Below are 57,671 nucleotides of genomic sequence, written 5' to 3'. Positions count from 1 at the left end.
GACACGTCGTCGAAGACCGCCGGCGGCAGCGATTCGGCGAACGGCCGCAGCGACAGCAGTTCGCCGTCGAGGATGCGCTGGGCGGCGAGGGAACGCCCGCCGTCCAGGACCGTGCCGTCGCGGCGCACCAGGTGGTACCCGACCGGCGCCCCCTGCGCGGGCGTCTGACCCGACAGACGGAGGATCTCCGGGTACAGGTCGGCGACGGCGATGTCCTCGGGCAGGGCGACGTCGACACGACCGTCCGGTGCCACGACCGTGACCCGGCAGAAGCCGGTGCTGCCGTTGGACACAGTCGCGGGAGCCGTCTGACCGGCTCCGGTGGCCGTGGCTGGGGCCGACATACTCACCTGCTGCTTCCCCTCGTGGTGATCCTGGCTGGCAAGCCTGACATTGCGCTCCGAATGACCCTTTTTTTGCGGTAGTTCATGAGCGCGCAAACACGTCGCGCCACCCTACCGCCCACCCGTGAGTCCCCACGCAAGTAGGATCCCTCCCCGCGGATGGAACCCGTCGCCACGGGGGCGCCGATAGGAACATTTCCGTCCGGCAAGGGAATTGGTGAGCTGTGAGTCAGATCGTCGTCAAGCGCCCACCACGGGCCCTGCCGTCCGAAGTGCCCGGCGAGCAGGTGCAGCTGCAACCACCGCCCGAGTTGCCCCGGGGGCAGCAGGAGGGCGCTCTGATGCAGCTCTTGCCCATGCTCGGTATGGGCGGTTCGGTCGTCTTCTTCTTCATGACCCCCAACCCGATCATGCGGATCATGGGCATGGTGATGATCGCGTCGACGGTCGGGATGGGTATCGCCATGCTCGTCCGCTACCGGCGCGGCACCCAGGGCCAGCTGGCCGATCTGCGACGGGACTACCTCAAGTACCTGACGCAGACCCGGCGCACGGTCCTCAGGACGGCAAGACTCCAGCGCGACGCCCAGTTCTATCTGCACCCGTCCCCGGAACAGCTGTGGGCACTGGTCGCCGAGGGCAGCCGGGTCTGGGAACGCCGCGTCGCCGACGACGACTTCGCACAGGTACGCATCGGGCTGGGCAGCCAGCAGCTCGCAACCGCCCTCATCGCCCCCGAAACCGCCCCGGTCGACGAGCTGGAACCGCTCACCGCGGGTGCGATGCAGCAGTTCCTCAACGCGCACAGCACGCTCGACGGCCTGCCCATGGCGGTGTCCCTGCGGGCCTTCTACCACTTGACGGTCAGCGGTGACCCGGACTCCGTCCGCTCGGCCGCGCGAGCCATGGTGGGTTCCCTCGCCGCGCTCCACTCCCCGGAGGACCTGGTCATCGCCGTGGCCACCGGCTCCAATGCCGCGCAGCACTGGGAGTGGGCGAAGTGGCTGCCGCACGTCCAGGCCCCCGGCCCGGGCGACGGTGCGGGTTCGCGGCGCCTGATCACCACGGACTCACGCGACCTGCAGGACATGCTCGCCACCAGGCTGGAGGGACGTCCCCGCTTCCAGGGCGGCCACCACCCCCTCCTGGACCAGCCGCACCTCGTGGTCGTCCTCGACGGCCAGTCGGTCCCCCAGGCATCGGCGCTGGCCGCCCCTGAGGGCCTTCAGGGCGTGACCATCATCGAGGTCGTGCCCGGCGAGATGACCGGAGCGCGCGGCGGTCTGTCCGTCGTCGTCCACCCGGATTCTCTCCAGCTGGAGTCCGGCCACGGCCTCGTGTACGACGGAACCCCCGACTTCCTGGGCCTGGAGGCGGCCGAGGCTCTCGCCCGCCAACTGGCCCCGCTGCGCGTCGCATCCGGCGGCGACGACGACGAACCGCTGCTCGCCAACCTCGAGTTCACCGACCTGCTGAACCTCGGCGACGCTGCCTCGGTCGACGTCAGCCGGACCTGGCGGCCGCGGTCGCAGTCCGAGCGGCTGCGCGTGCCCATCGGCGTCGGCGAGGACGGCAGCCCGGTCATGCTGGACCTCAAGGAGGCGGCGCAGGAAGGCATGGGCCCGCACGGTCTGTGCGTCGGCGCCACTGGTTCGGGCAAGTCGGAGCTGCTGCGCACGCTGGTGCTCGGCCTGGCCGTCACCCACTCCTCGGAGACCCTGAACTTCGTCCTCGCGGACTTCAAGGGTGGTGCGACGTTCGCGGGCATGTCCCAGATGCCGCACGTCGCCGCTGTCATCACCAACCTCGCGGACGACCTCACCCTCGTCGACCGCATGGGCGACTCCATCCGCGGCGAGCTCAACCGCCGCCAGGAGATGCTCCGCGACGCGGGCAACTACGCGAACATCCACGACTACGAGAAGGCGCGTGCGGCCGGTGCGCCGCTGCAGCCGATCCCGTCTCTTGTCCTCGTGATCGACGAGTTCAGCGAGCTGCTGACGGCCAAGCCCGACTTCATCGAGATGTTCGTGCAGATCGGCCGTATCGGCCGGTCGCTGGGCGTCCATCTGCTGCTGGCCTCGCAGCGCCTCGAGGAGGGGCGTCTTCGGGGCCTGGAGACGTATCTGTCGTACCGGGTGGGTCTGCGCACCTTCTCCGCCGCCGAGTCCCGGGCCGCGATCGGCGTGCCCGACGCCTACCACCTGCCGAACGTGCCCGGTTCCGGCTACCTCAAGTACGGCACGGACGAGATGGTGCGCTTCAAGGCGGCCTACGTATCCGGTGTGTACCGCACGAACCAGCAGGCCATGCTGCCCGGCGGCCCGCTGCCGGTCGACCGGCGCCCGGTCGCGTTCACGGCCGCGCCCGTCCCGGTGCGCTACGTCGAACCCGCGGCACAGGCCCAGGTCCCCGAGGCCCGCGCACCCGAGGACGACGCCCTGGCGGACTCCGTCCTCGATGTCATCGTCAGGCGACTGGAGGGCCGCGGCGCCGAGGCCCACCAGGTGTGGCTGCCGCCGCTGGACAACCCGCCCGCGCTGGACGAACTGCTGCCCGGCCTCGCCGGGGTGGAGGGCCGCGGCCTGACCCAGCCCGGCTACGAGGGGGCCGGCCGGCTGGTCGTCCCCCTGGGGCTCGTGGACAAGCCGTACGAGCAGCGCCGCGACCCGCTCTACAAGGACTTCTCCGGAGCCGCGGGCCACATGCAGATCATCGGCGGTCCGCAGTCCGGCAAGTCGACCCTGCTGCGGACACTCATCTCCGCGTTCGCGCTGACCCACACACCGCAGGAAGTCCAGTTCTACGGGCTCGACTTCGGTGGTGGCGGTATGTCGTCGATCCAGAGCCTGCCGCACGTCGGCGGTGTGGCCTCGCGTCTCGACCCCGAGCGGGTGCGGCGCACGGTGGCCGAGGTCTACGGCATCCTGTCCCGTCGCGAGGAGTACTTCCGCAGCGCCGGCATCGACTCCATCGCCACGTACCGCAGGCTCCGGGCCCGCGGCGAGATCTCGGCGACGGACCAGCCGTGGGGCGACGTCTTCCTGGTGATCGACGGCTGGGGCAACTTCCGCAGCGACTACGAGGGCCTGGAGTCCGCGGTGGTGGACATCGCCGCGCGCGGACTCGGCTACGGCATCCACGTGATCCTTACGGCGTCGCGTTCGATGGAGGTGCGGTCCAACCTCAAGGACCAGCTGATGAACCGGCTGGAGCTGAGGCTCGGCGACACGATGGACTCCGAGGTGGACCGCAAGGCCGCCGCGAACGTCCCCGCGGGCGTGCCCGGCCGCGGTCTGACCCCGGAGGGCATGCACTTCATGGCCGCCGTGCCCCGCATCGACGGCATCAGCTCCGACAGCGACCTGTCGGAGGCCACGGCCGCCATGGCGCAGGAGGTCACCCGCCACTGGACGGCGGCCCCGGCCCCGGCCGTACGCCTCCTCCCTCGCGAGCTGCAGGCCCAGAACCTCCCGGCGGGTTACGCCGAACCGCAGCGCGGCGTGGCGTTCGCCATCGACGAGAACGCTCTGGAGCCGGTCTTCGTCAACTTCGACCGCGATCCGTTCTTCCTGATCTTCGGTGAGAGCGAGTCCGGCAAGTCGAACCTGCTGCGGCTGCTGATCAAGCAGCTGACGGAGCGTTACGACGGCGACTCCGCCAAGTTCTTCGTGATCGACAACCGCCGCGCGCTGCTGGACGTCACGCCGGCCACTCACCTGGCCGAGTACGTCCCGATGTCGAACAACATGGACCACCACGTCGACGCGCTGGCCGACCTGATGCAGCGCCGCACCCCCAACGCGGAGGTCACGGCGCAGCAGCTGCGGGACCGCAGCTGGTGGCGCGGCCCCTGCGTGTACGTGGTCGTCGACGACTACGACCTCGTGTCGACGTCGAGCGGCAACCCGCTGGCGAAGCTGACGGAACTCCTGCCGTTCGCACGGGACGTCGGCGTCCGCTTCATCATCGCCCGCAACGCGGCGGGTGCGAGCCGGGCGGCGTACGAGGCGTTCATGCAGCGGATGATGGAGCTGGGCGCGCAGGGTGTGCTGCTCTCCGGCGACCCGACGGAGGGCGACGTGCTCGGTGGCGTGCGCATGCGCCCCATGCCGGCGGGCCGCGGCATCTTCGTCTCGCGGCAGCGCGGCAACCCGCTGGTGCAGACGGGTCTGATGCCGTCGGAGCTGTCCTGATGATCGGAGCAGCGGTCTTCGCCGGCGTGTTCGCGGTGGCGTTCGTCGCCTTCGGCCTGTTCGTCGACCCCCGCAAGCTGTGGTGGCGCTTCCGGGCGCCGCGCTTCGACAACCCGGAACCGCACGAGCCGTCGGCGGCGTCGTTCATGTGGCGCCGGGTGGCGCTGGTGGCGGTGGGGCTGTTCCTGGGGTGGCAGGTGATCAGCCTGCTGCGGCTGGCGGGTGTCTTCGAGACGGGGCCGGATCACGCGGAGGTCCTGGACCGGGTGGAGCACGCGGCCCTGAACCTGGAGACCGAGGACGGCCAAGGGCGCCACAAATGGCCTGTCGGAGAGGGCTCGTGGGGCGGGTTCATCAATCCGAGGCTCAAGGGGCCGGAGCGTGAGGACCCGGTCGCGACGCTGGTGAAGGAGGACGAGGACTCCGGCGGCGACTGGGACTCGGAGGCGAGCAGGGAGGGCCTGTCCGGGTCGGAGTCCGATACGGAGCCGGACCCAAAGGACCCGTTCGTCGAGCGCTACGAGATCGACGGGATCTGCCTGACGGTGCACGCGGTACCGCTGCCGGGGCAGTCCGAGAGGGATGCGGCGATCGACAACCTGATGTACGGCATCACCACCGACGTCGTGGACAGTCCTTGCACTTAGGCACGGCGCATCACATAGGTTGATGCGGAATTGAAGCGTCCATCGTTGTACGGGGGAAGGAGCCCTGCGGATGGCTTGGGACGAGTGGGAGCAGTTGAAGGCGTCGGCAGCCGAGAAGCAGTCGGCGCAGATGCTGCTGAACGGGCTGCCGCCCGAGGACAGACCCAATGCGGGCAGCCCGCAGGGCGACCTCCAGGTGCATCAGAAGGACCTGGCGAAGATCGGCGACCATGCCTTCAAGCTGTACAACCGGCTGTGGCAGGAAGCTCGGGTCACGAGTACGGACGGGGCCGGCACCGATCTGGACTCGCAGGGGTTCGCACTCGGCAAGGCGCTGCAGCACGTGTCGACCCGGTGGGACAAGCAGCTCGGGTCCGTGATGGACGCGTGTGCGCTGATCTCGAACCACATGGACTTCACCAAGAACGCGCATGCCGGCGACGAGGTCTTCATCGAGCGGCATGTGAGCAGCATCCACACGCTCGACGCGGGATTCGACGAGAACTGGGCGAAGGCAGGCAAAGAGAACGGAATTTACGGGACGAAGGACAAGAAGGACAAGGACTGACTCCTCATGGATTTCGAAGCCCTGCACTCGGCCAATTTCAAGCTGCTCGACGACACAGTCACCGACTGGACGAGCATGATCACCAAACTCGAGACGCTGAAGAAGGACGCCGAGGACGGCCTGCATGGTCAGGCCAACAAGGCCAACTGGGCCGGCTACAACGCCACCGTCTCCCGTGAGTTCATAGGCAAGACCGCCGGTGAGTTCGGCGACGCCGTCACCCAGGCGACGTCCATCCGCAACATCATGCGCGACACCCGCGACGAGCTGAAGACTCAGCAGCGCCTGCTCAAGGAGGCCATCGAGCGCGGCCAGGGCAAGAACCTGACGGTGACCGCGAACGGCGGCGGCTTCACCGTTCGGGAGAACCCGGACAAGAAAGCCCCCGGCGGGCAGGCGGACCTCGATGCCCTGCGCGACGAGCTCCAGGGGATCCTGAACAAGGCGACCGAGATCGACAGCACGGCCTCCACGTCGCTCAAGGCGCTGGTGGACCTCACGGACCACGGCTTCTCGGATGCCACGTACAAGGACCGCGATGAGGCGGCCAACGCCGTCAAGGAAGCCGAGCGGCTCGCGGCGCTGGCCAAGAAGAAGCCGGAGGACATGACCCCGGCGGACTTCGACGCGCTGAAGTCGGGCTTGGAGAAGTACTCGGGCGACGAGATCTTCTCCGAGCACTTCGCCACGACGCTCGGACCGCAGGGGACGCTCAACTTCTGGGCGGGCCTCAACGATCCTCATGCCGCGTACAAGGTCGGCCACGAGCGCGTCGACCAGTACGACGACCTCCAGAAGGCCCTGAGCCTCACCCTCGCCACGGCCACGCAGGCGGACTCGCCCGAGATGTCCCGGTGGAAGTACGACATGGTCAACCTCGGTGACCAGCCGATCTCCAAGAACAGCACCACCATGGGCTTCCAGGTCATGAGCAACCTCATGCGCTGGGGCGACTACGACGACCGCTTCCTGAACGACTACGGAAGCAAGCTGATCGAGACCGAGAAGAAGATGACCGACAACGGTCGTCACGTGCCGATGGGCTGGCAGCACATGGGCATGGACCCGCTGCTCAATCGCACCGGCACCGACTCCGGTTCCGACCCCATGACCGGCTTCCTCAAGGCACTGTCGAACAGCCCGGACGCTGCCACCGAATTCTTCAACGGGGACTTCGTCACCAAGGACGAGGACCACGACTTCGAGGAGGACGCCGACGGCAACGGCAAGAACGAGAAGAGGGAGCTGAGCAACTTCGACTACCTCTTCGGGGAGCGGGACTGGCCCCAGGAAAGGGACAACAAGGGCGAGGACAGCATCGAGGGCCGCAACAACCTCGCGCTTGCCCTGGAGGCGGCGACGACCGGGCACCGGGCAGGAGAGATGCCGACGATCGACACGCCCGCGCACAACGAGGAGCAGGCGAAGCTGGTCGAGAGCATCTTCAGTGCCGTGTCCGAGGACCCGAAGCGCCTCACCGATCACGGTTACATGTCCGACAGCATGGGCCAGATCGCCGCCGAATACATGCCGGACATCAACCGAGGGCTGCACCCCGGCAAGGAGAACGAGGGAGCCCTGTTCCCCCAGGCCGGGGCCTCGGCCTCGCTCAGCGAGCAGGACATCACACGATTCCTGTACACGGTGGGCCAGAACCCCGACGGCTACGCCGCAGTCAACGCCGGACAGCACAGCTACACCACGTCGGTGATGGAGTACCACTTCGCCAACCCAGACGCATACCTGGCAGACCCGAACTTCAGCCGGGACGAGAACCTCAAGAAGTCGATCGAGGACGTCGCCAGGGTCGCCGGCGAGATCGAGGGGACGATCGGCACGGGTCGCGCGTACGCGAACGAGGTGGAGGGCGGCGCGAAGGACGCGGAGTTCAACGATTCCCTCAAGAACGTGAACACCTGGGTGAGCAGTGGAGTGGGCATCGGTATCGGCCTGGCCACGGCGCCCGTCGCAGGCCCGGGCGGGATCGTGGCCGGCGGTCTCGCCGGCACCGCGGCGAGCGAGATCCTCGGATCGATCTCCGAGGGACTGGTGAAGGACAGTTCGGGCGAGGTGATCTACCGCAACGGCAAGGAGATCAACGACACGCGGGAATCCACCTATACGCTGGTCGAGTCGGCTGCCCAGAAGGCCGGCGAAGCCGCGAAGAACCCGTCCCCGCACATCGTGTCGGCGGCGGCAACGGCTGCCGAACAGGGATTCAACAACGCCAAGACCAATGTCGCGGACTTCTGCGACGGTCAGGGGGTTCCCAAGGCGTTGGACAAGGAAGGGTGACGCCGTGAAGGGCGTGTCCGGGAAGCTGATCGTCCTGCTCGCGGTCATCGCGATCGCCGGGGGAGCTGCAGCCGTCGCCTATGTCAGCGGGTTTCCCCCGTTCGAGAGACGTGGAGAAATCACCGCGAAGGACGTGTGCGAAACCCTGGGAGACCAAGACGCCTCCGTCCCCGCTCTCAAAGATGTACTGCCGGAGAAGCCGGAGTACTCCTTCGAGGACAAAGTCGACGGCGAGACGGTGGCACAGGGAGGTTCGAGCCTCACTGCCGACTGCCTGGTGTGGGGCGAGGGTAGCGTGCTGCTCAGCGCCCGGACACAGATGATGGTCGCCGAGCCGGATCGGAGCTGGGCAGCGGAGGCCATCGGGGACGAGCTCGCTTCCCGGGCCACTTCCTTCGAGGCAGGCGCCATGGGCGTCGTCTCGGGCGGAAAGGCTGCGGTGCTCGTGCCCTGCTCGGCTCCGGGCAGCGTCGTGGGCGGCAGCTACAGCCTGAGCGTTGTGGTCCATCTGAGGGAGTACAAGGGATCGGACGAGCCCAAGGTGAGCCAGAGCTTGGTCGATCTGGCACTGGGGGCAGCGCGCTTCGCACACAAGACCGCTCAGTGCGATCTCCCTTCGAAGATCCCGGCTGTCTCTCCGCAAGTCGGCGGTAATTCGTAGACCGGATGCCAGCCCTTGGTGGCACCACCGCGATCGGTGGTGCCACCACCGCGCCTTGTGAGGGCACACCATCGGTGGGCTGTCACGCGACTGCGTCCCATGCGATTCGCTGCGAGCGCGCGGGCCGGTCCACGCCGCTGTGCGGTCCCCGGTAGGCTCCTGTGGCTGATCAGCTTCAGAGGGGGATTCGCAGATGGAACGAGGGCGCACGGAACGGCCCTCCGGCAACAGCCCACACCGTATCGGCCCGTACCAGCTGATCACCCGGCTCGACCCGACCGGCCCCGGCTTCCCGCCCGTGCCCGAGCACCGGTTTGTCGCGCGCAGCGCGGACGGTGACCGCACGGTCCTGGTCAGCGCGCCGCTCGACGGCATCGACCCCGGGCGGTTCCTGGTGGAGGCGCAGGCGGCACATGGGTTCGTCGGGCCGTGGGTGCTGCCCGTTGTCGAGGTGTCGCCGACTCCCGACGCGGCCTGGTGCGCGACGCCCTATCTCCCCGTGCTTCCGTTGCCTGTTGCGCTCGCCGTGCACGGCGGGCCGTTGCCCGAGCACACCGTACGGGCCCTGGGCACGGCTCTCGCCGACACGCTCGCGGGCGCGCACGCGGCGGGCGTCACCCATGCAGGGCTGTCCCCCGCCGCGGTGCTGCTCGCCTGGGACGGGCCGCGTCTGACATGCTTCGGCTCTGTGCGGGCGGCCGCGCCTGACGGCGAGCCTCGCGGCGGCCGTCCCGGGCTGGAGCCTGGAAGCCTCGCCCCCGAGGCGGCGGCCGGCGGACGGCCCCGGCCTCCGGGCGACATCCACGGCCTCGGCGCCGTCCTCGCCTACGCCGCCACCGGCCACACGGTCCCGGACCGCGCCGAACTCCCCGATTCCTTGCGCCCCTTGATCTCCCGCTGCCTGTCCCGCGACGCAGCTGCCCGCCCGACGGCGTCCGAGCTGCTGCTCGCCCTCCCGCCGGCTTCGTCCGCGCCGTCGGCGACAGTGCTGGACTCCGCGGCGTCGCTGCTGTCCCCCGGCTGGCTGCCCGGGCGTGTGGTCGCAGCACTCGCCCGCCAGTCGGCTCAGTTGCTCGCGGCCGAGATCCGCCTTACTCCGACCGCCTCCAGGACCTGATGACGATGCTTGCGCCTCTGACCCACGACGACCCGGGCGAGATCGGCGGCCACCGGCTCCTCGCCCGACTCGGCCACGGCGGCATGGGCACCGTCTACCTCGCGCGCAACGCCGGCGGACGCACTGTCGCCCTCAAGACCATGCACGCCCGGATCGCGAGCGACCCGGCCGCGCGCACTCGCTTCCACCTCGAGACCGACGCCGCCCGCATCATCGGCGACCACCACGGCGCCACGGTCGTCGACGCCGACCCGGCCGCCGAAACCCCCTGGCTCGCCACGGAGTACGTCCTCGGCCCGCCCCTGGACGACGCGGTCGCCCTGTGCGGCCCGCTGCCCGAGGCGTCCGTTCGGGCTTTGGGCGCGGCCCTCGCAGGCGCTCTCGCCCAGCTCCACGCCTCCGACGTCGTGCACCGCGACCTGAAGCCCTCCAACGTCATGATCACGGCCCACGGCCCCAAGATCATCGACTTCGGCATCGCCCGCGCCGCCGGCGACGACCGCCTCACCCGTACCGGCACGGCGGCGGGCACGCCCGCCTTCATGTCCCCTGAGCAGGCCACGGGCCAGGAACACACGGCCGCGGGCGACGTGTTCGCCCTCGCCGGGGTCCTGGTCTTCGCGGCCACGGGCCACGGCCCCTTCGGCGCCGGCCAGGCGGCCGACCTCCTCTACCGCGTCCGCTACGCCGACCCTGACCTGTCGGGAGTCCCGGCCGGGCTGAGCTCGGTCCTGGCCAGCTGCCTGTCCAAGGACCCTGGTCAACGCCTCACGACGCGGGAGCTTGGGGCCGAACTGCACGACGGCCGCGGGGAGTTCGCTGACCACCTGCCGACGCCGCTGCTCACAGACATCGCCCGCCGCGCAACGGAGGTCTGGCTGCACCAGCCGTACCGGCTGCCGCCACCTACGGAGGGCCCTTACGCGGCCCCGCCCACGGCCCGCCCGGGCATGTCCCGGCGCAAGCTGCTGTCGGTGGCCGGCGGTTCGCTGGTGGCGGTGGGCGCGGCGGGGGCGTGGGCGTGGGTGTGGTCCGGGAGGAAGGCGAGGGACGAGGACACGCCTTCGCTCCCCGCCGACAGTGGACCTCGCCCCTTGTGGCGCGCCGATGCCGGCGTCACAGCAGATGTTCCCCTCTTGATGACCGTGGGCGATGCAGTAGCCACCTGGCAGCAGGGCCCGATCGTCGGCCTGGACGCAGAAAGCGGCAAGCCCCGCTGGTCATCCCGACTGTTTTGGGATTCGAACGAAATAGCGACCGACGGCAGGGTGATCTATGGCTTGGTCCCGGAGCTGGGAGAAAGAAACGCGCTGTCTGTCCATGCTCTCACCCCGGGCCCCGGGAACACGCAGCGCCGCATCGCCCGGATACCCGGGTTCGCAGGTTCCCAGGGTGAAGTGGAAATGATCCTCGCGGCAGCCGGCTTGCTCTTCATGGCGGCACGGAAGATTGTGCCCGGCCACGACAAGACCGCAGAACAGGTGGATGACTGGCACTTGCTTGCGGTGGACATCCGCACCGGCCAGAAGCGGTGGCAGATGCCCCTGCCGGACTTCTCTGTGGGCAACGAGTACACAGCCATCAGCGTGAAGGTCACCGGAAACCGGCTGCTCTTGTGTCGGAGGGTCTTCTTCGACGAGGAGGACGAACCTGTCGACCCGCACTTTTACGTCGCGGCCTTCGACATCGCCAAGGGCGAGCGCCTCTGGGCATGGGAAATCCCCCGGCAAGCCGACGACAGTTCGTACCTGATTCCAGGCGCCCTCGCCTTGGACGAGCAGCATGTGTACCTCGCCAGCGGACACGTCTGGGCCCTGCGGCTCTCCACCGGGGAAGTCGCCTGGAAGTTCGGCGACAACCGTAACTACGGCGGCATTCCACAGGAGGCGCGCCGCTATGGCACACCGGCTGTCAGGGACGGCGTCGTGTACGCGGCCGAGGGAGCCCGCGGCATCGTGGCCCTGGACGCTTCGACAGGAAGTCTCCTTTGGGAGGAATCCGAGGACCTGACGAAGGACGTGGCCCCTGTCCTCGATCCGCCACCGGTCATCGGCAGGAAATTCGTCTACGTCAAGGTCGACAGCGGTATCAGCGCCGTCAACATGCGAACCCACAAGTCCGCGTGGACGTACCAGACTTCAGCTTCGCTCTTCGCTGCACATGAGACAGCCGAGCGGCTCATCTGCGTCGACGGCAACTCCATCAACGCCTTGCCTTTCGAGTGAAGAGAGCAACCTCGCGATGAACCCCCTCAGCGCTGGCGATCCCCTGCGCCTCGGCCCGTATCGGCTTCTCGGCACCCTGGGTGCGGGCGGAATGGGAAAGGTCTACTTCGGGCGGGACAACGCGGGCCGCACGGCGGCGGTCAAAGTCCTCCATCCCGAGCTCTCCCACGACCTGCATCTGGCTCAGCGCTTCGTACGGGAGGCCGTCACCGCGCAGTCCGTGACGAGCAACGGCGTGGCAAGGGTCCTCGGCGCGCAGTTGGAGGGCGGCCGTCCCTGGATCGCCGCGGAGTTCCTGGCGGGCCCGACACTCGAAGAGGCGATCGCCGCATACGGGCCGCTGGACGAGGCCGGACTGCGCGTCCTCGCGACGGCTCTCGCCCGCACGCTGCAGGACATTCACGCAGCAGGTCTCGTCCACCGCGACCTCAAACCGTCCAACGTCGTACTGACCTCGGCCGGTCCGCGTGTCATCGACTTCGGCATCGCCCGTCCCGAGCACGGACTGACCCTGACCACGACCGGCCAGATCCCGGTCACCCCGGGATACGGCGCGCCGGAGCAGGTGCTCGGGCAGCGCGTCGGCCCGGCGGCCGACGTCTTCTCCTTGGGTGCACTGCTGGCCTACGCGGCGAGCGGAATCCGTGCCTACGACGGTCCGCATGTGGCAGGCGTGCAGTACCAGGTCGTCCACGGCGATCCGGACCTGCGGCACGTCCCCGACGGAATCCGGGCCCTGTTGCTCCCCTGCCTTGCCAAAGACCAGGCCTACCGGCCCCTCCCCTCACAGATTGCGGAGGCTTTCGCGCCGCCGCGGGGAGCGGACAAGTTGTGGCGCCAGGGTGCCTTGTCCGTAGACATCGAACGGCGTGAGAAGGCTGCCGCAGTCTTGGCCACGACCTTGCCTTCAGCCGGAGAGGTCAAGCCGTCCCGTCGGGTGCTTCTCATGGCGCTCGCAGGTGGTGGGACTGCACTCGGCCTCGGTGGCGCGGGAACGGCCTGGTGGCTCCTGAACGACCGCAAGTCCGCCAACGTTCCGGTGGTCATCCCAGCGGCCGCGGAACGGCCTGTGGCCGCCACACTCAAGCCCGACGAAGAACTCGCCCCTCTATGGGGACCCGTGAGGGGCTCGAACCTCGAGAGTCTGCCTCCCCTCCCGGTCCGGGACGTCGTGGTCTTCGGCTCGGCCGACGGCGGACTGGCCGCCCACCGGGTGACCGACGGAAAGCAGAAGTGGACGGCCCCCATGGTGACGGCATCCGCCGGCTCTGTATCGGCTGCCGATCGGCTCGTCCTGGCAGCGGACGCCATGGGAGCCCTGTACGCGTTTGTCGCCTCCACCGGCGAACAGGTGTGGGCGGTCCCCGTCTCTGCCGACAAGCTCCTGACCTCTGACGGCCGCGCGGTGTACCTGCTGACCGAGGAAGGTCAATTGCAAGCGGTTGGCGTCACGACCGGCAAGGTGCTCTGGTCGGTGCCCACGCCTGTGCGGACGTCGGCGTGGGAACCTCCGGCAGCGGCCGTGAAGAACGGTCGACTGGTCTTGTTCCCGTCCGACGGCAATGTGGTCGTTCTGGACACGGCCACCGGCAAGGCGGTCTGGGGTCTCGACGATCAGGGGACGTCAGCGGTCATGCCTGCCGTGGTCGGCGACAAGGTGTACCTCGGCGGCAATACGCTCACCTCCCGGTCGCTCGCCGATGGAGCGGAGTTGTGGAGCGTTCGTGCCAAGTCCGGGAAGTGGGGTCCTCCGACCGTCCGCGGGAACGAAGTGTACGCCGTCGACAACGAGCTCCGCCGCCTCCGAGCGGGCGATGGCAAAGAGGAGTGGGATCTCTACGGCGCAGTCAGGTTCGGCGACCTGCTGCCGCCTGTCGTCCAAGGAGGCACCGTATGGGTCGCAGAGAGTGACGACGGCTACTTGATCGCCGTCGATATCCGCTCCGGTGAGCAGATCTTCGATTACTTGGCTGAGGGCAGTGGCGAGTACTGGTACGCCGGCGACGGGAACCGTGTGTTCGTTGCCCACGGCGGCTCGATCTCCGCCCTACCGGTCAGGGCCTGATTTCTGAATCACTCCCGGCAAGTCGTCCACGAGGGGCAGATCTTCAACGGCTTTCGTCTCCGCCGTGACCGGGCCTCCGGGGCCCGGCCGTTTGGTCAGGCGCTGCGACGCTTCCGCACGACAGCGAAGCTCCCGCCCCCGATCACCACCGCGGCTGCGACGGCACCCCATGCCCATCCGGGCAGGCTGCCTTCGTCCGGGCCCTCTGTACTGGAGCCTGTCACGACGGCATGGGAACTGGGCTTGGTTGCCGGGGCTTCTGACGAAGCGGGTGCAGAAGCCGCGGGTGAGGCGGACCAGAGGGAGCCACCTGGGACCTTCTCGTTCGTGAGAGGGCTGATGTCGGGCTCACCCGGCTTGCCGATGCCACGGTTGATGTGCGCACCCGGCCGGACGATGCCGTGGCCGAGGTAGTTGCTGACCGTGCCCTCTTTCCAGTCGTCGCCACGGCCGACCGACTCCAACATGACGCGCAGAACCTGGTTGGCGGTCCAGTCGGGATGCGCGGACCAGATGAGGGCGGCGGAGGCGGAGGCGAGGGCGGAGGCCGCACTGGTACCGCCGTCCCCGAGGCAATAGCGGGTGAAACTGTCGTCGCACCATGCTGGGACGTCATTACCGGGAGCGGCAAGGTCCACAAAGTCGCCGTGCTGGGAGTAGTCGGCTACTCGGCCAACTCGATCAGTTGCAGCGACAGCAACCGCCTCGGGATAACTTGCCGGATACTGCGGCTTGTTGCCCTCCTTGGCACTGTCTCCTACACCCGCGAAGAGGAGCTTCCCCTTGAACTGAGCATCCTGAACCGCGTCCCGAACAGCGGAACTGTAGAACTCGCTGCGCATCGAGATACTGATGATCTGGGCCTCGCTGTCGACTGCGGCCTTGATCGCCTCCTCCATGTCGAAGGCGTTCGCACTCCGGTTGTTCTGCAGGCCGGTATCGCTGACCCTGAACGGAATGACCTTGGCTCCAGGTGCCAGCCCCTTGAGTCCGCCGCCTGCCCCTGTGCCGACAATGAGCTCGGCCATCGTCGTTCCATGACCACTGTAGTCGTCGGTCTCGTCGCCCTTGGCCTCTGCGACGTCCATTCCTTTCAGGACCTGGCCCTTGAGAGAGGACGTCCTCGGGTTCACGCCAGTGTCGATGACGGCGACCTTGATTCCTTGGCCCGTCGAGGTCTTCCAAATCTCCTCGGCATGCATGGCATCCAGGTACCACTGCTTCGACTGTCCGTCAGCAGCAACTGCGGCTGGTGCAGTCCCCGCGAAGCTCGCCGTCAGTGCCGCAACCATCGTCACGGTGCTGACCAACCGCCGCCGGGGCCTTCGGGCTTTGATCATTACTGCCGTCATCCTGACTTCTGAACCTTCCCCAGTACTTACTCGATCACGGGCGATGTCCCGACTCGGATACCAAGCACGTCTGGAGCCGGCCTTGGCCGGTCGGCACCGACCGGTACTGGGTCCCAACCGCCGCAGGGCAGGGATCCCTGCATCGATCACGGCGACTGACGATGCGCCATGGTGATCGGCGTGGGCTTTATGAGCAATGCTGACGCAGAGGGGGATCCCGGGCTTGAGAGGGTGAACATGAGACACGCAGGAGGGTGGGCACCCCTCGCGCGTGCCCACCCTTGTAACTGCGTACTGCTTTCAGCGTCGCCTAGGCGAAGTAGCTGGCGGCCTTCTTGTCGCCGCCCATGTAGTCGCCGCCTGCCCTCGCAACGACCTGGCCGATCTGCATGAGAGCCTGGTGGATGTCTGCAGCTTCCTTGTCCCACTTCTGCTGTTCCTGGACGTAGGCGGTGTGCGCCTCGCCCTCCCAGCCTGCGGCGACGCTGGCCATGGCCGTCTTGATTTCCCGCAGGTCCTCTTCGAGCTTCTTGGCCTGGTTGCCGAGCGTGGTCGCCGCCATGTCGAGGCCGTCGTACTTGACGACGAGCTCGTCTCCCGAATTCATGCCCATGATTCCCTCATCTCACGTGTTGTGGTCATTCGGCATTGCACGTGCCGAGATCGAGTGCGCCCAGAGGTCCTAGAGGCCGCTGAGGCCCGACTTGGGAGCGGCACTGGTGCCGACACCGAGGTCGACGTTGATGGCCTGCACAGCAGCCCGGACGTCGTCTTCCGTGCCGTCCTTGATCTTCCGCGAGGTGCTCATCGCCTCAAGGAACTTCGCAAGGATGTTGCCGAGACGCACCATCGAGGTGTTGATCTCCTGCTGCTTCGTGTTGAAGGCTCCGGCGCCGATACCCTTCCACTGGCCCTCAAGGCTGTCGATCGTGCCCTGAATCTGCTGGAGCTGACCCTTGATCGAGTTGAACTTCTCGAAAAGGTGCTTCTCGAGCTGGATGACTTGCTGGTCTGAAAGCCGCTGGCCCTGTGACACGGTTGCGTTTCCCTTCTGAACTACTGTTACGACCGGCTGGGTTGCGCTTCACCAGGTATGAGGTGAAGCCTGACTTGAGGTGAAGGTCTGAACGGGCCACCGAGGCCCGGCCGTTGGGTCAGGCGCTGCGACGCTTCCGTACAGCGGCGAAGGCTCCGCCCCCGATCACCACCGCGGCGGCGGCGATGGCGCCAATGACCCATCCGGGCAGACTGCTGTCGTCCGAGGACTCCGAACTGGAGCCTGCCACGGGGGCGGCGGAGTCGGGCTTGTCCTGGGGGGCTTGTGACGAAGCTGGTGCAGAAGAGGCGGGAGCACCGTTGACTGGGATGTCGCCCCCCGTCTTCTCATTGGTGAGCGGGCTGACGTCGGGCGCGCCGGGGGCGCCCTGCCTCTCGATGAGAATCTTGCGCGGACGGATCAGACCGTGACCGAGGTAGACGCTTCGCGTGCCCTTTGCCCAGTCTCGCCCTGCTGTGTCGAACATCGCGCGAAGGACCTGATTCGCAGTCCAGTCGGGGTGCTGGGACCAGATGAGGGCGGCGGATGCGGAGGCGATGGCCGTAGCCGAACTTGTGCCGCCATCCCCGTCGCAGTACTTCGTGAATGTCTCGTCGCACCAGCCGGGGACGTCGTTGCCGGGGGCTGCAATGTCGACGTTGTCACCGTGCTGGGAGTACTCGGAGACTGTGCCGTTCTGGTCGGCGGAGGCGACGCCAACGACGTCGGGGTATCCAGCCGGGTATTCGGGGGCGTTGTCCTCCTTGGCGCTATTTCCGGCACTGGCGAAAAAGAGCTTCCCCTTACTGTGCGCATATTCCGTCGCCTGCCGGATTGCCATGTCTGAGTATGGGCTCCCGAAGGACATGCTGATGATCTGCGCATCACTGTCGGCCGCAGCTCGGATCGCATCGGCCTGGTCCTGGCCGTTCACCTTCTGCTTGTTCTGGAAGTTGGAATCTGCAACACGGAAAGGGATGACCTGAGCGCCTGGCGCAACCCCCCGCATGCCTCCACCTTTACCTGTTCCGACAATCAATTCGGCCATGGTCGTCCCATGTCCGGTGTAGTCGTCGGTTTCGTCGCCGTCAGCCTCTGTCGCGTCAAACCCCTTCAACACCTGCCCCTTCAGGGACGGCACGTCCGCGTTGACCCCCGTGTCAATGACTGCGACCTTGATGCCCTTACCGGTGGTGACTTGCCACAGCTTCTCCGCGTGCATCGCTTCCAGGTACCACTGCTTCGCCTGGACATCCTCTGCAGTTGCGGCCAGTGCAGGACTCGTGGGGCCGGTGAACCAGATACCTGCCGCAGCTACCGTGCACCCAACGCTTCTTCGCAGGACATGAGACACACTGCGCTTCCCTGCCCGGCCCATCACTGACGCCATCCTGGCTTCCGAACCTTCCCTGTGCCTATTCCATCACCGGAGGAACGGCATTGCGGCGCCGTGCCTGCCAGGTCTCTTCGTCTTCCGTCAGGTACTCAGGACGCGATGAACCCGTGTGCTCCTGCCCCTCGTTCTCGGGCTTGTCACGCCCCTGCGATCCACGCACGAGCCCGGAGCCGCCCTGTGTGAAGCCACCAGCACCGGAGCTGGAACCGGACCTGCCGGCACGAGGTGTCCCCACCACCCCGTTCGGCCCGGCGGCGACCCGGGCGCCGGGACGCGAGTCGGACTTCGCCGGGTTCGCTCCGATGACGCCCTGCTGACCGACCCGGCTCCCCGAAGTGCGACCCGTAGTCGTCACATCGGCACCGATGACCTTCCCCTGCGGGATTCGCGAGCCGGACGTCTTGTTCGTAGCGTTCTGCGGCTTGCCACCGAAGATGCCGTCCGCGCGTCCCGCACGGGACGGTCCTGTCGTCTTTCCGGTGTCGGCTCTGCCGGCCAGGGGCGGCGTACCAGAGGGTCGGCCCGTGACAGGACCCTTGCCCGTCGGGGTGATGGGACCCGTCCCACCAGGGCGGCCTGTGACAGGGCCCGTGACAGGACCCTTGCCCGTCGCGGTGATGGGACCCGTCCCACCAGGGCGGCCCATCGGAGGCTGGCTGACCTGGCGACCTGCAGGCCCCGGGCGCCCTGTGACGGGGCTGGTTCGGGACGTGTCTGCCCTGCCCACCGGGGGCCCACTCGGGCCAGTAGTTCGCGGCAGACCAGGCTTTCCCGCGGCACGCGACGTCGTGTCCCGCCCAGGGGGCATAGCGGTCACGGGCGGCACAGGGACGGTCGGAGACGGGTTCGGACCTGTTGTGGGCGACACCGGTGTCGGGGAGGGTGGAGTGGTGGTCGGCGGGTGCTGGAGTGTGACGCTGTCGATCTGCACGGACGTGCTCGGTGGCGGCGTCGAGCCCACGGTGCCGACGGACTCCGTGCGAGCCGAACCGTCAGTCCCCTGGGACACCGCCAGGTCTGACGCGTTCTCCCTTGATGCCCTTGCGACCGGGTCGGTGCTGGCCGTGCCGTCGCGCGAAACTCCATGGGTACTTACGTCCGGAGCCGGCACATGCGCCTTGAGCGCCCGGGAGAACTTCGGTGTCGGCTCCGCTGCCAGATTCTGCTCCGACACCGCGTAGTACGACGCCAGCTTGTACATCTGGTTGATGGCTTCCTGGCGGTCCTTCTCGACCTGTACCGCCTTGTCGTACTCCGCCTTGTTGGCAGCACGCTCCTCCGGCGGGATCTCGCCGGGCTTCCGCTTGTTCGCCCGGTCGTCACGCGGCGGCATCTTCACCGAGGCAAGACCGGTACCCGCGACGGTGATCTGGGTGCCGGCCACGTCGGCGAACGCGGCAAGCTCTCGTGCGTGTCCGGCGAGAGCCCGTCCGAAGGACCGGAACTCCTCACCGGACTCCCCCTGCCAGTCGACCTTGTCAACGTATGACTGCAGCTCTCGCGCAGCGTCCTTGAGCGCGTCGCGTGCGTTCCACAGGGCCGTGCCCGCGTTCTCCAGGTCCGCCGGGTTGGTGTTCTCGACGAGGGCGATCAGGTCGTTGAGCTGTTTGCCTTCGAAGTTGCTGCGCGCGTAGGGCCCGTTGGGGTCCCCGAAGATGCTGCCCATGACCGACGAGACCACCCTGGTCACGTCGGTCACCCCCAGCTGCACCTTGACGCGCGTCAGGTCCTGCTCGTGCTGTTCCTTGGGGCTCAGCTCCGGCGCGTTCTCGGTCATCGGTCACCACCCGCCATCAGTGTCATTGTTCTTCGGAGCCTGCGGCTTGTCAGTCGACTTCTCGCGCTCCTCATCCGCCGCACGCCGCTCGTCGACCCGGGCCTTGATCTCCGCGAACCGGTGCCGCGTGTCCTCGTCCACGTTGTCGAAGCCGACGTCGGCGGCGTGCACAGCGATGTTGAGCATCTCGATCTGGTCACCGAGGGACTGGGACAGTGAGACGAGCGACTGGTGGACACGCTCGTACTGGTTGTACAGCCCGTGCGCTTCCGCGAACTCCTTGGATCCTCCGTTGGTCAGCGACGCGGGCGAGATCGTCTGGGCCGACACCTTGGTCTTGCCCGCCGCCCCGCCCTCGAACTCGGTGAGCAGCGCGGTCACCCGCTTCTGAAACCGCTTCAGTGCGCCTACACCGCGCTCGAGGTCAGCCGTGCCCCCCGAGCCGCCCCCACCTTCTGCCGGAAGCACGATGCCCATTCCTCCCCGTTTGCTTCACCTGTCATACATTGCGATCGTGGTGACTCGCCATCCATCGATTGCATCGGATACCACTCTAACCACCGGGTACGACAGCCCCAAGTGTCTTATCCGTCACGGGACTTCAACGCTTCGGCGTGGTCACGCCGTGTGCGGCTGCAATCGTCGCCGCCTTGTCACGGTCTTGGCACAACCCCTCAGCCCGCCGCTTCCCGCGCGACCCTTCGGCTCCTGCGACGGGAGTCGCGGAGCGCCACCGCCGAGCCCGCGATCGCCGCGACCACCACTCCCCCGCCGACCAACACGTACGTCGCCAGTCGGGCGTTGCGCTGCTCCGGTGTCTCGCCCAGGGGGAGTTCGGCCGGGGTCGGGGCCTCCGCGCCGGTCACGCCCTCGTGGGCGACCGGCTTCTCGATCGGCTTGTCGTCCTCGGTGAGGGCCCGGACCGGGTCGACCACTCCCCAGCCGACGAGGCGGTCATGACCGGCGATCGAGCGTTCCGCCGTCTGCTGGATCTGGGCGACGATCTGCTCCTGGGTCCAGTCGTCGTGCTTGGCCTTGACCAGGGCGGCCAGACCGGCGACGTACGGCGCGGAGAAACTCGTGCCGCTGTCGGCGCAGTGGCCTCCGCCCGGCACGGTGGAGACCATGTCGACACCCGGTGCTGCCACACCCACGAAGTCGCCGGACTGGGAGAACTGGGCCCGTTCGTTGTTGCGGTCCGAGGAGGCGACGGCGAGCACGCCGTCGTACGAGGCGGGGTAGGTGCGCTTGACGTTGCCGCCCAGTCCGTCGTTGCCCGCCGAGGCGACGACGACGATCTCCTTCGCGAGGGCGGAGTCCACGGCCTGCTTGAGCGCGGGTGCCGGTTCCACGGCGTTGGCCGTGTCCTGCGAGATGTTGATGACGTCGGCCTTCTCGTCGATCGCGTGCCGGATCGCCTGGGCCAGGGTCTCGGCGGTGCCGCGGCCCTCCGCGTCGTTCTGCTGGATCGGGATGATCGTGGCGTCCGGCGCCAGCCCGACGAAACCGGTGCCCTTGACGGGGCGGGCCGCGATGATGCCGGCGACCTTCGTGCCGTGGCCCACCGTGTCCGTGGTGCCGTTCTCCTTGCCGCGCTCGATCTTGTTGCCGTTGTCGTCTTTGGCGCCCTTGGGGATCAGGTTGATGCCGCTCCCGGTGTCCACGGCCTTTGTCAGCTGCGGGTTCTTGACGTCGACACCCGTGTCGATGACGGCGACCCGTACGCCCTTGCCGGTGGACTGCTTCCACAGCTCGTCCAGCAGGACGCGCTGGAGCGACCAGGGCCGGCCTTCGTACTTCTTCCCGGGAAAGGTGCACTGGGTGCTGTCCGCCGCCGCGGTGGTCATCGGCAGGCCGATGACCGTGAGCGCGGTGGCGGCCGCGACGGCGAGCAGGCGCCGACTGGTGTTCGTCATCTTCCTACCGGCCCTCACGAGCCCTGGGGCTGCCGCGCGGCCCCGGTCGACAGACGGGGCCCGGTGGGCAGGAACGTCGACCATTCCGCGGGGATGGGCCGCGGGTCGACGCCCTTGTAACCGAGCCGGTTCTGGGCCTGCTGGGCTTCCGCCTGGCGCGCCTGCTTCTCCTCGGCCGAGCCGGAGGAGCCGATGCCGGAATCGTCGGTGGCGCTGTCGCCGTTGGACTGCATCGCGTAGCGCAGCCCGGTGTCGGTCACGAGGAAGAGGAACCCGCTACCGGTCGTGGAACCCTTGAACTGGCGGAAAAGCTGGCCGGATCCGGGCGTGACGTAGGCGCTGCTGGAGCCGGTGGGGAGGGTGGCCGGGAAGTCGGTGCCGGCCCAAGTGCTCAGCGTGGTCGTCCCGTTGTCGGCATCCACCGCTCGCAGGACGTTGCACACCGTGTTGCGGCTGCCTTCGGACGTGCTCGCCTCGTTGACCGGCACCGGTGCCGCCTGCGGCCACTTCTTGTCCTGGCCGAATGCCTGCCCCGGCTGGAAGGCACCGCCGCTGACCGCGGTCGCCTCGCCGGCCTGGCCGAGGTCGACGAGCTGCCGGCTGTTGAGCAGCAGCTTGGCGGTGAAGTCCGACACGGGGGCGACCCGTCCCTGCAGGACGACGTACATCTGCTTCTTCGTGCCACTGGTGGCGGACAGGACCATGCCGACCTTGTTGACCTGGGGGTCGAGCTCACCGGGGATGTTGGCAGGGGTGCTGACCTGCCCGGGGACGGTCGGGAAGGTGATGGTGTCGCCCTTGTGAAGGGTGGCGAGCCATGCCTCCGACACCCGCTGCGCCGCGCGGTCCTGGCCCACCAGCTGGCGCAGCAGCAGTTCGTCCTTGTCCACGCGGTACGCCGTGCCCGTCGCGTCGACCACGTAGCGGGTCTTGTCGGGGCCTTCGACGTAGAGCAGTTCGCCGCCGGTCAGACGGTTCGCGCCTTCCGTCTTCTTCGCCTCGCGCTCGGCGAGGACGAACGCCGCCTTCTGGATCGCCCTGCCGCCCTCGCCCGGCCGCTCGCACACGGCCCAGCGCTTGGCCGCACCGGCTTCCTTGCTGTCGGGCAGACGGTCGGGGGCGTACGGGATACCGAGCGTGGCACCGTGCGGGATCTTGCCACTGTCGAGGACCGACTCGTCGACGTTGATGACCTTGCCCTTGTCCGGGTTGAGGAGGAGCTTGGCCGACGACATGTTCAGAACCGGGTGCAACTGGACTTTCTTGCCGGTCTTGAGCACGACATAACGAGTCGTCGACTTGCTGGCGATGATCACGTTCTCACCCGGCTTGTTCCAGTCCTTGGGGGCGACCGGCTTGAACATCCCCCAGGCACCGAAGATGGCGAGGATCACCACACCGACGATGGTCCCGGGCAGCACCGCACGCAGCGGGCGCGGCGCACCTTCCTCGGAGCCGGTCGCATTCGGCTGCACGAACTGCGCAATCAGTCTCCGCTTCGCGAAGGTGTAGGCGTTCAGTTCGTCCCGTCGTGATGCCATCTGTTCGCTGTCCCTCTCCCCGCTGGGCGACCAGGTTCCCACACTCATCGTGACGGCCTGCCGTCGTGCCGCCCCTACTATGCCTGCTGGCGCTCGCGTCTCACTGCTCAGGTAGGGTGATCGCCCGGTCAACGCCCATAAGAATTTGGCTATTACGGACACGAGGGGGCAACGCGGCGATGGGTACGGCGACGCGTGCGCGGAACGGGCGGACCACCGGTCAGGCGCCTGACACTTCCCGACGGCAACGCAGCAACGCGCCCCGGGCGCAGGTTGCCCGGGGTGTCCCGGCAACAACGACTCTGCGCCCTCTGTCCCGTACGAGCCGGGTCGGCCCGCTGCAGCTGAGGCAGCTGGTCCTCGTGGAGTCGGCGCTGGCCCTCGTCGCCGTGGGCCTGGCCCTCGGCGGCCTCTGGCTCGTCCCCACATGCGTCGTCGCGGGTGTGCTCGTACTGCTCGCCGTGATCCGCCGCCGCGGGCACGCCCTCCAGGACTGGCTGTCGACTGCTCAGGCGTTGCGTGCGCGCAGGCGCAACACCGCACCGGCCGCGCCGGACACCGACGCATCCCTCGCCCCGGTCGCCGAGAGCGTCCCGGGTCTGCGCCCCTCGCCGTACGTCGACCGGAACCGCCGCACCATCGGCATGCTGGGCGACGGGAGCTTCCTGACCGCCGTGGTGCGCGTCGAGGCCAGCGGGTCGGCACTGCGGCCGGCGTTCGGTGCTCGTGCTCTGCCGCTGTCCCTGCTGGGCGACGCCCTGGCGGTCGACGACATCCAGGCCGAGTCGGTGCAGTTGGTGCAGCAGGTCCGCGCCGCACCCGCGCCGCACCTTCCGCAGCAGTCGGTCGCCCGGCTCTCGTACGCGCCGCTGCAGGAGAAGACAGGCGCGCCCGCCCTGCGGATGACCTGGGTGGCGGTGAAGCTGGACCCCGAGCTGTGCCCGGAGGCCGTGGCGGCCCGCGGCGGCGGGTTCGAGGGGGCCCAGCGCTGCCTGGTCCGGGTGGCGGACCATGTCGCCAGCCGGATCACCGGCGCCGGTTTCCAGGCCGTCGTGCTGGACCAGGAGGAACTCAACTCCACCATCGCGACTGCGGCGTGTGCGAGCCCGCGGGCGGCGGCGCGTGCGGGCCGGCCCGACACCGCTCCGCAGCGGCGCACGACGGAGACCTCCCGCGTGTGGCGGTGCGACGACCGCTGGCACACGACCTACGCGGTCGGCCGCTGGCCCGAGCTCGGCCGGGCTGCGACCCCGCTGCCCAAGCTGGTCTCACTGCTCACCGCCGTCCCCGCGTACGCCACCACTTTCAGCCTCACCGTCCGGCGCGGTTCGCGTCAGGGAACGATGGACATCGGTGGTCATGTGCGGATCACCGGCGGTTCCGACACGGAACTGGTCGGTGTGCGCAGGGCTTTGGAGCAGGCGGCCCGGACCGCGAAGGTCGGCCTGCTGCGGCTCGACCGCGAACAACTGCCGGGTGTACTGGCGACCATGCCTCTGGGAGGTGCTCGGTGATGGGGCGCACGGGAATGTCCAAGGGTCTGCGGGGCCTCATCGGCCCGCGTCACGCAGGGCACGCCATGGCCGCCGACCACCTCGGCGCCCTCTCACTCCCCGTCGGTGACGACGGGGTGGTCATCGGGGACGATGCCGAGGGGCGTCCGCAGATGGTGGGCTTCCACCGCTCGACTCCCTACGAGGTGCTGCTGATCGGCGGCCTGTGGACCGCGCAGGTGCTGGCACTTCGTGCGGCGGGTACGGGCGCGAGGGTGGCGGTGGAGACCGGTCGCGCACGGGAGTGGAGCGTACTGGCCCAGGCGGCCGGCGCGGGCCTGGAGTGCATCACGCTGCACGACGTGGGGCGCGTGCCTCCGATGGGTGCGACCGTCGGAAGCCCCGTCGTGGTGGTGCGCGACTGCGGCATGCGGCCGCCGCGCGGGCGCGTCGTGTCGTCGCCGTGGCAGTCCGTACTGACCCTTCTGCCGTATCTGAGTCCGGTGGCGCCGCGGTTGCTGCGGACCGCGACGCTGGTCGGCGTCCAGAGGGTTTCGCCGCAGGAAGCACAGCAGATCGGGCGCATCCTGGGGCTGGCCCAGGGCGAGGTCGAGGCTCTGCCGACGCTGGCGGACGGCGTCACGCTCTGGTGCGCCGGACGTGAGCGGCACTGGGTCATGACCAGTGCGACCGACGCGGAGTCCGGCCTGCTCGGTGTGGCCCGCCGGATGGACTGAGCCCGTCGCGCCGGTCCGCGGAGGTGAGAGTTCCGGCGGACGCCACCAGATGAGACCCATCCTGGGCCGGTTCCACGTCACCTCGCGGTGGACGGTCCCGGAACTCGCCCACCAGGTCCGGCCTGCTGGCCTAGGATGTTCCACGGTGACGGAGAGCGACGTCGAACTACGCGGCGCCACGAGGCACTTGGGCCGTTCACCCGGCTGCCGGATGTCGGCTGTAGCGAAAGGAACCCTGATGGGGAGCGCGCAGGAGAAGGACGAGCTGTACGCCCTGGACATCTCCGACGTCGAATGGCAGGGCCCTCCCGGCACCAGTCCGGACGAGGAGCGGGTCGAGATCGCGCACCTCCCGGGCGGTGCCGTCGCCATGCGTTCCTCACTGGATCCGGACACGGTTCTTCGGTACACCGAGGCGGAGTGGCGCGCGTTCGTGCTCGGTGCACGGGACGGCGAGTTCGATCTTCGCTGAGACCTTCCTTCTTCGGCGGGGTCTCGGCCTCTTCCCATAGAGCCGGTGGCTCGCGACGCCCTGACAGGGTCGTGAGACCGCCGGTTCGTCATGACGCAGGCCACCGACGCCGAGACCGGATTGTTGGGCAGCGCCCGGCGGATGGACTGAGTGGCTCCGGATCTCGGTGCAGTTGTGCCGGTTTGCCCCGCGGCGTTCTTCACACTCCGGCACTCGGGCGTCACATGCGGGCAGTGCGTGACGCACAGGACAGCGGCCGGGGGCGGGCGGGCCTGACGGAGTGGTGTTGTTGGCGATTAGGGTGGGTCAGGGCGCGGCAGAAGAACCCTCGGGCATGTTCACCGCGTCCTCGGGGGGAGAGCCGGGCCGATCGGAAGTCAACGGTGGCCCCCACCCACGACGGCACAAGGGTGCTCGACCACACCAGGAGGCAAAGTGAACGGCGATCGGGACGACATCCACGGGGGCTGGAACCTTCCCGTCGACGAGTCCGACGCGGAGCCCGCCGAGCTGACGGGTGAGTTCACCATCGACTACACCCCGCCTGCCTGGTACACGCAGAACGCGTCGGGCGACACCTCGGGCGGGAGCACCGGTCAGCACACCCCGCCTCCGCCGCAGGGTGCTCCGGTCGCCGTGCCGGGGCTGCCCGCGGGCAGCGGTTTCGAGCCGAACTGGGCGCCGGCGCCGCCTGCCCCGCCGGCGGCCCAGGAGCCCGGCCCCGCCATACCGCCGCCTGCCCCTGCTCCGGCTCCGGCTCCGGCTCCGGCCGAGCAGGCGCCGCCGGCCGCTGCGGTCGCGCCCGCGGCGGACGACGCCTCGTCGCAGCCCTTCGGGGGCGGCGATCTGGAGAGCGGCGCCACCATGCGCTTCTCCCCCGCCGCGCTCAAGCGCGAGATGGCCGAACTCGCCGCCGCCAAGGACTCCGAGGACTCCCAGGGCTCCGCCGCCACGGAGGACTCCGAGGCCACCGACAGCACCGAAGGCACCGAAGGTGCGGCCGAACCCGCGGGCGGCGCCGGAGCGGTTGAGCCCGTCGACGCACCCCTGGCCGTCGTGGACACGGACGACGACCCCGCCGAGCCGGCGGACGCCTCGGACGGCGCCCCGGCCGACGCCTCGGCCCGCGACGCGGCTGCCGAGGACGCACCGGCAGACGACGCGGACGGCGAGGCGGCTGCCGACGACGTCCAGGACTCCGTGCCCCAGGGCGCTCCGCCCGCCGCCGAGGCCCAGCCGTGGGCCGCCGCTCCGCCCGCCGCAGCGCCGCAGGGGGAACTGCCGCCGCTGCCGCCCGCGTACCAGCCCGCCGCACCGGCGCCCGCCCAGCAGTGGCCCGCGCCCACCGCCGACCAGTCGGCGCCCTGGCCCACGCCCGCGCCCGGCCAGCCCGGCGGCTACGGATTCCCGCAGCCCGGGCAGCAGCCGCAGCCCGCTCCCAACGCTTCGGCTCCGCAGGGCGGTTACGGCTTCCCCCAGCAGGCACAGCCGGGACAGCCCGCCCAGCCGGCGCAGCCCCTCCCGGCCCCGGCTCCCACCCCTGCCCCGCACGGTGGTTACGGCTTCCCGCAAGCAGCGCAGCCGGGACAGCCCGCCCAGCCGGCGCAGCCGGGACAGCCCGCGCAGCCCGCCCCTGCCCCGCAAAGCGGCTACGGCTTCCCCCAGCAGGCACAGCAGCCCCAGCAGCCGGGCGGTTACGGCTTCCCCCAGCACGGGCAGCCGCCGCAGGCTCAGCCCGCTCCCCACACCCCTGCCCCGCAGGGTGGTTACGGCTTTCCCCAGGCGGCGCAGCCCGGGCAGCCCGCACCGAACGCCCCTCTGCCCGTTCCCGCCCAGGGGCAGCAGCCCCAGCCCGGCCAGTCGCTCCCGCCGAGGGCCCACCCGGGACAGCTGCCTCCCCAGGCGCCCGCCCCGCACGCCCCCGGCGCGTCCGTCGACCCGCGTACCGGTGGCGCGTGGCCCACTCCCGTCACGCACGATCAGCGCGAGCGGTCCGTGCCCGGTGCTCCCCTCGGGTACACGGCCGCCGTCGAGCTCTCCTCCGACCGGCTGCTGCGCAACAACAAGCAGAAGGCCAAGTCGAGCCGTAATCCCTCCAGCGCCGCCCGCTTCAAGATCGGCGGCAAGAAGGAGGAGGCGGAGCGCCAGCGCAAGCTGGACCTGATCCGGACCCCGGTACTCTCCTGCTACCGGATAGCGGTCATCAGCCTCAAGGGCGGCGTCGGCAAGACCACCACGACCACCGCGCTCGGCGCGACCCTCGCCACCGAGCGCCAGGACAAGATCCTCGCGATCGACGCCAACCCCGACGCCGGTACGCTCGGGCGTCGGGTGCGCCGTGAGACCGGGGCCACCATCCGTGACCTCGTCCAGGCGATCCCGTACCTCAACTCGTACATGGACATCCGCCGGTTCACCTCGCAGGCGCCCTCCGGGCTGGAGATCATCGCCAACGACGTGGACCCGGCCGTCTCCACGACGTTCAACGACGAGGACTACCGGCGCGCGATCGACGTGCTCGGCAAGCAGTACCCGATCATTCTCACGGACTCCGGCACCGGTCTGCTCTACAGCGCGATGCGCGGAGTGCTGGACCTCGCCGACCAGTTGATCATCATCTCGACGCCGTCCGTCGACGGCGCGAGCAGTGCGTCGACGACGCTGGACTGGCTGTCCGCACACGGGTACGCCGAACTGGTGCAGCGTTCGGTGACCGTCATCTCCGGGGTGCGCGAGACCGGAAAGATGATCAAGGTCGACGACATCGTGCAGCACTTCCAGACGCGCTGCCGCGGTGTCGTCGTGGTGCCCTTCGACGAGCACCTGGCGGCCGGCGCCGAGGTCGACCTCGACATGATGCGCCCGAAGACGCGTGAGGCGTACTTCAACCTCTCGGCGCTGATCGCCGAGGACTTCGTGCGGGCCCAGCAGCAGCAGGGGCTGTGGACGGCCGACGGCACCAGTCATCCGCCGCAGGCCGCCCCGCCGATGCCCGGCCACCAGAGCCAGGGCCAGCCGCAGTGGCAGGGCCAGCCCGTCCCGGGGCAGCCGATGCCCGGGCAGCCCTATCCGCCGCAGCCGCAGCCCCCGTACGGCGGCCCGCAGCAGGGATACCCGCCGCAGGGCTGGCAGCAGTCGCCGCCGTCGCAGGCGCAGTCCCCCGCGACGCCGGCCGGGCCGCCGCCCGGCGCGGCCGGACACCCCGGCGCACCCGGCGTTCCGGGTCAGCCGGGCGTTCCCGGTCAGCCCGATCCGCAGGCGCCCGTACCGCCGGCCGGATGGCCGCCGCAGCAGCCGCCCCAGGCGCCGCCAGCCCCTCAGCAGTAAGGCAACAGAGGTCTGAACCAATGAGGGCCCGCACCGACTCGCCGGTGCGGGCCCTCAGCGCATTCCCGCAGCCCACACGCGGTTTGAGCCACCGTTGACGCGGCATGACCACCCTGATAAACCTTCGCTTCACCAGCTGGCGAACCCATGATCACCAACCCGCCTTCTCCGAGCGAGACATGACGCGAGGTCACCGTCCATGGTCACAAAGGCTCTACCCCGCACCGTCCGGCAACGCCCCCGCAACCGACTGGTCCTCGCCGCATCGGCCGCCGCATCCGCGCTGGTGATGTCCGGCGCGATCGTCCCGTACGCCCACGCGCAGCCCGAGGGCCGTGCTCTGGACCCGGCCCTGTCGAAGGCGGCCGGCGAGGACGACGACAAGGACGGCAAGCAGGTCCTCACCGTCGCCGTCTCGCAGAGCGTGGACTCGCTGAGTCCGTTCCTCGCCGCCCGGCTGGTGAGCACCTCGATCCACAGGCTGGCGTACGAGTACCTGACGAATTACGACCCCAAGGACGGCCGGACCGTCCCCGGTTTCGCCACGGCGTGGAAGCCGTCCGCGGACAAGCTCACGTGGACGTACACCATCCGTGACGACTCGAAGTGGTCGGACGGCAGGCAGGCCACCGCGGAGGACGCGGCCTGGACCTTCAACAAGATGATGACGGACGAGAACGCCGCCACCGCCAACGGCAGCTTCACGGCCAACTTCAAGAAGGTCGCCGCGCCCGACCCGAAGACGCTCGTCATCGAGCTGAAGAAGCCGCAGGCCACCATGACGGCCCTCGACGTGCCGATCGTGCCGAAGCACGTCTGGGAGAAGGTCGGCGACTTCTCGAAGTTCAACAACGACAAGCAGTTCCCGATCGTCGGCAACGGCCCGTTCGTCATCACGGACTTCAAGGTCGACCAGTACGTGAGGCTCCGGCCGAACAAGGACTTCTGGCGAGGTGCTCCGAAGTTCGACGAGCTGGTCTTCAAGTACTACAAGGACGGTGACGCCGCCGTCGCCGCGCTGCAGAAGGGCGAGGTGTCCTTCGTCCAGGGCCTGACCCCGGCGCAGGCCGCCGCGCTGAAGAACGCGAAGAACATCAAGGTCAACGACGCCCCGGGCCGCCGCTTCTTCGCGCTGGCGACCAACCCGGGCGCGCAGTCCAAGGACGGCGAGAGGTTCGGCAGCGGCCACAAGGCGCTGCTCGACCCGGCCGTGCGCAAGGCGCTGTTCCACGCGACGGACCGCAAGACGATCGTCGACAAGGTCTTCCAGGGCCACGCCGTCGAGGGCGAGGGCTACATCCCGCCGCGATTCACCTCGTACTTCTGGAAGCCCGAGGCCGGCCAGAAGATCGGCTACGACCCTGCGCGCGCGGCGAAGCTGCTGGACGACGCCGGTTACCGGAAGAGCGCCGCCGGCAAGCGCACCGGCAAGGACGGCAAGCCGCTCGACTTCCGCATCCTGTGCCACGCCACCGACCCGAACGACAAGGCGATCGGCAAGTACCTCCAGGAATGGTGGGGCGGGCTGGGTATCGGGCTGAAGGTCGAGTGCCTGGACAACGTCTCCGACCCCTGGCTCAAGGGCGACTACGACCTGGCCTTCGACGGCTGGTCCGTCAACCCCGACCCGGACTTCGTCCTGTCGATCCACACCTGCGCCGCGCTGCCCGCCACGCCCAAGGACACCGGCGCGACCGACAACTTCATCTGCGACAAGCAGTTCGACGAGCTGTACGCCCAGCAGGCCGCCGAGTACGACCCCGCCAAGCGCGCCGATCTGGTCCGTCAGATGCAGTCGCGGCTGTACGACACGGGATACATGAATGTCCTCGCGTATCCGAACGCGGTCGAGGCGTACCGTACCGACCAGATCAAGTCCATCAAGACGATGCCCGAGGCCGCAGGCAACATCTACGGCCAGGACGGCTACTGGAGTTGGTGGTCGGCCGAGCCGGCGGCCGGTGACGGCGGCGGTTCCGAGAGCGGCTCCTCGACAGGTGTCGTGATCGGCGTCGGCGCGGTCGTCGTGCTGGCCGCCGCCCTCGGGCTCGTCGTCGCGATGCGGCGCCGTTCCACCGCGGAAGACCGTGAATAGTCGATGAGCACCACGAGCACGACCGGCACGACCGCTGTGGCGCGGGCCCCCGAGGCCCGCGCCGCGAGCGGCCACGTACGCGCCTATCTCATCCATGCGGCGGGCAGGCTCGGCGGTGCGGCGGTCTCGCTGTTCGCCGTGCTCGTCACGAGCTTCTTCCTCTTCCGCATCATCCCGGGCGACCCGGTGAAGGCCATGACCCATGGCATGCCGACGTCGGCGGAGCAACTGGCCACCCTGCGCCGCCAGTTCGGACTGGACCAGCCGCTGTGGCAGCAGTTCACCGACTACTGCGGCAAGGCGCTGTCGGGTGACCTCGGCATGTCGTACCAGTTCCACGCGCCCGTCGGCGATCTGATCGCCCAGAAAGTCCCGGCGACGCTGCTGCTGACCGGCGTCGCCGTGGTGATCTACTCGGCGATCGGGCTCTGGCTGGGCACGCGCTCGGCATGGCGGCACGGCAGTCTCGGCGACAAGCTCAACACGGGTGTGGCGCTGACGCTGTGGTCGGTGCCCTCGTTCTGGCTGGGCCTGCTGCTGATCATCGTCTTCGCGGTGGGCATCGGCCCGATTCCCGGCATGTTCCCGACCGGTGGCATGGAGTCGGGCAGCGAGAGCGGCTTCGCGTACGTCGCCGACGTCGCGCACCACATGGTGCTGCCGGTGATCACGCTGGTCGCGGTCGGCTACGCGCAGACGCTGCTCGTGATGCGTTCCTCGCTGCTCGACGAGATGGGCAGCGACTATCTGACGACGGCCCGCGCCAAGGGGCTGCGGGACGACTCGGTGCGCCGCAGGCACGCCGTGCCGAACGCGCTGCTGCCCACGGTGACGATGGTCTTCATCAACCTCGGTCATGTGGCGGCCGGTTCGATCCTGGTGGAGACGGTGTTCTCCTGGCCGGGCCTCGGCGGCCTGTTCTACCAGGCGCTGAGCGTGCCGGATCTCCCGCTGGTGCAGGGCCTGTTCGTCGTGTTCGCCGGCGCGATGATCGTGATGAACCTCCTCGCAGACCTGCTGTATCCGCTGCTCGATCCCCGGGTGGGCCGATGACGACCACACCGACCGCTCCGGTCACCGACAGCCCGCGGTCCGCGCGCTCGCTGGCCTGGGCGCGCCGCCGGCACTCTCTCGCCCGCTTCTGGCAGGCGTACCGCACGCACCGGGCCGGGCTGTTCGGGCTCGGCGCTCTCGCGCTGATCGCCCTGGTGGCGCTCGCAGCTCCGCTGCTCGTCGGCTCCGACGTCCAGAGCGTGACGAACGCGCCCGGCACGGCACTGGAGGATCCGAGCGGCGAGTTCCCGTTGGGCACGGACCAGTTCGGTCGTTCGCTGCTCGATCTGCTGGTGTGGGGTGCGCGGGTCTCGCTCACCGTGGGGCTGCTGGCCGCGGCCCTTTCGGTGGCCATCGGCACCCTCGTCGGCATCATCGCCGGTCACTACGGCGGCTGGTTCTCCACCGTCCTGATGCGGATCACGGACTGGTTCCTGGTGATGCCGGCGCTGGTGCTCGCGATCGTCCTGGCGACCGTCATGTCGAGGAGCATGTGGACCGTCATCGTCGCCATCGGCGTCACCAGCTGGCCCACCACGGCCCGGCTCGTGCGCGCCCAGACCATCGCCGTCGAGTCCCGCCCGTACATCGAGCGTGCCAAGGCGCTCGGCGGCGGGCACGGGCACATCATGAACCGCCATGTCCTGCCCAATGTGATGCCGCTGGTCCTGGCGCAGACCACCCTCGGTATCTCCAGCGCCATCCTCACCGAGGCGACGCTGGCCTTCCTGGGGCTCGGCGACCCGACGGTCGTCTCCTGGGGCGGGATGCTCCAGGACGCCCGTGAGGCGGGCGCCGTGTCGTCGGGCCACTGGTGGTACCTGGCGCCGCCCGGTATCTCCATCGCCGTCGTGGCCCTCGCCTTCACCCTGTGCGGGCGCGCCATCGAATCCGTACTCAACCCGAAGCTGGGGGCCGCGCGTTGAGCCTGCTGGAGGTCAAGGACTTGTATGTGACGTACGGCAGCGGCACGACGGCCGTGCCCGCCGTACGCGGTGTCGACCTCATGCTCGCGGCCGGCCGCAAGCTGGGGGTCGCGGGCGAGTCCGGGTGCGGCAAGTCGACGCTCGCGCTCGCCCTGCTGCGGCTGCTGCCGGCGTCCGCGCGCCTCTCCGGGGAGATCCTGCTCGACGGCGAGGACGTGCTGGCCATGAAGTGGGGACGGCTGCGGGCGGTCCGCTGGGCGGGGGCGTCGATCGTCTTCCAGGGCGCGATGCACTCGCTCAACGCGGTGCACCGCGTCGGCGACCAGATCGCCGAGCCGATCCTGCTGCACCGCAGGGCCACCCCGGCGGAGGCGAGGACGCGCGTCGGCGAACTGCTCCAGCACGTGGGCCTGCCGGTCTCCCGCGCCGACGCGTATCCGCACGAGCTGTCCGGCGGTCAGCGCCAGCGGGTGATGATCGCGATGGCCCTGGCCTGCGATCCCCGGCTCATCGTGGCCGACGAGCCGACCACCGCGCTCGATGTGATGATCCAGGCGCAGATCCTGCGGCTCATCGAGCAGCTGGTCGCCGAGAAGGACATCGCCCTGTTGATGATCAGCCACGATCTGGGCGTCCTCGCCGACACCTGCGACGAGCTGGCCGTGATGTACGCGGGCCGGATCGTCGAGGAGGGCCCCGCGCGGGAGGTGTACGGGGCGGCCCGGCACCCCTACGGGCAGGCCCTCTCCGCGGCGTTCCCCCGCATCGGCGATCCCGCGTCGCGCCGTGCGCCGCGCGGCCTGCCGGGCGACCCGCCCGACCCGGCGTCGCTGCCGGACGGCTGTACGTTCCACCCGCGCTGTCCCGTCGCCGTGGACGCCTGCGCGAGCGAGGACCAGGTGCTGGTCGCGGCCGGCGAGGGGCGCCGGGCGGCCTGTCTGCACGTGGGGGCGAAGCAGCTGTGAGCCGTACCGAGGAGCCGAGCATGTCCACCACTCCCCTGCTGTCTGCGGCCGGACTGCACGTCGCCTTCCCCGGGCGGCGGGGCCGCCCCACCGCGCGGGCGGTCGACGGGGTCGATCTCGACATCGGTGCGGGCGAGATCGTCGCGCTGGTCGGCGAGTCCGGCTGCGGCAAGACCACGCTCGCCCGCTCGCTGCTCGGTCTGGTCCCGCCGACGTCGGGACGGGTGACGTTCGGGGGGCAGCCGCTGGACTACGCCTCACGCGCGCTGAAGCGGTACCGCAAACGGGTGCAGTTGGTGCTCCAGGACCCGAGCGGTTCGCTCAACCCGCGGCACACCGTGTACGACGCGGTCGCCGAGGGCCTGCGCATCCACGGGTACGCGGGCGACGAGCGGGCGGCCGTCGCCGAGGCGCTGTCGCGGGCGGGCCTGCGCCCGCCGGAGCGGTTCTTCCTGCGCTACCCGCACGAACTGTCCGGCGGTCAGCGCCAGCGCGTGGTGATCGCCGGCGCGCTGGCGCTGGAGCCCGAACTGATCGTCGCCGACGAGCCGGTGGCGTCGCTGGACGCCTCCGTACGCGGCGAGATCCTCGCGCTGCTGCTGCGCCTGCGGGACGAACTGGGCCTGTCCGCGCTCGTGGTGACGCACGACCTCGGGCTCGCGTGGAACATCGCGGACCGGGTGGCGGTGATGTACCTGGGCCGGATCGTGGAGGCGGGCCCGGTGGAGGAGGTGCTGACGGCGCCCCGGCACCCGTACACCCAGGCACTGCTGTCGGTGCTCCCGGAGTCGGGGAACGCCCCGGTGGTCCTGACGGGCGAACCCCCGGACCCGTCCCGGATCCCCACCGGGTGCCGTTTCCACGCCCGCTGCCAGATCCTGTCCTCGGGTGAGGCGGCGCGGGCGGGGGTGGCGGACCTGTGCCGCACCCGGGACCTGCCGGTCCTGGGGAGCGCGGGGGCTGGGGTGGCGTGCCACTGGGCGGGGGCGTCGGCCTGAGGCCGGACCCGACGAGACCGGCGCTCCGCCCCGACGCCCCCCGCGCCGGCTGCGCGGCGCGATGCGGTTCGGCCGGCCCCTGGCCCTGAGACGCCGGGGCCCGGGCACGGCCGGGGGGTGGGCGCCGCGCGCACGGAGCGCCTTGTCCGAGCGACCGGGCCGCGCCCGAGAGCGTGTGCCTACGCCGCCGTCAGTTCGCGGCAGCGCTTCACGTCGTCCGCCATCGCCACCAGCAGCGCGTCGATCGAGTCGAACTTCTGCTGGCCCCTCACGAACGCCAGGAAGTCCACCGTCACGTGCAGTCCGTACAGGTCCAGGCCGACGCGGTCGATCGCGTACGCCTCGACCGTGCGCTCCGTGCCGTCGAACTGCGGGTTCGTGCCGACGGAGATGGCCGCCGGCATGCGCTCCCCGTTCGCCGTCAGCCAGCCCGCGTACACGCCGTCCGCCGGGATCGCGGTGTGCGGCAGGGTCTCCACGTTCGCCGTGGGGAAGCCGAGCTCGCGCCCGCGCTGCGCGCCGCGGACCACGACGCCCTCGACGCGGTGCGGGCGGCCGAGGATCTCCGCGGCGCCCGTCACGTCGCCCTCGGCGACCAGGCGGCGGGTCAGGGTCGAGGAGAACGGCTCGCCGCCGCCCGCCTCGCCCGACACGAACAGGTCCACGACCTCGACCTCGTAGTCGTACGTGGCGCCGAGCTCGGTGAGGAAGGCGACGTTCCCGGCGGCCTTGTGGCCGAAGCGGAAGTTCGGGCCCTCGATGACCGCGCGTGCGTGCAGCTTGTCGACGAGCACCTTCACGATGAAGTCGGCGGGCGACAGCTTCGAGAACTCGACGGTGAACGGCAGGATGAGCACCGCGTCGACGCCCAGCTCCGCCATCAGCTCCGCGCGGCGGTGGTGAGGCGCCAGCAGCGGCGGGTGGCTGCCGGGGCGCACGACCTCGCTGGGGTGCGGGTCGAAGGTGACGACGACCGACGGCACGCCCAGCTCGCGCGCCTTCTCCACGGCACGACCGATGATCAGCTGGTGTCCGCGGTGCACCCCGTCGTAGGAGCCGATGGTGACGACGCTGCGTCCCCAGTCCTCGGGGATGTCCTCCAAGCCACGCCAGCGCTGCACTGTGACCGCTCCTCGCCCGAACCCGTGTACGTCATTAACGATTACGCAGGTCTAAGACTGCCATGCCCGGGACTCCCGCTTCGCATCGGCACCTGGCTGCCGGGCGTCCAGAGCGTCCCCCACGTGTGCGGACCGGCCACGAGGGCCCACTCCTCCGGGTCCTCGGCGAGCCATCGGGTGAGCGCGACGGCGAAGCGCGGCGCGGTCCCGGCGAGTTCCACGAGGCGGCGGTCGAGGCGGGCCGCGCCGCCGGGGCTGCGGACCAGCAGCAGGCCGGTGCGGTGCACGAGGGCCCTGGTCGTGGACTCGTCGGCGGCTCCGCAGCCGAGGGCCGCGGCCTGCAGCACGGCGTCGAGCACCTCCAGGTCGCGGGCCTCGTACTGCTCGTAACGCAGCAGTACGTCGAGGAGCTCGGCGCGCAGCGGGCGGGAGGCGGGACTGCCGGGCGCGGCGAGTACGGGTGCGAGCGCGCTGCGTACGCGGGCGGGCCGGCCGCGCAGCAGGCGGGTGACGAGGGGGAAGAGGACGGCGCGGTCGACGGGCCGGTGCTCCAGGCGGTGCTCCACGTAGGCCGCGGCGTGCGGCGCTCCCTCGGGCCGGTGGTCGACGTACTCGCAGACGAGGGCGGCGACCGGCCGGGCCGTGGCGGGCGTGGTCGCCCGGGCGAGCACGTCCAGCAGGGCGTCCGTGTCGGTGGCCTCGGGCCGCAGGAGCCGGGTCCGGAAGGCGGCGAGCACGGGGGCCGGGTGGGTGGAGAGGGCACCGGTGAAGGCCGCCGGGGGCAGCTGCGGGTCGCCGTCCGCGAAGCGGGCCAGCGCCCGGTCCAGGTGGTGGCCCCGGCTGACGGGGTCGCGGACGAGCAGGGCCAGCGCCGGGCCGCTCAGCGGTCCGGGGCGTGCGAGCAGCGCGCCCGCCGCGCGGCGCAGCAGTTCGCGGTCGGCGTCGGCGGTGATCGTGGCGTCGGCGGCCCGGGCGTGGGCGGCGGCCGCGGCCCGCCGGGCCGGACGCGGATCGCGGGCCCAGCGGTGGACGGCACGGCAGTAGGCGGCGGGCTCGTCGTGCGCGAGGACGGCGAGCAGCTCGGCGGCCCGCGGGTGGGCCGTGTCGACGAGGGCGTCGGCGAGGCCGTCGGGGTCCTGGCCGCGACGGGCGTACAGGAGAGCCTGCGCGGCCGTGGAGACGGTGGGCCGCACAGCCGCGTCCGGCCCGGCGGCGAGCGGTGTGTCGTCGGTGAACCAACGGCACACCAGTGGCTGTACGGCCCGGGGATCGGCGGCCAGTCGCTCCGCGGCCAGGTCGAGGAAGCGCGGCGCGGCTCCGCCCGTGCCCGGTACGCGGTCGGCGGGGACGAGGCGGCGCAGCAGGTCGAGGCGGGACGCCTCACCGAGCGGCAGCCGTGCCCAGAACGCGGGCCCGAAGTGCTTCCGGTCGGCGGGCACGGCGGCGACGCGCCGGGAGAGCAGCCGCAGCACGCCGACGTACGGCTCGGCGTCCGGCACGCGGTGCAGCACCTCGGTGAGCAGGCGCACGGCCCACCAACGGGCGTCCCGGTCCTCCTGCGACGCGTCGATGCGGTCCAACGCGCCGACGAGGGAGGTCAGTTCGGTGACGAGCCGGCCGTGGCCGCGCTGCCGGGCGAGGAGCAGCAGGGCCTGCACGAGGGGGCCGCTGCGGTGGCGCGGCACGGCCGGCGCCGTGTCGGCGGGCAGGGCGCGGCCGTGCACGAGCGTGCGGAGCGCGGTGCCGAGGTCCAGATGGGCGCCCTGGATCCAGTCGGCGAACTCCTCGTGGGCGAAACGGTAGCCCCCGCCGGCCGGGACGAGCAGCCCCTCGGTGAGCACGGCCGGTGCCCAGCCGGACGCCCAGGGGAAGAGCTCCTCGAAGGACCGGCGGTCCAGTTCGCCCTGCCCGGGACCCAGGCAGCGCCGTGCCGCCTCGTGCACGCGGCCGGCCACCCGGGCGGCGAGCCGCCGCACGGCGGTGCCGCGCGGGGGCGGCGCGGTCGCCGCGGCGACCCGGACCGCGATGCGCAGGCAGAGCAGGTCCAGCCATGCGGCGAAGACGTCCTCGCGCCCCGGGCTGCCGGCCGCCCCGTCGGGCAGGGCCTTGCGTACCTCGGCGAGCAGGCGCAGTGCGAGCGGATGGCCTGCGTCGCGGTCGGCGAGGGCGTGCTCGGGCAGGCCGTACCGCTCCCGCATCAGGCGTGCCTGTTCCGGTCCGAGGTCCCCGATCCGTACGACGGGGTGCGCCGGGCGGGCGTGGGCGGCGGACGGCCGGTACAGTTCCGCGGCCTGTTCCCAGTGCTCGGGGCCGCAGCCGACGACCAGGTGCACGGAGTGGTCGGCCAGCCAGTCGGCGGTGGCCGGGGCCCAGAGCGCGAGCCGGTGCGCCAGGGCGGGCGGCATCTCCTCGGGGCCGTCGAGGACGACGAGGAGGGGGCGGCCGGCCGCGCGGGACAGGTGCGCCACCCGTCGCGGGGTGACGCCCGCGAGATCCTCGGTCCCCTCGGCGGCGGCCCGGATGCGTGCCGCGCGGCGCAGCGCGCGGGCCATCGCGTCGGCGACGGACGTGTCGTCGGGGTGCAGGTCCGCGCCGCGCAGCCACAGGGTGGGAGCGGGGTGGGGGCCGTCCGCGCGCCGTGCGGCGAGCGCCGACAGTTCCGTGGTGCGTCCCGTGCCGGGTGCGCCGACGAGCCCCAGCACCCCGGGCGCGGACCGGGTGAAGGCAGCCAACTCGGCGGCTGCTTCGGGCCGTTCGACCGGATCGGGCCAGGCGCCGGGGCCTGCGGTCGGTCCGCAGGAGACGGCGGTGAGTTCGAGGACGGCTGCGAGGTTGAGGTCGTCGCCGTAGGCGGGCACGGTGGCGGCGTTGCGCCGCAGCAGCGCGGCGAACGGTCCGTCCGGGCGGCCGGGGCGCAGGGGCCGGACGACCACCGCCGCGCGCTGTCCGGGCGGCGGAGGCGCGCCGAGGACACCGAGGACGGCACCGGTGGCCGCGTCGAGCACCGGTCCTCCGACGGCCGACCGGCCGCGGCGGAGCGCGTCGCCGGCATCCGTCCCCATGGCCAGCTCCACGGCTCCGGGGTCCGGGACGTCGTAGGCACCGCCGAGGACCCTGGCCTCGCGCCAGCCGTCGGCAAGGAGTCGTACGTACGTCCCGCGCGCGACGTGGTCCCGTGCGCCGATGGGCAGCGGGGGCACGGCGAGTCCGCGGGTGCGGATCAGGGCGACGCCGACGCCCGGGAGGCGGATGACGGCATCCGCCCCTGCGGTGCTCTCGCGGCCGCCGGGTGCCCTGACGAGCAGGGCGTCGTGTCCGTCGACGGACTCCTGACCGGTGACGACGGTGCCCGAGTCGTCGGCGACGAAGCCGGTGCCCAGCGGCCGCCCGGCCCGATCGCAGATCCGTACCAACGTTTCCGTACTGCCGCATTCCATGCGTTCGACGCTAGATCGTCGATGATCAGCGCAGGAGCACGCGTCACGAAAGCGCCCCCTAGTGCGCCTCCAGATACTCCGAGCGCCTGCACGATGAGGTGAATCCGGGCGTCATGGCGGACAGCCTGTGGGTGGGGGAAGCGAGGGGGGTCGTGGCACGGGCGGAGTCACCGCCCGTGCCACGAGGCGTCCCGGGTCCTCGGGATCAGGCGAAGACGGCGAGGCTCTTGGCCTTGCCCTTCTGCTCCTCGACCAGCGCCAGGAAGCGCCCGCCGGGGCCGAAGACCGCGACCGGTGACCGGTCGTGGGCCGGCATGTCCAGCCGCACCCCGTTGGCCAGCAGCTTCGCCCGCCGCTCGTCCACGTCCCAGCGGGGGAAGGCGGCCGCGGCGGCCTCGGCGATCGGCATCACCGTCAGCTCCTGCTGGAGCTGGTCGAGCGTCTTCGCCGCGTCGATCCCGTAGGGGCCGACCCGGGTCCGGCGCAGCGCGGTGAGGTGCCCGCCGACTCCGAGCGAGGCGCCGAGGTCGCGGGCGAGCGCCCGGATGTAGGTGCCGGAGGAGCAGACCACGGAGACGACGAGGTCGACGACGGTCAGGCCGTCCTCGGTGGTCGCCTCCCGCACGTCGTACACCTGGAACGAGGAGACGGTCACCGGCCGGGCCGGGATGTCGAACTCCTCGCCGCCGCGCACGCGCGCGTACGACCGCTTGCCGTCGATCTTGATGGCGCTGACCTTGGACGGCACCTGCATGATGTCGCCGGTCAGTTCGGCGACGCCCGCGTCGATCGCCTCCCGGGTGATCCCGGAGGCGTCGGCGGTGGACGTGATCTCGCCCTCCGCGTCGTCCGTGACGGTGTTCTGCCCGAGCCGGATGGTGCCGAGGTACTCCTTCTCCGTCAGCGCGAGGTGGCCGAGGAGCTTGGTGGCCTTCTCGACGCCGAGGACGAGCACCCCGGTGGCCATGGGGTCGAGCGTCCCCGCGTGTCCGACGCGCCGGGTTCTCGCGATCCCGCGCATCTTGGCGACGACGTCGTGCGAAGTGAAGCCCGACGGCTTGTCGACGATGACAAGTCCGTCGGGCGTCCTGATGTGCTGTGTCATTCCGAGGCTTCGTCCTCGGGCTTGCGGTACGGGTCGGCCTCGCCGGCGTACGTGGCGCCCGAGGACGCCTCACGCACCTTGGCGTCCGAGGCACGCGCCTTGTCGAGGAGGTCCTCGATCGTCTTCGCGTTCTCCGGGAGGGCGTCGGCCACGAACGTCAGGGTCGGCGTGAACTTCGTCCCCGCCGCCGCGCCGACCGCCGAGCGCAGGATGCCCTTGGCACTCTGCAGTCCGGCCGCCGCGCTGGCCCTGTCCTCGTCGTCGCCGTAGACCGTGTAGAAGACCGTGGCCTCCCGAAGGTCACCGGTGACGCGGGTGTCCGTGATGGTCACGTTCGATCCCAGCCGGGGGTCCTTGATGCCGCGCTGCAGCTTCTCGGCGACCACCTCCCGGATGAGGTCTGCCAGTTTCTTCGCCCGCGCGTTGTCGGCCACTGGTCCTTCTCCCTTTCCTGCTGTGCCTTGCTCATTCAGTCTTCGTCGCTGTGGAGCCTGCGTCTAACCGACAGCAGCTCCACCTCGGGCCGGGCGGCGACGAGGCGCTCGCACCGGTCCAGTACATCTGTGAGATGTCCCGTGTCGCCGGACACCACCGCGAGGCCGATCTCGGCCCGCCGGTGGAGGTCCTGACCGCCCACCTCGGCCACGCTCACCGGGTACTTCCGCTGGAGTTCGGCGACGATCGGGCGGACCACGGAGCGCTTCTCCTTCAGCGAACGTACGTCGCCGAGAAGCAGGTCGAAGGACAGCGTCCCCACATACATGTGTGTGACCGGATGTCCCGCCGGTTCGGGTTCATGACGCCTGCCAGCGCTTGGCAGGGACCTCCAAACCGTACACGCAACGGCCGGGGCCGATCGACGGAGTTTGTTCCGCCGACCGGCCCCGGAAAGGCTGCGCAGTCGAGCTGTGTCAGCCGCGCGGCTTCTCGCGCATCTCGTACGTCGCGATGACGTCGTCGACCTTGATGTCGTTGAAGTTTCCGAGGTTGATACCGCCCTCGAAGCCTTCGCGGATCTCGGTGACGTCGTCCTTGAAGCGACGCAGACCCTCGATGTTGAGGTTCTCCGCGATGACCTTGCCGTCGCGGATGAGCCGGGCCTTGGTGTTGCGCTTGACCTCGCCGGAGCGGATGAGCACACCCGCGATGTTGCCCAGCTTGGACGAGCGGAAGACCTCGCGGATCTCCGCCGTACCGAGCTCGACCTCTTCGTACTCCGGCTTGAGCATGCCCTTGAGGGCCGCCTCGATCTCCTCGATGGCCTGGTAGATCACCGAGTAGTACCGGACGTCGACGCCCTCGCGCTCCGCCATCTGCGAGGCACGGCCGGCCGCGCGGACGTTGAAGCCGATGACGATGGCGTCGGAGCCCATCGCCAGGTCGATGTCCGACTCGGTGACCGCACCCACGCCGCGGTGCAGCACGCGGATGTCGACCTCTTCGCCGACGTCGAGCTGGAGCAGGGAGGACTCGAGAGCCTCCACCGAACCGGACGCGTCGCCCTTGATGATGAGGTTGAGCTGCTGGACCTCGCCCGCCTTGAGCACCTTGTCGAGGTCCTCGAGGGACACCCGGCGGGTGCGCTTGGCGAACGCGGCGTTGCGCTCACGTGCGGCACGCTTCTCGGCGATCTGACGGGCCGTACGGTCCTCGTCGACCACCAGGAAGTTGTCGCCGGCGCCCGGGACGTTGGTGAGACCGAGGACGAGGACCGGGGTCGAGGGACCCGCCTCTTCCACGTTCTCGCCCTTGTCGTCGAGCATCGCCCGGACACGGCCGTACGCGTCACCGGCGACCATCGTGTCACCGACGCGCAGCGTGCCTCGCTGGACCAGGACGGTCGCGACGGCGCCGCGGCCCTTGTCCAGGTGGGCCTCGATCGCGATGCCCTGCGCGTCCTGGACGGGGTTGGCCCGCAGGTCGAGCGAGGCGTCCGCGGTGAGGACCACGGCCTCCAGCAGGGAGTCGATGTGCAGACCCTGCTTGGCGGAGATGTCGACGAACATGGTGTCGCCGCCGTACTCCTCGGCCACCAGACCGAACTCGGTGAGCTGGCCGCGCACCTTCGTCGGGTCGGCACCCTCGACGTCGATCTTGTTGACCGCGACCACGATCGGCACGTCGGCCGCCTTGGCGTGGTTCAGTGCCTCGATCGTCTGGGGCATCACACCGTCGTTGGCCGCGACCACGAGGATCGCGATGTCGGTGGACTTCGCACCACGGGCACGCATGGCGGTGAACGCCTCGTGACCCGGGGTGTCGATGAAGGTGATCGCACGCTCTTCGCCGTTGACCTCGGTGGCGACCTGGTACGCACCGATGTGCTGCGTGATACCGCCGGCCTCGCCCGCGACGACGTTCGTCTTGCGGATCGCGTCCAGCAGTCGGGTCTTACCGTGGTCGACGTGACCCATGACGGTCACCACCGGCGGACGCGAGACCAGAGCCTCGTCGCCGCCCTCGTCCTCGCCGAACTCGATGTCGAAGGACTCGAGCAGCTCACGGTCCTCCTCCTCCGGGCTGACGATCTGAACGGTGTAGTTCATCTCGTCACCGAGGAGCTGCAGCGTCTCGTCGGAGACGGACTGCGTGGCCGTGACCATCTCGCCGAGGTTCATCATGACCGCGACGAGCGACGCCGGGTTGGCGTTGATCTTCTCCGCGAAATCGGTGAGCGACGCACCGCGCGACAGGCGAATGGTCTCGCCGTTGCCGCGAGGCAGCATCACACCGCCGACCGACGGGGCCTGCATGGCCTCGTACTCCTGGCGCCTCTGCCGCTTCGACTTGCGGCCACGGCGCGCCGGGCCGCCGGGACGGCCGAAGGCGCCCTGCGTGCCACCACGGCCGCCGGGACCACCCGGACGTCCGCCGAAGCCGGGACGACCGCCGCCGAAGCCGCCGCCGCCACCGGGGCCACCGCCACCGGGACGGCCGGCGAAACCGCCGCCGCCACCGGGACGACCGCCGCCACCGCCGCCACCGGGACGGCCGGCGAAGCCGCCGCCTGCCGGACGGCCGGCACCGCCGGGACGACCGGCACCGCCGGGACCACGACCGCCGCCACCGCCGCCAGGGCCGGGACGCGGGCCGGCAGCGGGACGCTGCGGCATCATGCCCGGGTTGGGACGGTTGCCGGCAGGGCCGCCGCCGGGGCGGGGAGCCTGCGGACGCGGCATGCCGCCCGGAGTCGGACGGGCACCACCCTGACCCTGCGGACGCGGAGCGCCGCCGGGGCCGCCCTGCGGACGCGGGGCACCCGGAACGGCACCGCCGCCAGGACGCGGGGCACCACCCGGACGGGGCGCCTGCGGGCGCGCCATGCCGGTGGAGCCACCGGAGGTGAAGGGGTTGTTGCCCGGACGGGGACCGGCCGGACGGGCACCCGGGCGCGGGGCGCCGGCGCCGCCGGCGGGACGCGCCGGACGCTCGCCGCCGCGGCCGCCGTCACGCTGGCCGCCGGCCGGAGCCGGACGGGCGGGACGGGGCCCGGGGGTCGCACCCGTGGGGCGCGGGGCCTGCGGGGTGCTGGGCTGTGCCGGGGCCGGAGCCGAGAACTCGGCAGCGGGCACCGGAGCCGCCGGAGCGGGCTTGGCCGGTGCGGGCTTGGGACCCGGGGTCGGACGCGGGCCCGAGGTCGGGGCCGCGGAGGGGGTGCTGCTCGCCGGGGCCGGCTTGGGGGCCGGTGCGCCGGGCTTCGGGGCAGCAGGACGTGCCGCCTGCGCCGGGGACGGCGCGGACGGCTTGGAAGGCGTCGCCTTGCGGGGCGCGCCAGGCTTTGCTGCGGTCTTGCCGGCGTTGCCACCGGGACCCTGCAGCGCGTCAGTCAGTTTGCGTACAACCGGCGCCTCGATCGTCGAGGACGCCGAACGGACGAATTCACCGAGTTCTTGGAGCTTGGCCATGACGACCTTGCTCTCCACGCCGAACTCCTTGGCGAGTTCGTATACCCGGACCTTAGCCACTTCGCTCCTTTTAGGTCCGGGTTACCGCCGGACCGTCGCTACTTCATGGGCGTACTCATCGCGTACTCATCGAGTGCTCATCGCAATCTCGACCTACTTCCAACTCGCGAGGTACCTGACCGCACGGTGTTCCGTGCCGTACTTCTTTCTTCTTACGGTGCTGCCTGCTCGACATACCGCCGGACGTCGGCGGTCTCGAGCGGTCCCTTGACCCGGAAGGCCCTCGGGAACGCCCGGCGGCGAACCGCCAGGTCGAGACAGACCAAGGCGGGGTGCACGTACGCACCCCGGCCGGGCAGCGTACCGCGATCATCGGGGACGCACTCGTCCTCGATCACCACGATGCGCAGCAGATCGCTCTTGGCCGCTCGCTCCCGGCATCCCACACAGGTTCGCTCAGGGCACACGCGGGCATGCGTCCGGCCAGACACGCTTAAGTCTACCTCCCCGCACCGACCTCACCCCTTTGGGGCAAAAATCGAACGGATGTTGTCCTGCATCCGCGTGACCCCCGACTCATGCCAACGGGGCCCCACGCCGATTCATTCCTCAGCCCTGGTCGGAGGGGTGCTCCGTGTCGGGACGGATGTCGATGCGCCAGCCGGTCAGGCGCGCGGCGAGGCGGGCGTTCTGCCCTTCCTTGCCGATCGCCAGCGACAGCTGGTAGTCCGGAACGGTGACGCGGGCGGAGCGCGCGCCGAGGTCGACGATCTCCACCTTGCTCACCCGGGCGGGCGACAGCGCGTTCGCCACCATCTCCGCCGGGTCGTCCGACCAGTCCACGATGTCGATCTTCTCGCCGTGCAGCTCGGCCATCACATTGCGCACCCGGCCGCCCATCGGGCCGATGCAGGCGCCCTTGGCGTTCAGACCCGAGCGGGTGGAGCGGACCGCGATCTTGGTGCGGTGACCGGCCTCACGGGCGATCGCCGCGATCTCGACGCTGCCGTCGGCGATCTCCGGGACCTCCAGCGCGAACAGCTTCTTCACCAGGTTGGGGTGGGTGCGCGACAGCGTCACGGACGGGCCGCGCACACCCTTGGCCACCCGCACCACGTAGGTGCGCAGGCGCAGGCCGTGGGTGTACTCCTCGCCCGGCACCTGCTCCTGCACGGGCAGGATCGCCTCGAGCTTGTCGTCCAGCTTGACGAGGACGTTCTTCGGGTCCTTGCCCTGCTGCACCTGGCCCGCGACGACATCGCCCTCACGGCGGGCGTACTCGCCGAAGGTGACGTCGTTCTCCGCGTCCCGCAGCCGCTGCTGGATGACCTGGCGGGCGGTGCTCGCGGCGATCCGGCCGAAGTCCGACGGGGTGTCGTCGAACTCCTTGGGCTCCTGGCCCTCCTCCAGATCGGACGGGTCCTCCTTCGCCCACACCGTCACATGGCCGGTGTCCCGGCTGAGCACCACACGGGCGTGCCTGCGGCTTCCCTCGGTGCGGTGGTACGCGATGAGGAGGGCCGATTCGATGGCCTCGACCAGCAGGTCGAAGGCGATCTCCTTCTCCTGTGCCAAGCCCCTCAGGAGCTTCACGTCGATGTCCACGGCTACGCCTCCTCTTCCTTCTCGTCCTTCACGTCCTGCTTGTCCTTGCGGCTGAACTCGATCTCGACGCGCGCCTTGGCGATCTCGTCGAACGCGACCCGGCGGGCGGTGGGCTTGCGCCCCTTCACGCCCGGGATCTCGAGGTCGAGTCCTTCGTCGTCCACGGTGAGGATGCGGGCGACCAGTTCCCCGGCTTCGTGCAGCTGCAGCTTGACCAGGCGGCCGGTGGCGCGCACGTAGTGGCGGTGCTGTGTCAGGGGGCGGTCGGCGCCGGGAGAGCTGACTTCGAGGACGTACTCGCCCTCGCCCATCGCGTCCGTCTCGTCGAGCTTCTCGGAGAGGGAGCGGCTCAGCTCGGCGCAGGCGTCCAGTTCCACGCCGTCGTCGGAGTCGACGATGATCCTCAGTGTGCGGCGCCGCCCGGCCCGGGAGACCTCGATCTCTTCCAGATCCAGGCCGGCGGCGGTGACGAGCGGCTCCAGCAGCCCGCGCAGCCGCTCGCTCTGGGTGGTGCTCATCCGGGTGACTCCTCGGCCGCGTGTGCTGTTGTGGGATCGTCGCGTGTCGAAGGAAAGGGTATCCGGTCCCGGAGGGTGTTGCCGTCCACGGGCGCCGGACCCACGGGTACGCTCGCCTGCGGCGATGATCACCAAGAGGGCCGAGGAGACAGGCGTGGGGCGCACCGGGACGACGCGGCGACGTGCGCTGCTGGCGACGGGTGCGGCCGCCGCCGCGATGGTGACCGGCTGTTCGGGCGATGCCGCCCAGGAGCGGCCTCCCCGCCCCCGGGCCGCCGATCCGGCACAGGCCGAGAAGGCCCTGCGCCGGCGGCTCGCGGCCCGGAGCCAGTTGCTGCTGGACGAGTACGACGCCGTGATCGCCCGCCATCCCGCGCTCGCCGGGCGGCTGACGCCGCTGCGCGCGGACGTGGCCGCGCATGTGGCGGCTCTCGCCGACCGGAAGCCGGCGCCCGCCGCGCCGGTGTCGCCGTCGCCCTCGGGGACCGGGTCCGTCGTTGCCGGCGGGCCGGCCCCGGACGATCCCGCCGCCGCCCTCAAGGCGCTCGCCGCAACCGAGCGGCGCACGTCCGACGCGCACACGGCGTCACTGACGGACGCGGAACCGGAGCTTGCCCGGCTGCTGGCCTCGGTCGCCGCCGCCGGAGCGGCCCATGCGTACTTGCTGACGAAGGGGGACGCGCGTTGAGCGCGGTGGACGCCGTACAGGCCGCGCTCGCGGCGGAGCATGCGGCGGTCTACGGCTACGGGGTCGTCGGAGGCCGCATCGACGACGACCGCGCCCACGAGGCCGCCGCCGCCCATGCGGCGCACCGGGCCCGCCGGGACGCGCTCACGCGCACGGCACGCGACCTCGGCGCGGAACCGGTCGCCGCCGCAGCCGCCTACGCCCTGCCCTTCGCCGTGCCGGACTCCGCGGCGGCCGTCCGGCTCGCGGCCGAACTGGAGGAGCGGGTCGCGGGCGTGTGCTCCGACCTCGTGCGGGCGGCGGACGGACCGCTGCGGCTGGAGGCCGCGGCGGCGCTGCGCGAGGCGGCGGTCCGCGCCGTGCGCTGGCGCGGCAGCGGCGTAGCCTTTCCTGGGCTCGCCGAGCGGGCCGCCGGCCGAAGCGGCTGACCTCACCTGCAATCGGCTGAACCGGAAAGGGAACGCACCACGTATGGCTCTCGAACCGCCGCAGCGGCTGGTCCGGGCACTCGGGGAGGACGACGAGTGGCTCGCGGGCCTGGACCGGACCGCCCAGGAGGCGGTGGACCGGCGGAAGCTGGACGTCGAACGGGTGGTGGTGCCGGGTGGCCGGAGCGGTCTCGTCCTTCTCGTGCGCCGTGCCGACGGCACGCCCGCCGCGCTGAAGCTGGCCCCGCCCGCCGCCGCGCCGGCGCTGGAGCGGGCGGCGCTGGCGCACTGGAACGGGTGGGGAGCGGTGCGCCTGCTGGACGAGGACGGGGACGGCCTGCTCCTGGAGCGGCTGCAGCCCGATGTCTCCCTGCGGTCCCTGCCCGAGGCGAAGGCGCTGCTGGAGGCTGCCGGAACGGTTCGGCGGCTGTGGGTCGAGCCGCCCGCGGGACACGGTTTCGAGACGGTGGCCGAGCGCACGGAGCGGCAGGCGGAGGCGATGGGGGCGCGCGCGGCCGACGAGCCGCTGGTCGCGGCGGCGCTCGCGGTGCGTGAGGAACTGGTGGCGTCGGCTCCCGAACTCCTGCTGCTGCACGGCAACTTCCGCCAGGGCAAGGTGCTGGCGGGCGACCGGGTGCCGTGGCTCGCGGTGGGGCCGGAGCCGGTGGTGGGCGAACGCGCCTACGACCTGGCGCGCCTGGTCCGCGACCGGGTCGAGGACCTGGTGGCCACGGCTGCGGGGGCGTCGTCGGCCCGTCGCCGGGTGAACAGGCTGGCGGACTCGCTGGAGGTGGACCGAGACCGGCTGCGGGGCTGGACGCTGTTCCGCGCGGTCGAGTCGGGCACCCGCGCGGTGACGTCGGGCCGCCGGGCGGAGGGTGAGCTGGCGCTGGAGTTCGCGAGCTGGCTGTAGCTAGCGGCGGGGGCTCCCCCCACCCCGCCCTTCCCCGAAACCGGGGCTCCGCCCCGGCACCGGACGGGCTGATGTCGCGCGGCGAGTCCGGCCTCGCCGGCGATTTGAGGCGAGGGCCCGGGGGCGGAGCCCCACGGGGACGCCGGGGCACATCCAGCCCCGCCCGCGACAGCGGCGCGGGGGCTTGCGACGCAACCCCAACGAGCGCGCTGCGTCACACCGAGCCCCGCCCGCGACAGAGACGCAGGGCTCGCCGCACAGCCCAACCGACGCGCCGCGCACAAGACTCCCGTCGCCGATCGAAGGGCGGGACTTGCGGCAGCACGCCGCGCAGCCCAACGGACGCGCCGCGCACAAGACGCCCACCGGCGGGGACGCCGGGGCCCCGCGCCCGCAGGGGCGCGGGGGAGGCCCGGGGGGCAGCGCCCCCGGTACACGCGTTACGCCCGCAGGCGCGCCACCGCTTCCGCGACCGGGAGTTCCTCGCGCTCGCCCGTGCGGCGGTCCTTCAGTTCCACCACGCCCTCGCCGGCACGTCGGCCCGCCACGAGGATCTTCGGGACACCGATCAGCTCCGCGTCCGTGAACTTCACGCCCGGCGACACTCCCGCCCGGTCGTCGACCAGCACGCGCAGGCCGGCGTCGCCCAGCTGCTGCGCGACGTCCAGGGCCAGCTCCGTCTGCAGTGCCTTGCCGGCGGCGACGACGTGCACGTCGGCGGGCGCGATCTCGCGGGGCCAGCACAGGCCCTGCTCGTCGGCCGTCTGCTCGGCGAGCGCCGCCACCGCGCGCGAGACGCCGATGCCGTACGAGCCCATGGTCACGCGGACCGGCTTGCCGTTCTGGCCGAGCACGTCGAGCTGGAAGGCGTCGGCGTACTTGCGGCCCAGCTGGAAGATGTGACCGATCTCGATCGCGCGGTCCAGCTTCAGGCCGGTGGAGCACTTCGGGCAGGGGTCGCCCTCCTCGACCACGACGACGTCCAGGTACTCGTCGACCTCGAAGTCGCGGCCGGCGACGACGTTCTTCGCGTGGAAGCCGTGCTTGTTCGCCCCGGTGATCCAGGCGGTGCCGGGCGCGACGCGCGGGTCGGCGATGTAGCGGACCTTCTCCAGGCCCTGCGGGCCGACGTAGCCGCGGACCAGGTCCGGGCGGTCCACGAAGTCGTCGGCGGTGACCAGCTCGACGGTCGCGGGTGCCAGATGGTCGCCGAGCTTGCCGAGGTCGACCTCGCGGTCGCCGGGGACGCCGACCGCGACGATCTCGCCGTCGACCTTGACGAGGAGGTTCTTGAGGGTGGCCGACGCCGGGACGCCCAGGTGCTCGGCGAGCGTCTCGATCGTCGGGGTGTCGGGGGTGTCCAGCTCCTCGACCGGGCCGTGGTCCGAACCGTCGGCGGGCGCCGGCACGAAGGTGACGGCCTCGGTGTTGGCGGCGTAGTCGCAGGACGGGCAGTAGACGAAGGTGTCCTCACCGGCCGCGGCGGGTGCGAGGAACTCCTCGGACGCCGAGCCGCCCATCGCTCCCGAGACCGCGGAGACGATCTTGTGCTCCAGGCCGAGCCGCTCGAAGATCTTCACGTACGCCTCGCGGTGCAGGGCGTAGGACTCGGCGAGGCCCTCGTCGGAGGTGTCGAAGGAGTACGAGTCCTTCATCTGGAACTCGCGGCCGCGCAGGATGCCCGAGCGGGGACGCGCCTCGTCGCGGTACTTCGTCTGGATCTGGTAGAGGATCACCGGCAGGTCCTTGTAGGACGTGCACTGGTCCTTGACCAGCTGGGTGAAGATCTCCTCGTGGGTGGGGCCGAGGAGGTAGTCGGCGCCCTTGCGGTCCTTGAGGCGGAACAGCTCGGCGCCGTACTCCTCCCAGCGGCCCGTCGCCTCGTACGGCTCCTTGGGCAGCACGGCCGGCAGCAGGACCTCCTGGGCGCCGATGGCGTCCATCTCCTCGCGCACGACGCGGGCGACGTTCTCCAGGACGCGCTTGCCGAGGGGCAGCCAGGACCAGATGCCCGCGGCGTTGCGGCGGACGTAACCGGCACGGACGAGGAGCTTGTGGCTGAGCGTCTCGGCGTCCGCCGGGTCGTCGCGCAGTGTCTTGATCATCAGACGGGACATGCGCTGGACCTGGGCCATGGTGAACTCCTGCTCGGAACGTGTGATGTGCAGGAGGTTAGCCGGGCGGCACCGACAGGCGGAAATCAGTTGCCGCGCAGCAGCGGCAGCGGGGCGCCCATCACCACGTAGGGACTGGGCGCGCTCGGGAACAGGACGCGCTCGGCGAGGTCCCGGTAGCCGAGCCTGCGGTAGAGGCGGCGGGCGGGGCTCTCGGTGTCGATGGCGGACAGGATGGAGCGCGGCTGGTCGGCTCCGTCCGTGAGGGTGGTGATCAGCGCGCGGCCGATCCCGCGGGCCTGGAAGCCCGGGTGGACGTGCAGTTCGGTGATGACGAAGGCGTCGTCGAGCCAGTCCCCGCTGCCGTTGCGGCGCAGGTACGGCTCGACGACGGTGGACCACCAGTGGCTGCGGTCGTTCGGCATGCCGTAGACGAAGCCGACGAGCCGGTCGTCCGCGGTGGTGGCGCCGAGGGCGCGCGCGCCCGGGCTGGTCAGGTGCCGCAGCACGATGTAGCGGCGGATGTCGATCTCTTCGTCGCTGAGCCCGAAGGCCAGTGCCTGGACGGCGAGTGCCTCGTCGACCCGTGCCGTCAGGTCGAGCGGGCCGATGACGACGCCGGGATCTGCTGCCATGGCCGCACCCTACTGGCCGCGCACGCCGTTCAGAACAGCACGCTCATGAAGGCGCCGACCTCGCGGAAGCCGACCCTGCGGTAGGCCGCCCGGGCGGCGGTGTTGTAGTCGTTGACGTACAGGCTCACGATCGGCGAGACATCCGCGAGGGCGTAGCGCAGGACGGCCGCCATGCCCGTCTCGGACAGTCCGCGGCCGCGGTATTCCGGCGCGACCCAGACGCCCTGGATCTGGCAGGCCTTGGCGGTCGCGGCGCCGATCTCGGCCTTGAAGACGACCTTGCCGTCCTCGATGCGCGCGAAAGCCCGTCCCGTGCCGACGAGTTCGGCGACGCGGGCCTGGTAGAGCAGGCCGCCGTCACCGGCGAGCGGGGAGACGCCGACCTCCTCGGTGAACATCGCCACGCACGCCGGCATGATCACGTCCATCTCGTCCTTGCGGATGCGGCGGACGTACGGGTCGGGCTCGATGTCGTCGGGGACCGTCTCGGTGACCATCAGCGGCTGGTGGGTGCGTACGTCCCTGGCGGGGCCCCAGCTCGGTTCGAGCAGGCGCCACAGCGCGGCGGTCGGTTCGGCGGGGCCCACGATGGACGAACAGCGGCGTCCGGTCCTGCGGGCCCGGTCGGCGAAGGCGCGCACGGCTTCGGGCGTGGCGCAGACCGGGACGAGGTTGGCGCCGGAGTAGCAGAGGGAGCGCAGCTGCCCGTCCGCGTACCAGCCCCACATCTCGCCGCCGAGGCGCCAGGGATCGAGACCGGCTACCTGGACCCGGGCAGTGACGAAAGCATTCGTCACGGGATCGCTCTCGAGGATGGCGAGCGCTGCGCCGAGTTCGCCGGGGTCGAGGACCCGGGTGGTGGTCTGCGTCAACACAAGGGCCTCACCATGCGGTTTGCTGATCCTGGCACTGTACCTGCCGCTTCGGCGTCGTGTCCGGTTCGGGGAAACGGACCGGCCTGAGCGGGCGGGTTCCGGGGACGGGCCAGGACGGCGCGAGGCCCCGCGTCCCGGTGGGAGCGGGGCCTTCGGACGCGTGGACGCGTCAGCCGGCGACGGAGATCTGGGGCTCGCCGGAGGCGACGCCGTCCTTCTCCATCTGCTCGGCGATCTTCATCGCCTCGTCGATCAGCGTCTCGACGATCTTCGACTCGGGCACGGTCTTGATGACCTCGCCCTTGACGAAGATCTGGCCCTTGCCGTTGCCGGAGGCGACACCGAGGTCGGCCTCACGGGCCTCGCCGGGGCCGTTCACCACGCAGCCCATGACGGCGACGCGCAGGGGGACCTCCATGCCCTCGAGGCCCGCCGAGACCTCGTCCGCCAGCTTGTAGACGTCGACCTGGGCGCGGCCGCAGGACGGGCAGGAGACGATCTCCAGGCGGCGCTGGCGCAGGTTCAGCGACTCCAGGATCTGGATGCCGACCTTGACCTCCTCCGCCGGCGGGGCGGAGAGGGAGACGCGGATGGTGTCGCCGATGCCCTCCGACAGCAGCGCGCCGAACGCGACCGCGGACTTGATCGTGCCCTGGAAGGCGGGGCCGGCCTCGGTGACGCCGAGGTGCAGCGGGTAGTCGCACTGGGCGGCGAGCTGGCGGTAGGCGTTGACCATCACGACCGGGTCGTTGTGCTTGACCGAGATCTTGATGTCGCGGAAACCGTGCTCCTCGAAGAGCGACGCCTCCCACAGGGCGGACTCGACGAGCGCCTCGGGGGTCGCCTTGCCGTACTTCTCCAGCAGGCGGCGGTCCAGCGAGCCCGCGTTGACGCCGATGCGGATGGGGGTGCCCGTCTCCCCCGCCGCCTTCGCGATCTCCCTGACCTTGTCGTCGAACTGCTTGATGTTGCCCGGGTTGACCCGCACCGCCGCGCAGCCGGCGTCGATCGCCGCGAAGACGTACTTGGGCTGGAAGTGGATGTCGGCGATGACCGGGATCTGCGACTTCTTGGCGATGGTCGCGAGGGCGTCCGCGTCGTCCTGCGTGGGGCACGCGACCCGGACGATCTGGCAGCCCGACGCCGTCAGCTCGGCGATCTGCTGCAGCGTCGCGCCGATGTCGGAGGTCCGGGTCGTCGTCATGGACTGCACCGAGACGGGTGCGTCGCCGCCGACCGCGACGGAACCGACCTGGATCTTCCGGCTGACCCTCCGGTCGGCGAGCTTCGTCGGAACGGACGGAATTCCGAGAGAAATTGCAGTCATCTGCTGTGCAACCCCAAGGTGTGGATCGAGGTCCCGAGATCGGCGGGCTCCAGCACCCGAGATTACGGCACTGGCGTTCGGCCGGGCACATCCGCCGCCCGGAGTCCACCCAAAGAGGACGGCCGGACACGCAGGGTATCCGGCCGCCGCGGGATGATCCCCTCACTTTTCCGTCAGCTGATCCTCACCGGGTTCACGATGTCGGCGACCAGCACGAGCAGGGTGAAGCAGATGAAGATTCCGGCCACCACATAGGCGACGGGCATCAGCTTCGCCACGTCGAACGGCCCCGGGTCCGGGCGCCGGAACAGCTTGGCGATCCCCCGCCGCACGGACTCCCACAGGGCGCCCGCGATGTGTCCGCCGTCGAGGGGCAGCAGCGGCAGCATGTTGAACAGGAACAGCGAGAGGTTGAAGCCGGCGAGCAGCATCAGGAACGTGGCGACGATGTTGGTCGTCGGCATGTCGAGGTTGAGGACCTCGCCGCTGAGCCGGGCCGCGCCGACCACGCCCACCGGGGAGTCGTCCTTGCGCTCTCCGTCGCCGAAGGCCGCGTCCCACAGGTCCGGGACCTTGGAGGGCAGGGCGATGATCGACTCGGCGCCGTTCTCGATCATGCCGCCCATGCGGTCGACGGACTCGCCGAACGACAGCGGCAGGATCTCGGTCCTGGCGGCGAAGCCGAGGTAGCCCGCGGGCTCGTAGCCGGAGACGACCTCGCCGTCCTCGTCCTTCTTGACCACCATGTTCTCGATGAGCGTCGCCTGGAGCACCTGCTCCCGGCCGTCGCGCTCCACGGTGATCTCGGCCGGGCCGATCGTGTCGCGGATGCGCTCGGAGAGCGTGGGCCAGTCGTCGATGCGCTCTCCGTCGAAGGCGACGATCCTGTCGCCCTCCTTGAGCCCCGCGAGCGCGGCGGGCGAGTCGGGGTCGCCCTTGGCGCACGTGTCGCGCTTCTCGCTCTGCTCGATGACGCACTTCTGGACGCCCGCCACCTCGGTGGTCTGCGTCGGCGTGCCGAAGGTCATCATCACGCCGACGAAGATCGCCACCGCGAGCACGAGGTTCATGAACGGCCCCGCGAACATCACGATGACGCGCTTCCACGGCTTGCGTGTGTAGAACAGCCGTGTCTCGTCGCCGGGTTGCAGCTCCTCGTACGCGGCGGTGCGGGCGTCCTCGATCATCCCGCGCCACGGGGACGTGGAGCGGGCCTCGATCCGGCCGTCGTCCCCGGGCGGGAACATCCCGATCATGCGGATGTAGCCGCCCATCGGGATGGCTTTGATGCCGTACTCGGTCTCCCCCTTGTGCCGGGAGAACAGGGTCGGGCCGAAGCCGACCATGTACTGCGGCACCCGGATGCCGAACAGCTTCGCCGTCGACAGATGGCCCAGCTCGTGCCACGCGATGGAGAACAGCAGCCCCACGCCGAACAGCACTATGCCGAGAACCGTCAACACCATCGTCATGCGCGAGCCTCCGCAGGCCGTTCTTCGCCGCTGTGTGTGTACGTCGCCGCCGTCTCACGGGCCCTCGCCCGGGCCCAGGCGTCCGCTTCGAGGACGTCCGTCACGGCGAGCGAGGTTCCCGCCGCGGGTGTCCCGTGCTCGGCGACCACATGGGTGACCGTATCCATGATGCCGTTGAACGGCAGCCGCCCGGCGAGGAACGCCTCGACGCACTCCTCGTTCGCCGCATTGAACACCGCCGGGGCCGTGCCGCCCAGCTCCCCCACGTGCCGGGCGAGTCCCACGGACGGGAACGCCTCGTTGTCGAGAGGGAAGAACTCCCACGTCGAAGCCGTGGACCAGTCGAACGCGGGCGCCGCGTCGGGGACGCGCTCGGGCCAGCCGAGGCCGATCGCGATCGGGCCGCGCATGTCCGGCGGGGTGGCCTGGGCGAGCGTCGAGCCGTCGGTGAACTCCACCATCGAGTGGACGTACGACTGGGGGTGGACGACGACCTCGATGCGGTCGAAGGGGATGTCGTAGAGGAGGTGGGCCTCGATGACCTCGAGGCCCTTGTTGACGAGCGTCGCGCTGTTGACCGTGATCACCGGGCCCATGGCCCAGGTGGGGTGCGCGAGGGCGTCCTCGGGCCTGACGTTCGCGAGCTCCGCCTTCGTGCGGCCCCGGAAGGGGCCGCCGGACGCGGTGACCACGAGCTTGCGCACGTCGGCGCGGGTACCGCTGGCCAGCGCCTGGAACAGCGCGGCGTGCTCGGAGTCGACCGGGATGATCTGGCCCGGCTTGGCGACCGCCTTGACGAGGGGCCCGCCGACGATGAGCGACTCCTTGTTGGCCAGTGCGAGCGTGCGGCCGGCCTCGAGTGCGGCGAGGGTGGGCGCCAGACCGATGGAGCCCGTGATGCCGTTGAGCACCGTGTGGCACGGCGAGGCGGCGAGTTCGGTGGCCGCGTCCGGGCCGGCCAGGATCGTCGGCAGGGGCTCGGTGCCGTACTGGGCCGACAGCGCCTCGCGCAGCGCGGGAACGACGTCCTCGCGGGCCACGGCGACGGTCTCGACGCGCAGCCGGTGCGCCTGCTCGGCGAGCAGGCCGACCCGTCCGCCGGCGGCGGACAGCGCGGTGACGCGGAAGCGGTCGGGGTTGCGCAGGACCAGGTCGATGGCCTGCGTGCCGATGGACCCGGTCGAGCCGAGGACGACGATGTCCCGGCGCCCCTGAGAGGCGTCGAAGATCAGATGCGGGTCGGCGAGGGGTGATGGGCTGTCGCTCATCCCCCCATTGTGGCCGTTCGGCCCGTGCGCCCGGACAGGGCGTCCCCCGTGCGCCTCCTCGCCGGGGTGGAACTACGCGCCGCTTCCGTGGGCGGCCGAGAACTTCTTCCACTGGGCGTCGATGATCTCCCGGGGCACGGCCCCGATGTCCTTCGTGCCGAGGAAGTCGGCGCGGAAGGAGAGCGTGACCGTACCGGAGCGGACGACGGTCAGGTACTCGTACAGCTTCAGCTCGCCCTTCACGTCGAGGACGGTGAAGCGGAACGCCTCGGCCTCGTCGCCGACGGCGGGCGCCTCGACGGGTTCGACCTTCAGCACCCGGGCCCTCGCGACGGCCCTCACCTCGGTGTAGCCGCCGGCGCAGGCGTCGCCCGCGGCGGAGAGGTCCTGCATCACGGCAGAGGCCCCGTCCCCCGCGTAGGAGCGCAGCTGCACCAGGACGCCGATGCCGGCCGCCTCGTCCGCGACGTCGACCTCGCGGTGGACCTCGGCGGCCGGGTCGTGCGCGGTCGCGCCCGGGCCGAGGCTGACGAGAGGCCCGCACCGGGCCGGATCGGCGGTGTAGTCCTCGCCGAGCGGGGCCCCGTCGGTCTCGCTCGCGGTGTACGGGCCGATCCGCTCGCCGTCCGCGAAGGCGACGGCCTTCAGGGCGGCCTCGGTGGGCACGCCGCCGCCGGCGGGCTGTGCGGAGGCGGAGGCGGACCGGCCGGCGCCGTTCCTGTCCGCCGTATCCGAGCCGCCGTCACCGCCGCCGCTGCCGCACGCGGCCGTGACGGCCATCAGTCCGGCCAGCGCGAGGCCGCGGAGCCGCGGCAGCCCGCGGGTGTGCCGGTTGCCGCCGTTGACGTGTCCCGCCCCGAACATCCGTGCCCCGTTCCCCTGTTGACCGTGACCGAAGGTCGATTGTGGGTCACCGGGGCACCGCGCGCCACCTCCCCGCGCCCTGCGCGGGCGGGCGCGGGGGGCCAGCGGCTTCCTGTACGTCGAGCCGATCTACGCCCAGGGCCGCGGCTCGGAGTTCCCGCTGCTGAGCAAGGTGGCCGTGGTGTACGGCCAGC

General features: G+C 70.6%; 45 protein-coding genes (1 of these 45 running past the window's edge). 20 read left to right on the top strand and 25 right to left on the bottom strand.

Annotated features, from left to right (window positions below; genetic code table 11):
- Nucleotides 1-344 carry the start of a type VII secretion integral membrane protein EccD gene (gene eccD / locus ACWD0A_RS24790; protein ID WP_451301500.1) on the bottom strand. 1,156 nt of this gene lie to the left of the window's left edge, so the window shows 344 of its 1,500 coding nt (coding positions 1-344); the start codon lies at nt 342-344; its stop codon lies off the left edge, out of view.
- Between the two features lie 224 nt (nt 345-568).
- On the opposite strand from eccD, the gene eccCa reads away from it, so the two are divergent.
- From eccCa to ACWD0A_RS24750, 8 genes are all read left to right on the top strand, one after another.
- A complete protein-coding gene (eccCa, locus tag ACWD0A_RS24785; protein ID WP_451301487.1) occupies nt 569-4,540 on the top strand; it encodes a type VII secretion protein EccCa in 3,972 nt (1,323 codons plus the stop codon).
- Complete coding sequence (locus tag ACWD0A_RS24780) at nt 4,540-5,187, top strand: hypothetical protein (RefSeq protein ID WP_451301485.1); 648 nt, start codon at nt 4,540-4,542, stop codon at nt 5,185-5,187. The genes eccCa and ACWD0A_RS24780 overlap by 1 nt, the downstream gene beginning before the upstream one ends.
- A 70-nt stretch (nt 5,188-5,257) precedes the next feature.
- Nucleotides 5,258-5,755, top strand: coding sequence for a hypothetical protein (locus tag ACWD0A_RS24775; RefSeq protein ID WP_451301483.1), 498 nt, complete (start codon nt 5,258-5,260; stop codon nt 5,753-5,755).
- Between the two features lie 6 nt (nt 5,756-5,761).
- The gene (locus ACWD0A_RS24770; RefSeq protein WP_451301481.1) at nt 5,762-8,050 is read left to right on the top strand and encodes a DUF6571 family protein; all 2,289 of its coding nucleotides are present in this window, start codon (nt 5,762-5,764) and stop codon (nt 8,048-8,050) included.
- 4 nt (nt 8,051-8,054) lie between these two features.
- Nucleotides 8,055-8,711 (top strand): hypothetical protein, encoded by a 657-nt coding sequence (locus ACWD0A_RS24765; protein ID WP_451301479.1) that lies wholly within the window; start codon nt 8,055-8,057, stop codon nt 8,709-8,711.
- Between the two features lie 193 nt (nt 8,712-8,904).
- Nucleotides 8,905-9,828 (top strand): serine/threonine protein kinase, encoded by a 924-nt coding sequence (locus ACWD0A_RS24760; protein ID WP_451301477.1) that lies wholly within the window; start codon nt 8,905-8,907, stop codon nt 9,826-9,828.
- Nucleotides 9,829-9,833: 5 nt separating this feature from the next.
- Nucleotides 9,834-12,053 carry a protein kinase domain-containing protein gene (locus tag ACWD0A_RS24755; protein WP_451301475.1) on the top strand — a complete coding sequence of 740 codons (2,220 nt, stop codon included), beginning with the start codon at nt 9,834-9,836 and terminating at the stop codon, nt 12,051-12,053.
- Entirely contained in the window at nt 11,989-14,118 is a 2,130-nt protein-coding gene (locus ACWD0A_RS24750) for a protein kinase domain-containing protein (protein ID WP_451301473.1), read from the top strand. Before ACWD0A_RS24755 ends, ACWD0A_RS24750 begins: the two co-directional genes overlap by 65 nt.
- A gap of 95 nt (nt 14,119-14,213) precedes the next feature.
- Here ACWD0A_RS24750 and ACWD0A_RS24745 read toward each other — a convergent pair whose 3' ends face one another.
- From ACWD0A_RS24745 to eccB, 8 genes are all read right to left on the bottom strand, one after another.
- Complete coding sequence (locus ACWD0A_RS24745; RefSeq protein ID WP_451301471.1) at nt 14,214-15,470, bottom strand: S8 family serine peptidase; 1,257 nt, start codon at nt 15,468-15,470, stop codon at nt 14,214-14,216.
- 310 nt (nt 15,471-15,780) lie between these two features.
- Nucleotides 15,781-16,083, bottom strand: coding sequence for a WXG100 family type VII secretion target (locus ACWD0A_RS24740; RefSeq protein WP_392328450.1), 303 nt, complete (start codon nt 16,081-16,083; stop codon nt 15,781-15,783).
- Nucleotides 16,084-16,152: 69 nt separating this feature from the next.
- On the bottom strand, nt 16,153-16,506 hold the full coding sequence (locus tag ACWD0A_RS24735; RefSeq protein WP_177151322.1) for a WXG100 family type VII secretion target: 354 nt from the start codon (nt 16,504-16,506) through the stop codon (nt 16,153-16,155).
- 118 nt (nt 16,507-16,624) lie between these two features.
- Nucleotides 16,625-17,896: a S8 family serine peptidase gene (locus ACWD0A_RS24730; RefSeq protein ID WP_451301468.1), complete on the bottom strand. Its 1,272-nt coding sequence runs from the start codon at nt 17,894-17,896 to the stop codon at nt 16,625-16,627.
- Nucleotides 17,897-17,921: 25 nt separating this feature from the next.
- Nucleotides 17,922-19,679: a hypothetical protein gene (locus tag ACWD0A_RS24725; protein WP_451301466.1), complete on the bottom strand. Its 1,758-nt coding sequence runs from the start codon at nt 19,677-19,679 to the stop codon at nt 17,922-17,924.
- 3 nt (nt 19,680-19,682) lie between these two features.
- Nucleotides 19,683-20,156: a hypothetical protein gene (locus ACWD0A_RS24720; RefSeq protein WP_451301464.1), complete on the bottom strand. Its 474-nt coding sequence runs from the start codon at nt 20,154-20,156 to the stop codon at nt 19,683-19,685.
- A 197-nt stretch (nt 20,157-20,353) separates the two neighbouring features.
- A complete protein-coding gene (mycP, locus tag ACWD0A_RS24715; RefSeq protein WP_451301462.1) occupies nt 20,354-21,595 on the bottom strand; it encodes a type VII secretion-associated serine protease mycosin in 1,242 nt (413 codons plus the stop codon).
- 14 nt (nt 21,596-21,609) lie between these two features.
- Nucleotides 21,610-23,136, bottom strand: coding sequence for a type VII secretion protein EccB (eccB, locus tag ACWD0A_RS24710; protein ID WP_451301460.1), 1,527 nt, complete (start codon nt 23,134-23,136; stop codon nt 21,610-21,612).
- A gap of 179 nt (nt 23,137-23,315) precedes the next feature.
- On the opposite strand from eccB, the gene eccE reads away from it, so the two are divergent.
- From eccE to ACWD0A_RS24665, 9 genes are all read left to right on the top strand, one after another.
- The gene (gene eccE / locus ACWD0A_RS24705) at nt 23,316-24,650 is read left to right on the top strand and encodes a type VII secretion protein EccE (protein ID WP_451301458.1); all 1,335 of its coding nucleotides are present in this window, start codon (nt 23,316-23,318) and stop codon (nt 24,648-24,650) included.
- Nucleotides 24,650-25,366 carry a hypothetical protein gene (locus ACWD0A_RS24700; protein WP_451301456.1) on the top strand — a complete coding sequence of 239 codons (717 nt, stop codon included), beginning with the start codon at nt 24,650-24,652 and terminating at the stop codon, nt 25,364-25,366. Before eccE ends, ACWD0A_RS24700 begins: the two co-directional genes overlap by 1 nt.
- Before the next feature lie 238 nt (nt 25,367-25,604).
- Complete coding sequence (locus tag ACWD0A_RS24695) at nt 25,605-25,838, top strand: DUF397 domain-containing protein (RefSeq protein ID WP_215187253.1); 234 nt, start codon at nt 25,605-25,607, stop codon at nt 25,836-25,838.
- A gap of 435 nt (nt 25,839-26,273) precedes the next feature.
- Nucleotides 26,274-29,165, top strand: a complete 2,892-nt coding sequence (locus ACWD0A_RS24690) for an SCO5717 family growth-regulating ATPase (RefSeq protein ID WP_451301454.1) — start codon at nt 26,274-26,276, stop codon at nt 29,163-29,165.
- A 199-nt stretch (nt 29,166-29,364) separates the two neighbouring features.
- On the top strand, nt 29,365-31,260 hold the full coding sequence (locus ACWD0A_RS24685; RefSeq protein WP_451301452.1) for an ABC transporter substrate-binding protein: 1,896 nt from the start codon (nt 29,365-29,367) through the stop codon (nt 31,258-31,260).
- A 3-nt stretch (nt 31,261-31,263) separates the two neighbouring features.
- On the top strand, nt 31,264-32,313 hold the full coding sequence (locus tag ACWD0A_RS24680; protein WP_451301450.1) for an ABC transporter permease: 1,050 nt from the start codon (nt 31,264-31,266) through the stop codon (nt 32,311-32,313).
- A complete protein-coding gene (locus ACWD0A_RS24675) occupies nt 32,310-33,239 on the top strand; it encodes an ABC transporter permease (protein WP_451301448.1) in 930 nt (309 codons plus the stop codon). Before ACWD0A_RS24680 ends, ACWD0A_RS24675 begins: the two co-directional genes overlap by 4 nt.
- Nucleotides 33,236-34,204 (top strand): ABC transporter ATP-binding protein, encoded by a 969-nt coding sequence (locus ACWD0A_RS24670; RefSeq protein WP_451301446.1) that lies wholly within the window; start codon nt 33,236-33,238, stop codon nt 34,202-34,204. The genes ACWD0A_RS24675 and ACWD0A_RS24670 overlap by 4 nt, the downstream gene beginning before the upstream one ends.
- Before the next feature lie 20 nt (nt 34,205-34,224).
- A complete protein-coding gene (locus ACWD0A_RS24665; RefSeq protein ID WP_451301444.1) occupies nt 34,225-35,202 on the top strand; it encodes an ABC transporter ATP-binding protein in 978 nt (325 codons plus the stop codon).
- A gap of 179 nt (nt 35,203-35,381) precedes the next feature.
- On the opposite strand, the gene ACWD0A_RS24660 is transcribed toward ACWD0A_RS24665, so the two are convergent.
- The 9 genes from ACWD0A_RS24660 to rimP form a co-directional block, all read right to left on the bottom strand.
- The gene (locus tag ACWD0A_RS24660; protein ID WP_307713161.1) at nt 35,382-36,323 is read right to left on the bottom strand and encodes a bifunctional riboflavin kinase/FAD synthetase; all 942 of its coding nucleotides are present in this window, start codon (nt 36,321-36,323) and stop codon (nt 35,382-35,384) included.
- Nucleotides 36,324-36,364: 41 nt separating this feature from the next.
- Nucleotides 36,365-39,760 carry a serine protease gene (locus tag ACWD0A_RS24655; protein WP_451301442.1) on the bottom strand — a complete coding sequence of 1,132 codons (3,396 nt, stop codon included), beginning with the start codon at nt 39,758-39,760 and terminating at the stop codon, nt 36,365-36,367.
- 205 nt (nt 39,761-39,965) lie between these two features.
- On the bottom strand, nt 39,966-40,865 hold the full coding sequence (truB, locus tag ACWD0A_RS24650) for a tRNA pseudouridine(55) synthase TruB (RefSeq protein ID WP_451301440.1): 900 nt from the start codon (nt 40,863-40,865) through the stop codon (nt 39,966-39,968).
- A complete protein-coding gene (gene rbfA, locus ACWD0A_RS24645) occupies nt 40,862-41,299 on the bottom strand; it encodes a 30S ribosome-binding factor RbfA (RefSeq protein ID WP_307713164.1) in 438 nt (145 codons plus the stop codon). The genes truB and rbfA overlap by 4 nt, the downstream gene beginning before the upstream one ends.
- Nucleotides 41,300-41,334: 35 nt before the next feature.
- Nucleotides 41,335-41,628: a DUF503 domain-containing protein gene (locus ACWD0A_RS24640; RefSeq protein WP_307713165.1), complete on the bottom strand. Its 294-nt coding sequence runs from the start codon at nt 41,626-41,628 to the stop codon at nt 41,335-41,337.
- A gap of 148 nt (nt 41,629-41,776) precedes the next feature.
- Nucleotides 41,777-44,830, bottom strand: a complete 3,054-nt coding sequence (gene infB, locus ACWD0A_RS24635) for a translation initiation factor IF-2 (protein WP_451301437.1) — start codon at nt 44,828-44,830, stop codon at nt 41,777-41,779.
- 152 nt (nt 44,831-44,982) lie between these two features.
- Entirely contained in the window at nt 44,983-45,261 is a 279-nt protein-coding gene (locus tag ACWD0A_RS24630) for a YlxR family protein (RefSeq protein WP_307713167.1), read from the bottom strand.
- Between the two features lie 118 nt (nt 45,262-45,379).
- Nucleotides 45,380-46,375 carry a transcription termination factor NusA gene (nusA, locus tag ACWD0A_RS24625; protein WP_451301435.1) on the bottom strand — a complete coding sequence of 332 codons (996 nt, stop codon included), beginning with the start codon at nt 46,373-46,375 and terminating at the stop codon, nt 45,380-45,382.
- A gap of 2 nt (nt 46,376-46,377) precedes the next feature.
- Nucleotides 46,378-46,893 (bottom strand): ribosome maturation factor RimP, encoded by a 516-nt coding sequence (gene rimP, locus ACWD0A_RS24620; RefSeq protein WP_307713169.1) that lies wholly within the window; start codon nt 46,891-46,893, stop codon nt 46,378-46,380.
- Between the two features lie 124 nt (nt 46,894-47,017).
- Here rimP and ACWD0A_RS24615 point away from each other — a divergent pair, with 124 nt between their 5' ends.
- The 3 genes from ACWD0A_RS24615 to ACWD0A_RS24605 are packed head-to-tail and all read left to right on the top strand — an operon-like array spanning nt 47,018 to nt 48,922.
- Nucleotides 47,018-47,581 (top strand): hypothetical protein, encoded by a 564-nt coding sequence (locus tag ACWD0A_RS24615; RefSeq protein WP_451301433.1) that lies wholly within the window; start codon nt 47,018-47,020, stop codon nt 47,579-47,581.
- Entirely contained in the window at nt 47,578-48,009 is a 432-nt protein-coding gene (locus tag ACWD0A_RS24610) for a DUF4439 domain-containing protein (RefSeq protein ID WP_451301431.1), read from the top strand. The genes ACWD0A_RS24615 and ACWD0A_RS24610 overlap by 4 nt, the downstream gene beginning before the upstream one ends.
- A gap of 43 nt (nt 48,010-48,052) precedes the next feature.
- On the top strand, nt 48,053-48,922 hold the full coding sequence (locus tag ACWD0A_RS24605) for an aminoglycoside phosphotransferase family protein (RefSeq protein ID WP_451301429.1): 870 nt from the start codon (nt 48,053-48,055) through the stop codon (nt 48,920-48,922).
- A 440-nt stretch (nt 48,923-49,362) separates the two neighbouring features.
- On the opposite strand, the gene ACWD0A_RS24600 is transcribed toward ACWD0A_RS24605, so the two are convergent.
- The 7 genes from ACWD0A_RS24600 to ACWD0A_RS24570 form a co-directional block, all read right to left on the bottom strand.
- Nucleotides 49,363-51,057: a proline--tRNA ligase gene (locus ACWD0A_RS24600; protein ID WP_451301427.1), complete on the bottom strand. Its 1,695-nt coding sequence runs from the start codon at nt 51,055-51,057 to the stop codon at nt 49,363-49,365.
- Between the two features lie 65 nt (nt 51,058-51,122).
- On the bottom strand, nt 51,123-51,671 hold the full coding sequence (locus tag ACWD0A_RS24595) for a GNAT family N-acetyltransferase (protein WP_451301425.1): 549 nt from the start codon (nt 51,669-51,671) through the stop codon (nt 51,123-51,125).
- 29 nt (nt 51,672-51,700) lie between these two features.
- Nucleotides 51,701-52,546 carry a GNAT family N-acetyltransferase gene (locus ACWD0A_RS24590; RefSeq protein WP_451301423.1) on the bottom strand — a complete coding sequence of 282 codons (846 nt, stop codon included), beginning with the start codon at nt 52,544-52,546 and terminating at the stop codon, nt 51,701-51,703.
- Between the two features lie 169 nt (nt 52,547-52,715).
- Nucleotides 52,716-53,873 carry a flavodoxin-dependent (E)-4-hydroxy-3-methylbut-2-enyl-diphosphate synthase gene (gene ispG, locus ACWD0A_RS24585; RefSeq protein ID WP_307713176.1) on the bottom strand — a complete coding sequence of 386 codons (1,158 nt, stop codon included), beginning with the start codon at nt 53,871-53,873 and terminating at the stop codon, nt 52,716-52,718.
- A gap of 173 nt (nt 53,874-54,046) precedes the next feature.
- Nucleotides 54,047-55,345: a M50 family metallopeptidase gene (locus ACWD0A_RS24580; RefSeq protein ID WP_307713177.1), complete on the bottom strand. Its 1,299-nt coding sequence runs from the start codon at nt 55,343-55,345 to the stop codon at nt 54,047-54,049.
- The gene (gene dxr / locus ACWD0A_RS24575; protein WP_451301420.1) at nt 55,342-56,613 is read right to left on the bottom strand and encodes a 1-deoxy-D-xylulose-5-phosphate reductoisomerase; all 1,272 of its coding nucleotides are present in this window, start codon (nt 56,611-56,613) and stop codon (nt 55,342-55,344) included. Before dxr ends, ACWD0A_RS24580 begins: the two co-directional genes overlap by 4 nt.
- A 72-nt stretch (nt 56,614-56,685) precedes the next feature.
- A complete protein-coding gene (locus ACWD0A_RS24570; RefSeq protein ID WP_451301418.1) occupies nt 56,686-57,477 on the bottom strand; it encodes a hypothetical protein in 792 nt (263 codons plus the stop codon).
- Between the last annotated feature and the right edge of the window lie 194 nt (nt 57,478-57,671).

The organism is Streptomyces sp. NPDC002867 (assembly GCF_053591895.1).
Note: the sequence above shows the minus strand (reverse complement) of the source record. Positions and strands in the feature narration are given on the sequence as shown.

Bases quoted from the DNA above. Each gene is read 5' to 3' on its own strand.
- dxr (WP_451301420.1), bottom strand. From the start codon at position 56,613: ATGAGCGACAGCCCATCACCCCTCGCCGACCCGCATCTGATCTTCGAC.
- ACWD0A_RS24700 (WP_451301456.1), top strand. From the start codon at position 24,650: ATGGGGCGCACGGGAATGTCCAAGGGTCTGCGGGGCCTCATCGGCCCG.
- ACWD0A_RS24745 (WP_451301471.1), bottom strand. From the start codon at position 15,470: ATGACGGCAGTAATGATCAAAGCCCGAAGGCCCCGGCGGCGGTTGGTC.
- ACWD0A_RS24725 (WP_451301466.1), bottom strand. From the start codon at position 19,679: ATGACCGAGAACGCGCCGGAGCTGAGCCCCAAGGAACAGCACGAGCAG.
- truB (WP_451301440.1), bottom strand. From the start codon at position 40,865: ATGACACAGCACATCAGGACGCCCGACGGACTTGTCATCGTCGACAAG.
- ACWD0A_RS24675 (WP_451301448.1), top strand. From the start codon at position 32,310: ATGACGACCACACCGACCGCTCCGGTCACCGACAGCCCGCGGTCCGCG.
- ACWD0A_RS24740 (WP_392328450.1), bottom strand. From the start codon at position 16,083: ATGGGCATGAATTCGGGAGACGAGCTCGTCGTCAAGTACGACGGCCTC.
- eccB (WP_451301460.1), bottom strand. From the start codon at position 23,136: ATGGCATCACGACGGGACGAACTGAACGCCTACACCTTCGCGAAGCGG.
- ACWD0A_RS24780 (WP_451301485.1), top strand. From the start codon at position 4,540: ATGATCGGAGCAGCGGTCTTCGCCGGCGTGTTCGCGGTGGCGTTCGTC.
- ACWD0A_RS24580 (WP_307713177.1), bottom strand. From the start codon at position 55,345: ATGACGATGGTGTTGACGGTTCTCGGCATAGTGCTGTTCGGCGTGGGG.
- ACWD0A_RS24730 (WP_451301468.1), bottom strand. From the start codon at position 17,896: ATGGCGTCAGTGATGGGCCGGGCAGGGAAGCGCAGTGTGTCTCATGTC.
- eccE (WP_451301458.1), top strand. From the start codon at position 23,316: ATGGGTACGGCGACGCGTGCGCGGAACGGGCGGACCACCGGTCAGGCG.
- ACWD0A_RS24615 (WP_451301433.1), top strand. From the start codon at position 47,018: ATGATCACCAAGAGGGCCGAGGAGACAGGCGTGGGGCGCACCGGGACG.
- rimP (WP_307713169.1), bottom strand. From the start codon at position 46,893: ATGAGCACCACCCAGAGCGAGCGGCTGCGCGGGCTGCTGGAGCCGCTC.
- ACWD0A_RS24775 (WP_451301483.1), top strand. From the start codon at position 5,258: ATGGCTTGGGACGAGTGGGAGCAGTTGAAGGCGTCGGCAGCCGAGAAG.
- ACWD0A_RS24655 (WP_451301442.1), bottom strand. From the start codon at position 39,760: ATGGAATGCGGCAGTACGGAAACGTTGGTACGGATCTGCGATCGGGCC.
- ACWD0A_RS24750 (WP_451301473.1), top strand. From the start codon at position 11,989: ATGAGACAGCCGAGCGGCTCATCTGCGTCGACGGCAACTCCATCAACG.
- ACWD0A_RS24605 (WP_451301429.1), top strand. From the start codon at position 48,053: ATGGCTCTCGAACCGCCGCAGCGGCTGGTCCGGGCACTCGGGGAGGAC.
- ACWD0A_RS24665 (WP_451301444.1), top strand. From the start codon at position 34,225: ATGTCCACCACTCCCCTGCTGTCTGCGGCCGGACTGCACGTCGCCTTC.
- ACWD0A_RS24770 (WP_451301481.1), top strand. From the start codon at position 5,762: ATGGATTTCGAAGCCCTGCACTCGGCCAATTTCAAGCTGCTCGACGAC.
- ACWD0A_RS24685 (WP_451301452.1), top strand. From the start codon at position 29,365: ATGGTCACAAAGGCTCTACCCCGCACCGTCCGGCAACGCCCCCGCAAC.
- ACWD0A_RS24680 (WP_451301450.1), top strand. From the start codon at position 31,264: ATGAGCACCACGAGCACGACCGGCACGACCGCTGTGGCGCGGGCCCCC.
- ACWD0A_RS24570 (WP_451301418.1), bottom strand. From the start codon at position 57,477: ATGTTCGGGGCGGGACACGTCAACGGCGGCAACCGGCACACCCGCGGG.
- ACWD0A_RS24695 (WP_215187253.1), top strand. From the start codon at position 25,605: ATGGGGAGCGCGCAGGAGAAGGACGAGCTGTACGCCCTGGACATCTCC.
- mycP (WP_451301462.1), bottom strand. From the start codon at position 21,595: ATGACGAACACCAGTCGGCGCCTGCTCGCCGTCGCGGCCGCCACCGCG.
- ACWD0A_RS24600 (WP_451301427.1), bottom strand. From the start codon at position 51,057: ATGGCCCAGGTCCAGCGCATGTCCCGTCTGATGATCAAGACACTGCGC.
- ispG (WP_307713176.1), bottom strand. From the start codon at position 53,873: ATGACTGCAATTTCTCTCGGAATTCCGTCCGTTCCGACGAAGCTCGCC.
- ACWD0A_RS24720 (WP_451301464.1), bottom strand. From the start codon at position 20,156: ATGGGCATCGTGCTTCCGGCAGAAGGTGGGGGCGGCTCGGGGGGCACG.
- ACWD0A_RS24640 (WP_307713165.1), bottom strand. From the start codon at position 41,628: ATGTATGTGGGGACGCTGTCCTTCGACCTGCTTCTCGGCGACGTACGT.
- ACWD0A_RS24595 (WP_451301425.1), bottom strand. From the start codon at position 51,671: ATGGCAGCAGATCCCGGCGTCGTCATCGGCCCGCTCGACCTGACGGCA.
- ACWD0A_RS24760 (WP_451301477.1), top strand. From the start codon at position 8,905: ATGGAACGAGGGCGCACGGAACGGCCCTCCGGCAACAGCCCACACCGT.
- ACWD0A_RS24755 (WP_451301475.1), top strand. From the start codon at position 9,834: ATGCTTGCGCCTCTGACCCACGACGACCCGGGCGAGATCGGCGGCCAC.